This is a genomic window from Rodentibacter heidelbergensis, from assembly GCF_002000125.1.
GTDB lineage: Bacteria > Pseudomonadota > Gammaproteobacteria > Enterobacterales > Pasteurellaceae > Rodentibacter > Rodentibacter heidelbergensis.
Genome location: NZ_MLHH01000014.1, coordinates 57,672 through 115,342, shown reverse-complemented (window position 1 = coordinate 115,342; position 57,671 = coordinate 57,672). Strand labels below are relative to the sequence as shown.

General features: G+C 41.5%; 53 protein-coding genes (2 of these 53 cut by a window edge). 18 read left to right on the top strand and 35 right to left on the bottom strand.

All coding sequences use genetic code 11. The features are described 5' to 3' along the window. From BKK48_RS07230 to BKK48_RS07220, 3 genes are all read right to left on the bottom strand, one after another. On the bottom strand, positions 1-163 hold the beginning of the coding sequence (locus BKK48_RS07230; RefSeq protein ID WP_077427462.1) for a substrate-binding domain-containing protein. Its footprint begins 776 nt before the window's first position; only the first 163 of its 939 coding nucleotides appear in the window; its start codon is at positions 161-163; the stop codon falls past the left edge of the window. 295 nt (positions 164-458) lie between these two features. After that, positions 459-1,598 (bottom strand): Gfo/Idh/MocA family protein, encoded by a 1,140-nt coding sequence (locus BKK48_RS07225; protein ID WP_077427461.1) that lies wholly within the window; start codon positions 1,596-1,598, stop codon positions 459-461. Between the two features lie 67 nt (positions 1,599-1,665). Beyond that, the gene (locus BKK48_RS07220; RefSeq protein WP_077427460.1) at positions 1,666-3,174 is read right to left on the bottom strand and encodes a CoA-acylating methylmalonate-semialdehyde dehydrogenase; all 1,509 of its coding nucleotides are present in this window, start codon (positions 3,172-3,174) and stop codon (positions 1,666-1,668) included. A gap of 227 nt (positions 3,175-3,401) precedes the next feature. On the opposite strand from BKK48_RS07220, the gene iolB reads away from it, so the two are divergent. Continuing rightward, entirely contained in the window at positions 3,402-4,229 is an 828-nt protein-coding gene (gene iolB / locus BKK48_RS07215; RefSeq protein ID WP_077427459.1) for a 5-deoxy-glucuronate isomerase, read from the top strand. A 129-nt stretch (positions 4,230-4,358) separates the two neighbouring features. Next, the gene (locus BKK48_RS07210) at positions 4,359-5,192 is read left to right on the top strand and encodes a MurR/RpiR family transcriptional regulator (protein WP_077427458.1); all 834 of its coding nucleotides are present in this window, start codon (positions 4,359-4,361) and stop codon (positions 5,190-5,192) included. Between the two features lie 48 nt (positions 5,193-5,240). On the opposite strand, the gene BKK48_RS07205 is transcribed toward BKK48_RS07210, so the two are convergent. After that, positions 5,241-7,151 carry a bifunctional 5-dehydro-2-deoxygluconokinase/5-dehydro-2-deoxyphosphogluconate aldolase gene (locus tag BKK48_RS07205; RefSeq protein WP_077427506.1) on the bottom strand — a complete coding sequence of 637 codons (1,911 nt, stop codon included), beginning with the start codon at positions 7,149-7,151 and terminating at the stop codon, positions 5,241-5,243. 310 nt (positions 7,152-7,461) lie between these two features. On the opposite strand from BKK48_RS07205, the gene iolD reads away from it, so the two are divergent. From iolD to iolG, 3 genes are read left to right on the top strand one after another with little or no spacing between them, the layout of a single operon-like run. Further along, positions 7,462-9,399, top strand: a complete 1,938-nt coding sequence (gene iolD, locus BKK48_RS07200) for a 3D-(3,5/4)-trihydroxycyclohexane-1,2-dione acylhydrolase (decyclizing) (protein WP_077427457.1) — start codon at positions 7,462-7,464, stop codon at positions 9,397-9,399. A gap of 42 nt (positions 9,400-9,441) precedes the next feature. After that, entirely contained in the window at positions 9,442-10,338 is an 897-nt protein-coding gene (gene iolE, locus BKK48_RS07195) for a myo-inosose-2 dehydratase (RefSeq protein WP_077427456.1), read from the top strand. Between the two features lie 2 nt (positions 10,339-10,340). Beyond that, positions 10,341-11,351 (top strand): inositol 2-dehydrogenase, encoded by a 1,011-nt coding sequence (iolG, locus tag BKK48_RS07190; RefSeq protein WP_077427455.1) that lies wholly within the window; start codon positions 10,341-10,343, stop codon positions 11,349-11,351. A 118-nt stretch (positions 11,352-11,469) separates the two neighbouring features. On the opposite strand, the gene BKK48_RS07185 is transcribed toward iolG, so the two are convergent. Both BKK48_RS07185 and BKK48_RS07180 read right to left on the bottom strand, forming a co-directional pair. Further along, positions 11,470-11,757 carry a type II toxin-antitoxin system RelE family toxin gene (locus BKK48_RS07185; RefSeq protein ID WP_077427454.1) on the bottom strand — a complete coding sequence of 96 codons (288 nt, stop codon included), beginning with the start codon at positions 11,755-11,757 and terminating at the stop codon, positions 11,470-11,472. An 8-nt stretch (positions 11,758-11,765) separates the two neighbouring features. Then, positions 11,766-12,014 carry a type II toxin-antitoxin system RelB/DinJ family antitoxin gene (locus tag BKK48_RS07180; RefSeq protein WP_077427453.1) on the bottom strand — a complete coding sequence of 83 codons (249 nt, stop codon included), beginning with the start codon at positions 12,012-12,014 and terminating at the stop codon, positions 11,766-11,768. Between the two features lie 276 nt (positions 12,015-12,290). Here BKK48_RS07180 and BKK48_RS07175 point away from each other — a divergent pair, with 276 nt between their 5' ends. After that, on the top strand, positions 12,291-12,953 hold the full coding sequence (locus BKK48_RS07175) for a cation diffusion facilitator family transporter (protein WP_077427452.1): 663 nt from the start codon (positions 12,291-12,293) through the stop codon (positions 12,951-12,953). A 51-nt stretch (positions 12,954-13,004) separates the two neighbouring features. After that, positions 13,005-13,397 (top strand): MerR family transcriptional regulator, encoded by a 393-nt coding sequence (locus BKK48_RS07170; protein WP_077427451.1) that lies wholly within the window; start codon positions 13,005-13,007, stop codon positions 13,395-13,397. 68 nt (positions 13,398-13,465) lie between these two features. On the opposite strand, the gene BKK48_RS07165 is transcribed toward BKK48_RS07170, so the two are convergent. Then, positions 13,466-14,311: a DUF72 domain-containing protein gene (locus BKK48_RS07165; RefSeq protein ID WP_077427450.1), complete on the bottom strand. Its 846-nt coding sequence runs from the start codon at positions 14,309-14,311 to the stop codon at positions 13,466-13,468. Positions 14,312-14,522: 211 nt separating this feature from the next. On the opposite strand from BKK48_RS07165, the gene BKK48_RS07160 reads away from it, so the two are divergent. Further along, the gene (locus BKK48_RS07160) at positions 14,523-14,840 is read left to right on the top strand and encodes a DMT family transporter (protein WP_077427449.1); all 318 of its coding nucleotides are present in this window, start codon (positions 14,523-14,525) and stop codon (positions 14,838-14,840) included. Positions 14,841-15,073: 233 nt separating this feature from the next. Then, complete coding sequence (locus tag BKK48_RS07155) at positions 15,074-15,637, top strand: acetate uptake transporter (protein ID WP_077427448.1); 564 nt, start codon at positions 15,074-15,076, stop codon at positions 15,635-15,637. A gap of 77 nt (positions 15,638-15,714) precedes the next feature. On the opposite strand, the gene BKK48_RS07150 is transcribed toward BKK48_RS07155, so the two are convergent. The 8 genes from BKK48_RS07150 to mtr form a co-directional block, all read right to left on the bottom strand. Then, positions 15,715-17,016, bottom strand: coding sequence for a sodium ion-translocating decarboxylase subunit beta (locus BKK48_RS07150; protein ID WP_077427447.1), 1,302 nt, complete (start codon positions 17,014-17,016; stop codon positions 15,715-15,717). 16 nt (positions 17,017-17,032) lie between these two features. Beyond that, entirely contained in the window at positions 17,033-18,859 is a 1,827-nt protein-coding gene (gene oadA / locus BKK48_RS07145) for a sodium-extruding oxaloacetate decarboxylase subunit alpha (protein ID WP_077427446.1), read from the bottom strand. 36 nt (positions 18,860-18,895) lie between these two features. Next, positions 18,896-19,159: an oxaloacetate decarboxylase subunit gamma gene (locus BKK48_RS07140; protein WP_077427445.1), complete on the bottom strand. Its 264-nt coding sequence runs from the start codon at positions 19,157-19,159 to the stop codon at positions 18,896-18,898. Between the two features lie 227 nt (positions 19,160-19,386). After that, positions 19,387-20,010 (bottom strand): YagU family protein, encoded by a 624-nt coding sequence (locus BKK48_RS07135; RefSeq protein ID WP_077427444.1) that lies wholly within the window; start codon positions 20,008-20,010, stop codon positions 19,387-19,389. Between the two features lie 342 nt (positions 20,011-20,352). Next, on the bottom strand, positions 20,353-21,204 hold the full coding sequence (gene tsf / locus BKK48_RS07130) for a translation elongation factor Ts (RefSeq protein ID WP_077427443.1): 852 nt from the start codon (positions 21,202-21,204) through the stop codon (positions 20,353-20,355). Between the two features lie 135 nt (positions 21,205-21,339). Further along, positions 21,340-22,065 (bottom strand): 30S ribosomal protein S2, encoded by a 726-nt coding sequence (gene rpsB, locus BKK48_RS07125; RefSeq protein ID WP_077417577.1) that lies wholly within the window; start codon positions 22,063-22,065, stop codon positions 21,340-21,342. A 170-nt stretch (positions 22,066-22,235) separates the two neighbouring features. Next, positions 22,236-23,009, bottom strand: a complete 774-nt coding sequence (locus BKK48_RS07120; RefSeq protein ID WP_077427442.1) for a class I SAM-dependent methyltransferase — start codon at positions 23,007-23,009, stop codon at positions 22,236-22,238. Between the two features lie 75 nt (positions 23,010-23,084). Then, positions 23,085-24,341, bottom strand: coding sequence for a tryptophan permease (mtr, locus tag BKK48_RS07115; protein ID WP_077427441.1), 1,257 nt, complete (start codon positions 24,339-24,341; stop codon positions 23,085-23,087). 141 nt (positions 24,342-24,482) lie between these two features. Between mtr and BKK48_RS07110 the strand changes: the two genes are divergently transcribed. After that, the gene (locus tag BKK48_RS07110) at positions 24,483-25,256 is read left to right on the top strand and encodes a M48 family metallopeptidase (RefSeq protein ID WP_077427440.1); all 774 of its coding nucleotides are present in this window, start codon (positions 24,483-24,485) and stop codon (positions 25,254-25,256) included. 131 nt (positions 25,257-25,387) lie between these two features. Here BKK48_RS07110 and acrB read toward each other — a convergent pair whose 3' ends face one another. From acrB to priA, 5 genes are all read right to left on the bottom strand, one after another. Next, complete coding sequence (gene acrB, locus BKK48_RS07105; RefSeq protein ID WP_077427439.1) at positions 25,388-28,474, bottom strand: multidrug efflux RND transporter permease subunit AcrB; 3,087 nt, start codon at positions 28,472-28,474, stop codon at positions 25,388-25,390. Positions 28,475-28,491: 17 nt separating this feature from the next. Then, complete coding sequence (gene acrA, locus BKK48_RS07100) at positions 28,492-29,688, bottom strand: multidrug efflux RND transporter periplasmic adaptor subunit AcrA (protein WP_077427438.1); 1,197 nt, start codon at positions 29,686-29,688, stop codon at positions 28,492-28,494. 31 nt (positions 29,689-29,719) lie between these two features. After that, entirely contained in the window at positions 29,720-30,283 is a 564-nt protein-coding gene (gene acrR / locus BKK48_RS07095; RefSeq protein ID WP_077427437.1) for an efflux transporter AcrAB transcriptional repressor AcrR, read from the bottom strand. A 177-nt stretch (positions 30,284-30,460) separates the two neighbouring features. Further along, positions 30,461-31,279 (bottom strand): cell division protein FtsN, encoded by an 819-nt coding sequence (ftsN, locus tag BKK48_RS07090; protein WP_077427436.1) that lies wholly within the window; start codon positions 31,277-31,279, stop codon positions 30,461-30,463. Positions 31,280-31,353: 74 nt separating this feature from the next. Next, positions 31,354-33,546, bottom strand: a complete 2,193-nt coding sequence (gene priA, locus BKK48_RS07085; protein ID WP_077427435.1) for a primosomal protein N' — start codon at positions 33,544-33,546, stop codon at positions 31,354-31,356. 102 nt (positions 33,547-33,648) lie between these two features. On the opposite strand from priA, the gene trmB reads away from it, so the two are divergent. Next, positions 33,649-34,389 carry a tRNA (guanosine(46)-N7)-methyltransferase TrmB gene (gene trmB / locus BKK48_RS07080; RefSeq protein WP_077427434.1) on the top strand — a complete coding sequence of 247 codons (741 nt, stop codon included), beginning with the start codon at positions 33,649-33,651 and terminating at the stop codon, positions 34,387-34,389. 81 nt (positions 34,390-34,470) lie between these two features. Then, on the top strand, positions 34,471-34,815 hold the full coding sequence (locus BKK48_RS07075) for a YggL family protein (protein ID WP_077427433.1): 345 nt from the start codon (positions 34,471-34,473) through the stop codon (positions 34,813-34,815). 122 nt (positions 34,816-34,937) lie between these two features. On the opposite strand, the gene BKK48_RS07070 is transcribed toward BKK48_RS07075, so the two are convergent. The 9 genes from BKK48_RS07070 to BKK48_RS07030 form a co-directional block, all read right to left on the bottom strand. Then, positions 34,938-35,972 (bottom strand): ABC transporter ATP-binding protein, encoded by a 1,035-nt coding sequence (locus BKK48_RS07070; RefSeq protein ID WP_077427432.1) that lies wholly within the window; start codon positions 35,970-35,972, stop codon positions 34,938-34,940. Then, a complete protein-coding gene (locus BKK48_RS07065; protein ID WP_077427431.1) occupies positions 35,973-37,622 on the bottom strand; it encodes an ABC transporter permease in 1,650 nt (549 codons plus the stop codon). It abuts the gene before it with no gap. Positions 37,623-37,803: 181 nt separating this feature from the next. Then, a complete protein-coding gene (locus BKK48_RS07060) occupies positions 37,804-38,817 on the bottom strand; it encodes a Fe(3+) ABC transporter substrate-binding protein (RefSeq protein ID WP_077427430.1) in 1,014 nt (337 codons plus the stop codon). 198 nt (positions 38,818-39,015) lie between these two features. Further along, entirely contained in the window at positions 39,016-40,281 is a 1,266-nt protein-coding gene (gene glyA, locus BKK48_RS07055; RefSeq protein WP_077427429.1) for a serine hydroxymethyltransferase, read from the bottom strand. A gap of 120 nt (positions 40,282-40,401) precedes the next feature. Then, positions 40,402-41,976: a phosphoethanolamine transferase gene (locus tag BKK48_RS07050; RefSeq protein WP_077427428.1), complete on the bottom strand. Its 1,575-nt coding sequence runs from the start codon at positions 41,974-41,976 to the stop codon at positions 40,402-40,404. Between the two features lie 92 nt (positions 41,977-42,068). After that, complete coding sequence (purD, locus tag BKK48_RS07045; protein WP_077427427.1) at positions 42,069-43,361, bottom strand: phosphoribosylamine--glycine ligase; 1,293 nt, start codon at positions 43,359-43,361, stop codon at positions 42,069-42,071. A 149-nt stretch (positions 43,362-43,510) separates the two neighbouring features. Further along, positions 43,511-45,109, bottom strand: coding sequence for a bifunctional phosphoribosylaminoimidazolecarboxamide formyltransferase/IMP cyclohydrolase (gene purH / locus BKK48_RS07040; protein WP_077427426.1), 1,599 nt, complete (start codon positions 45,107-45,109; stop codon positions 43,511-43,513). A 182-nt stretch (positions 45,110-45,291) separates the two neighbouring features. Then, positions 45,292-45,693, bottom strand: coding sequence for a DoxX family protein (locus BKK48_RS07035; protein ID WP_077427425.1), 402 nt, complete (start codon positions 45,691-45,693; stop codon positions 45,292-45,294). 112 nt (positions 45,694-45,805) lie between these two features. Further along, positions 45,806-47,530: a protein-disulfide reductase DsbD gene (locus BKK48_RS07030; protein ID WP_077427505.1), complete on the bottom strand. Its 1,725-nt coding sequence runs from the start codon at positions 47,528-47,530 to the stop codon at positions 45,806-45,808. Positions 47,531-47,707: 177 nt separating this feature from the next. On the opposite strand from BKK48_RS07030, the gene arcA reads away from it, so the two are divergent. Then, the gene (gene arcA / locus BKK48_RS07025) at positions 47,708-48,418 is read left to right on the top strand and encodes a two-component system response regulator ArcA (RefSeq protein WP_077427424.1); all 711 of its coding nucleotides are present in this window, start codon (positions 47,708-47,710) and stop codon (positions 48,416-48,418) included. 119 nt (positions 48,419-48,537) lie between these two features. Next, on the top strand, positions 48,538-49,020 hold the full coding sequence (smpB, locus tag BKK48_RS07020) for an SsrA-binding protein SmpB (RefSeq protein ID WP_077427423.1): 483 nt from the start codon (positions 48,538-48,540) through the stop codon (positions 49,018-49,020). 67 nt (positions 49,021-49,087) lie between these two features. Here the strand turns inward: smpB and cgtA are convergent, their stop codons facing one another. The 4 genes from cgtA to rplU form a co-directional block, all read right to left on the bottom strand. After that, positions 49,088-50,260 carry an Obg family GTPase CgtA gene (cgtA, locus tag BKK48_RS07015; RefSeq protein WP_077427422.1) on the bottom strand — a complete coding sequence of 391 codons (1,173 nt, stop codon included), beginning with the start codon at positions 50,258-50,260 and terminating at the stop codon, positions 49,088-49,090. A gap of 33 nt (positions 50,261-50,293) precedes the next feature. After that, a complete protein-coding gene (locus tag BKK48_RS07010; RefSeq protein WP_077427421.1) occupies positions 50,294-51,217 on the bottom strand; it encodes a DMT family transporter in 924 nt (307 codons plus the stop codon). A 76-nt stretch (positions 51,218-51,293) separates the two neighbouring features. Continuing rightward, complete coding sequence (rpmA, locus tag BKK48_RS07005) at positions 51,294-51,551, bottom strand: 50S ribosomal protein L27 (RefSeq protein WP_077414656.1); 258 nt, start codon at positions 51,549-51,551, stop codon at positions 51,294-51,296. Positions 51,552-51,570: 19 nt separating this feature from the next. Next, on the bottom strand, positions 51,571-51,882 hold the full coding sequence (gene rplU, locus BKK48_RS07000) for a 50S ribosomal protein L21 (RefSeq protein ID WP_006251992.1): 312 nt from the start codon (positions 51,880-51,882) through the stop codon (positions 51,571-51,573). A 216-nt stretch (positions 51,883-52,098) separates the two neighbouring features. Between rplU and ispB the strand changes: the two genes are divergently transcribed. The 3 genes from ispB (at position 52,099) to psiE (ending at position 54,353) form a co-directional block, all read left to right on the top strand. Continuing rightward, positions 52,099-53,088, top strand: a complete 990-nt coding sequence (gene ispB / locus BKK48_RS06995; RefSeq protein ID WP_077427420.1) for an octaprenyl diphosphate synthase — start codon at positions 52,099-52,101, stop codon at positions 53,086-53,088. A gap of 24 nt (positions 53,089-53,112) precedes the next feature. Then, entirely contained in the window at positions 53,113-53,838 is a 726-nt protein-coding gene (locus BKK48_RS06990) for an epoxyqueuosine reductase QueH (protein ID WP_077427419.1), read from the top strand. A 98-nt stretch (positions 53,839-53,936) separates the two neighbouring features. After that, positions 53,937-54,353 (top strand): phosphate-starvation-inducible protein PsiE, encoded by a 417-nt coding sequence (gene psiE, locus BKK48_RS06985; RefSeq protein WP_077427418.1) that lies wholly within the window; start codon positions 53,937-53,939, stop codon positions 54,351-54,353. Positions 54,354-54,495: 142 nt separating this feature from the next. On the opposite strand, the gene BKK48_RS06980 is transcribed toward psiE, so the two are convergent. Continuing rightward, positions 54,496-55,188, bottom strand: coding sequence for a 7-cyano-7-deazaguanine/7-aminomethyl-7-deazaguanine transporter (locus BKK48_RS06980; protein WP_077427417.1), 693 nt, complete (start codon positions 55,186-55,188; stop codon positions 54,496-54,498). Positions 55,189-55,428: 240 nt separating this feature from the next. Between BKK48_RS06980 and gorA the strand changes: the two genes are divergently transcribed. After that, positions 55,429-56,802: a glutathione-disulfide reductase gene (gene gorA / locus BKK48_RS06975; protein ID WP_077427416.1), complete on the top strand. Its 1,374-nt coding sequence runs from the start codon at positions 55,429-55,431 to the stop codon at positions 56,800-56,802. A gap of 79 nt (positions 56,803-56,881) precedes the next feature. On the opposite strand, the gene murQ is transcribed toward gorA, so the two are convergent. Beyond that, positions 56,882-57,671: the 3' portion of an N-acetylmuramic acid 6-phosphate etherase gene (murQ, locus tag BKK48_RS06970; RefSeq protein ID WP_077427415.1), read on the bottom strand. It continues 140 nt past the right edge of the window; 790 of the gene's 930 nt are visible here — the last part of the coding sequence; its start codon lies beyond the right edge, outside the window; it ends in the stop codon at positions 56,882-56,884.

Sequence of the window (57,671 nt, the reverse complement as noted above, 5' to 3'; positions counted from 1 at the left end):
CCTCATGGGTTTTATCAAATTCACGAATTGCATCTTGAAGGTAGGTTTGCCATTTATCAGAAAAAGCAACCATTGGTGCGCCAATGACAATATTTTTTGCCACTGTCGCTTGGGAGGTTAATAAAGCGCCACCAAATAATAATGCCAATAGTGTTTTTTTCATGGGATTACTCCTTTTTTTAGTTAATGAATAACAAAAAGAATAGAAATATCGCTACTCCACGGGAAATATTTTAAGAAATATAAATTTCATAAAATATTAAAAATAAAACAAATGATTTATTAAAGTTATATATATCATCTAGGCTATCCACTCTGCAATGAGTAAATTGCAAAAGTGTGAAGTAGATCTTGTTTTGGTGTAAAAATTTTTAATTAAAAATAGTGAAATATTTAATTCGTTTTATAAAATGATAGGCGCTTTATTACGCCTATTTTCTGAAAGGAAGAAATTTTGATTATTTAATTTCTTCTACGTTAACCCAGCGTTTTTGTTCACAGGATAATGCGATAGCATCTAAGATTCTTGATACTTTATATCCCTCTTCAAAATCGGGATAAAGTGCGGTCGAATTTTTAGCAATTCCGTTGATCAGATCTCTTATTTCCACTGTTTTTTGATCATTAAAACCAATTCCATGGCCGGCACTGACACAAAAATGTTTATAATCAGGATGAAGCGGCCCGGTTAAAATGGTTTTAAAGCCTTGTCTGGCCGGGTCTTCATCGTGCAAATACAGTTTCAATTCAGCCATTCTTTCCTGTGTATAGACAATCGCCCCTTTCGTGCCGGTAATCACATAACTGAGGCCCATTTTACGTCCGCAAGCAATACGCGATGTTTCAATTGTTCCCATACATCCATTGCTAAATCGAACTAATGCAGAAGCTTGATCTTCATTTTCAACTACCAAACGCTCTTGTCGGTTGTTGGGGTTTGGTCGGGTTTGAATGACCGTTTGCATATCACCTATAACAGAACAAATCTCTTGTCCTAACAAATACTGAGCCATTTGCACAATGTGAGCAGCAAGATCACCTAATGCCCCCAAACCGGCTTTTTCTTTTATACAATGCCAATCTAATGGTGTATTTTCATTGGCAAGGTAATCTTCATTGTGTGTACCATAGAAATGGATCACCTCACCAATTTCCCCTTTTGCAATAATTTCTCTCGCTAATTGGGTGGTTGGATTTTTGATATAGTTAAACCCGACTAAGGTTTTTACACCGGCTTTTTTCGCCGCTTGATACATTAACTTTGCTTCGGTAGCCGTCAATGCAAGGGGCTTTTCAGAGTAAACATGTTTCCCCTTTGCAATGGCAGCCAATGCAATTTCTTTATGCAGAAAATTGGGCGTACAAATATCAACCACATCAATATCTGGATCGTCTACAATATCACGCCAGTTTCCAGTAGAACGCTGAAAACCAAATTCTTTTGCTCGTTGTTCCGCAAGCTCCGGGGTAACTTCCGCTAAATAATCCAACACCAATTCTGCTTCCAGTGGGAAAACTGTGGCAACTTGTGAATAGGCAATCGCATGACAACGTCCAATATAGCCCGTACCAATTAACCCAACTCTTATCTGTTTCATAATCCGCTCCTTTGTTATAGGGCATAAAAATAAGAGAGATAGCTTTATTGCGCTATCTCTCTGAACGTTATAACGTTGGCATACTAAATGCGGCGTTTTCAATCACATATTTATTCGGCCAACGAGTGGTGACTGTTTTCATTTTCGTGTAGAAACGCACACCGTCAGGTCCATAAATATTTAATGTTGTGTAGGCAGAATGTTTCCAACCACCGAAGCAATGAAAAGACATCGGAACAGGAATCGGTACATTCACCCCCACCATCCCCGCTTGAACGTGATAAGAAAATTCACGAGCCGCCCCGCCATCGGAAGTGAAAATTGCCGTACCATTACCATAAGGATGTTCGTTGATTAATTTCATCGCTTCTTCAAAGCTTTTCGCCCGAACAATGCCAAGCACAGGACCAAAAATCTCTTCTTTGTAAATCACCATATCGGAGGTCACATTGTCAAATAACGTTCCGCCAATAAAGAAGCCGTTTTCATGTCCTGCCGGTTTTTTACCACGCCCGTCCACAAGCAAATCCGCCCCCTCTTCGACACCTTTTGTGATGTAATTGGTTACATTATTAAGATGTTGTTGGCTAATAAGTGGCCCAAAATCCATTTCTTTTTCCCCATCTTTAGGTAGACCCGGACCATAACGAAGTGCCTCAACTTTCGGTTTTAATGTGGCAATTAATTTATCTGCGGTTGCATTATCAATTGTTACAGCCAAAGAAATCGCCATACAACGCTCACCTGCCGCACCAAATGCCGCACCTAATAATGCATTAGCCGTTGATTCGATATCCGCATCCGGCATAATCAACGCATGGTTTTTTGCTGCACCAAAAGCCTGAACCCGTTTACCAAATTCAGCACCCATTTTATAAACATGGGCAGCGGCAGGCGTCGATCCAACAAAGCTGACCGCATGTACTCTTGGATCCCGTAATAAAATTTCATTATCTTGGCGATCACCATGAACAACATTGAAAACCCCATCCGGTAAACCCGCTTCTTTTAATAATTCGGCTAATTTAATGGAAAGTGAAGGATCGGCTTTTGCCGGTTTTAAAATGAAGGTATTGCCACAGGTAATCGCAACCGGGAACATCCACATAGGAACCATGGCAGGAAAATTAAATGGCGTAATACCGACTGCCACCCCCAATGGTTGAAGAGAGGAATGAATATCAATTCCCCGTCCGGCTTGCTCGGAAAATTCGCCTTTCAGTAAATGTGGTATACCACATGCAAATTCCACCACTTCTAAACCACGGGTAAGCTCTCCACAAGCATCGGAATAAACCTTACCATGCTCTTCAACAATAATTTTCGCTAAAGTATCCCAATCTCGCTGTAATAACTCTTTAAATTTAAACATAATACGGGCACGACGTAAGGGTGAGGTGGCAGACCATTCCACAAAAGCACGCTGTGCGACATCAATGGCTTCATACACATCTTCTGCTGTACTCATGATAACTTGACGGATTTGTTCACCTGTTGCCGGATTATAAATAGGGTGTGCTTCAGTTCCTCTGCTTGGAACTTGTTTACCATTAATAAAATTATAGACCGTTTCCATTTTGAGCTCCTTATGTAGTATCAAGATAAGATTGACATGGTGATTAGCATTAACGAACATAGCTTATGAAATTAATATATCTTTTTCAATCATTCTTACCTAAAAATGAAATATTTGTTTCATTTTTGTGATCTATGTCTAATTTTAGAAAAGTGCTCATAGATTAGAGAAATAAATGGAGTATGATGAAAGCTCAGGTTCTGTCTCTCATCCATAAAGGAGGAAATATGTCGTACTTACTTTCTAAATCAAGAAAAAACCACCCTGAAAAAAATGGTGAAGTACAAAAAATTACGCCGCTCACTGCGGGGTGGGAATATGTGGGATTTGAAGTGTATCATTTAAAGCCACAACAACAACTTGAATTTGATACTCAAAATACGGAGGTTTGTTTTGTCGTTGTTGCAGGTAAAGCCACCTTTAACACCGCAACAGAAACCTTTAGTCAAATCGGTAATCGAACCACCCCTTTTGAACGTATTCCTCCCTATGCCCTTTATGTTCCTCACGCACAATCTCTCGTTATTCAAGCAGAAACTGACTTAGAATTAGCCGTTTGTCGAGCACCAAGTCAGGGAAATCTTCCAATAAGATTGATCAAACCAGAAGAAATCGGCGTAGAAAAACGGGGATATGGCCATAATCAGCGCCTTGTTCATAACATCTTGCCTGAAACAGAAAGTGCCGATGCTTTGCTTGTTGTCGAGGTGTTTACTGATGAAGGGAACACAAGTTCTTTCCCAAGCCATAAACATGATGACAAAAATTCATTGACGGAAACCTATTTGGAAGAAACCTATTATCACCGCTTCTCTCCTTCCCAAGGCTTTGCACTACAACGTGTTTACACAGCAGATCACACCTTAGATGAATGTATGGCAGTCTATGATGGAGATGTGGTTCAAGTGCCTCGTGGTTATCACCCTGTTGCCACGATTGCAGGCTATGATAACTATTATCTAAATGTCATGGCAGGGCCAGTAAGAAAATGGAAATTCACTTGGGAAGAAGATCACCGATGGATCAACACAGAAGAATACGAAAAGAAACCTTAATCCTTACTCAACTCAAAACAATATGATATGAAAGTGCGGCCATTTTTTAGAAAATGGTCGTTTTTCTTGAAATATTTATTTAACCGGATAGGATAATAAAAATATTTGAACAATTAAGGGACAACACAAATGAAAGAGCAATCTCAATTGACGATGCTGAAAATTGAAATTCAAACCCGTTATGACAGCTTAAGTAAAAGATTAAAACAAGTAGCACAATATATTCTTGATAACAGTGATAGTGTCGTCTTTGATACCGTCGCCAGCATAGCGGAAAAAGCCAATGTCCCCCCTTCTACACTAATTCGCTTTGCTGCGGAATTCGGCTTTTCCGGTTTCAATGAAATGAAACAGATTTTTCGTGAAAACTTAATGGAGAAAACCACAAATTACACGGAACGCTTACAATTATCCCATAAGATCAATCAAGTTGAAGGCAACGAATCACCAGAAAATATTTTAGCGATCTTTGCACATGCCAATAGCCAGGCATTGCAACAATTAGCAAACAGTACCGAAAATGAGCAAATTTATGCTGCCGTAAAAATCCTAAAAGAAGCCAATAACATTTTTATTGTCGGATTAAAGCGCTCTTTTAGTGTTGCCAGCTATCTAAATTATGCCCTCCATCATTTGGATTGCCGTTCCTTTTTAATTAATGGCTTAGGGGGAATGTTTGAAGAGCAGCTTAACCAAGTCAAAGCCGGTGATGTGGTGATTTCCATTAGTTTCTCCCCTTATGCGAGTGAAACCCTAAATATTACTCAGACCACCGCTAAAAAAGGCATTAAACAAATTGCCATTACCGATAGCCAAATTAGCCCACTGCTGACGTTTAGCGATATTTCTTTTGTGGTAAAAGAAGCGCAAGTTTTAGGATTTCGCTCTCAATGTGCCACCATGAGCCTTGTTCAAACCCTTGCCATTACACTTGGTTTGGAAAAAGAAAAAGATAAAGCATAACAAAAATGCCCTGTTTAAATTCAGGGCATTTTTTACTTTCCGGTGAAATTAATGGCGTGATTTCCAAAGTTTAATCAGACGTTGATAACGTTCGGAAACTTGTTGAATTAATTCATCATCGGTTAATCTCCCCGACAACCATTCTGTTGAAGGTTGACCGAAAATGGTTCTTCCTACGGCAAACCCTTTTACCCAAGGTTTATTGGTGGCTGCATTAAAAATCGATTCAAATTGTGCTTCTGGTGCATCTAAACCTAAAATTAAAATCCCTCTGCAATAGCGATCGTTTTTCTGAATTAGCTCACTGATGTTATCCCACTCTGAGGCAGATAAACCGGGTAATTTCCACCAATCCGGTTTAATGCCTAATTGGTAGAAGTGTTCAACCATTTCCGCATAATATTTCTCATTTTGTTCCATATCATGAGGCAAAATGACCTCCAATAACAACTCATGCCCAGTTCGGCAGCAGGTTTGATAAATTTGTTTCAAACTTTCATCTTGTTCAGCCTTCATTTCAGGCTTATCTTTCGGATGATAGAAGACTAAACATTTCACCACATGTTCTTGTGGCCAATGGATTAATTGACTACCAAGATCACCATGTTCTAAACGCAAAGGACGAGAAGAAGGAAGTTCGATAGGGCGACCAATCCACCATTTTTTACCGGTAATCTCATTCAATGCGGCTTGTCCAAAGGTGGTATCAGCTAAAATCCCCGCATTCCCTTGAGCAATATTTTCTTCATTTGCCGCTTTCTCTGCCCCTTTTAGCAGAAGTTGTTTTAATTTTGGTATGAGTGCCACATCTGCGCCTACTTTTTGGGCAATATCAACAAGTTGCTTGCGATGGTCAAAAGCAAAAATACAGAGATCATCCCATTGATTTTTTCTCGTTGTCACCCGATGTAAATGATTAAGTCTTTCATCAAGATCAGGTCGTGGAACAAACTCAGCTCGAGCAAGATAATCATCTAATTCGGCTTTAGTTGGCATCGCAGGTGCACAACCATGACGAGAAACAACCAAAGCGCCACAAGCATTGGCGTAACGGCAAGCTTGTTCCCAACCTTCATTATTAATATAGCCTCGGATTAATCCCGACATAAACGCATCGCCTGCACCTAACACATTCAGTACTTCAACCCGAACACCATAAACATTAAGCGCACCATCAAGATCATCTGGAATTTCACCTTCAAAAACAGAACAACCCAATGCACCACGTTTACACACTAATACCGCATCACTATATTGACGTACGTTTTTTAATGCTGTTAATGTATCGGTCGAACCGCCGGCAATATGAAATTCTTCTTCTGTTCCCACTAAAACATCAAAATGATGTAACACTTCTTGTAAGGATTTTGTCACGGCTTCTGAATCAATAAAACGGGTTTCCCCATCTCCTAATGAGGTTAACCCCCATAGCACAGGGCGATAATCAATATCAAGCAAACGCTTGGTATTATTTCGTCCCGCATACTCCAAAGCAGTGAGTACAGCCTCACGGGTTTTAGGATGAGATAAATGGGTTCCAGTAATCGCTAATGCTTTTGCTGAGGCAATATAGGCTTCGTCAAAATCATTTTTGCTAATTGCCATGTCTGCACAATTTTCACGATAAAAAATAAGTGGAAAGGTATCTTGATCTTTAATGCCTAAAATAACGAGTGCGGTAAGCCGTTCTTTATCTGTGATAAGATGGCTGGTATCAACGCCGACTCGTTGGAGTTCCTCACGCAAAAAACGCCCCATATGTTCGTCCCCAACACGAGCAAGCATGGACGATTTTATTCCTTGAACCGCCGTTCCATAAGCCACATTACCAGAGGATCCACCAAGATATTTCGAAAATGACGAGGCATCTTCTAATCTCGCACCAATTTGTTGGGCATATAAATCAACAGCGACCCGTCCTAAACAAATCAGATCTAATTTTTTTTCAACGTCTTTCATGATATTCCCCCCTTCGTCTTTTAAAAAAATATCATCTGCCGATATTGAAATATTTTTTTCAAAAAAAATCAACTTTAAAAAAATGATTTTGAGATATCGATCACAGTTCTTTCTCAAGCTTATAGGCTTATCTTCGCTATTGATTAATGTACTCTATGAAAAATCGATATCCGTTATAAAAGTGATTACCTAATCCTTAAAAGTTTGATCTACCTCTCAAAAATGAAATTTTCATTTCAAAAATATTCCATTTTAAAAAAAGCATAAATATACTACTAACACATATCGAATTATCCTGAAGGAGGTCGTAATGAAAACAGTGAAATTAACGGTTGCACAAGCATTAGTAAGATTTCTTGACAATCAATATGTTGAATTTGATGGTAAAGTCACGAAATTTGTCGAAGGTGTATTTGGTATTTTCGGACATGGCAATGTATTAGGTATCGGACAAGCCCTTGAACAAGACAGCGGCTCACTTGTGGTACGACAAGGCCGTAACGAACAAGGAATGGCCCATGTCGCCATCGGTTTTGCAAAACAAAATTTACGAAAAAAAATCTATGCTTGCACATCCTCAGTCGGCCCCGGTGCCGCCAATATGATTACAGCCGCCGCCGTTGCCACAGCCAATCGAATTCCACTTCTTTTACTTCCCGGTGATGTTTTTGCCACGCGTCAACCTGATCCGGTATTACAACAAATTGAGCAACCCTATGATTTAAGTATCAGCACTAATGATGCCTTTAAAGCAGTCAGTAAATACTGGGATAGGGTCAATCGCCCAGAACAATTAATGACAGCTTGTATCAATGCGATGCGTGTTTTAACCGATCCGGCAGAAACCGGTGCGGTCACCCTCGCACTTCCACAAGATGTTCAATCTGAAGCCTATGATTTTCCTGACTATTTCTTAGAAAAACGGATCCACCGAATTGAAAGAACCCTCCCAACCGACCCTATGCTTTCTTCTGCATTGGAACTTATTATGAAAAGCCAAAAACCGCTTATCATTTGTGGTGGTGGGGTTCGTTATTCTGAAGCAGCAGAACAATTAAAAACCTTTGCAGAAACTTTTCACATTCCTTTTGCTGAAACACAGGCAGGAAAAAGTGCGGTCATTTCTTCGCACGAATTTAATGTCGGCGGTATTGGTGAAACTGGGTGTTTAGCGGCAAATTTACTTGCCAAAGAAGCCGATCTCATCATCGGAATTGGCACAAGATACACTGACTTCACTACCTCTTCAAAATGGCTTTTCCAAAATCCAGAGGCAAAATATTTAAATATTAATATTGCCCGCTTTGATGCTTATAAACTTGATGGCGTACAAGTGGTGGCTGATGCGAAAGAAACATTGGAAAAACTGACCGCACTTTTGCAATCAACACCTTATCGTGCTAACTGGGGAAATCAAATATCAGAGGCCAAACAACGCTTTAATGAAGAATTACAACGCCTTTATCACATCACTTATTCTGACGATTTTATTCCGGAAGTAAATGACGCCTTAGACAAAGAAAAAGTCTATGAGGAATTTATTCGTCTGACAACCTCCCGTTTACCTCAAAGTCGGGTACTGGGCATTTTAAATGACACTTTAGATGAAAATAGTGTGATCGTCGGTGCTGCCGGTAGCCTCCCCGGTGACTTGCAACGGGCTTGGCAATCAAAAGGCGAAAATACTTACCATTTGGAATACGGTTATTCCTGTATGGGCTATGAAATTAATGCGGCATTGGGCGTGAAATTGGCTCAACCTGAAAAAGAAGTGTATGCCTTATTGGGTGACGGCTCCTATATGATGCTGCATTCGGAGCTTGTTACCTCTATTCAAGAAGGCAAAAAAATCAATGTGGTTGTATTTGATAATATGACAAACGGATGCATCAACAATTTACAAATCGGTCATGGTATGGACAGTTTTGCAACGGAATTCCGTTTCAGAAATCCCGCAACAAACCAACTCGACGGCAACTTTATTCCCGTTGATTTTGCCATGAATGGCGCCTCTTATGGTTGTAAAAGCTATCGTGTCACCAATGAAGAAGAACTTCGTTTCGCACTTGAAGATGCCAAACAGCAATCCATTTCAACCCTCATTGATATTAAAGTTCTACCCAAAACCATGATCCATGGTTACGGAAGCTGGTGGCATGTCGGTGTGGCGGAAGTTTCTGAAAAAGAACGAGTTCAAAAAGCCTATCAGGCTAGCCTAGAAAACATTCACAAAGCAAGACGCTACTAACCCTGTATTCACATTTAACTCTCTGATGAGTAAGGAAAAACAATGAAAGCTGAAAATGTAAAATTGGGGATTGCCCCTATTGGTTGGACCAATGACGATATGCCGGATTTAGGCAAAGAAAATACCTTTGAACAATGTATTAGTGAAATGGCTCTTGCCGGTTTCACTGGTTGTGAAGTGGGTAACAAATATCCACGCGATGTGGAAATCTTAAAACATAAATTAAATGTTCGTGGTATTCAAATTTGTAATGCTTGGTTTAGCACTTTTTTTGTTAACGGCAAAAAAGAAGAAACCATTCAAGCATTTATTCAACATCGTGATTTTTTACATGCGATGGGGGCTAAAGTCATTGGTTGTTCAGAACAAAGCCACAGTATTCAAGGCACAACAAAATCGGTCTTTAAAGAAAAACCTGTCTTTACAGAGGAAGAATGGCAAAAACTTGCGGAAGGTTATAACGAACTTGCCAAACTCGCTGAAGAAAAAGGAATGAAAGTTTGCTTACATCACCATATGGGAACAGGTATTCAAACACCAGCAGAAATAGATAAATATATGTCCCTTGTCAATGACGATGTTTATCTACTCTTTGATTCCGGTCATCTCTATTATTCGGAAGGCTCCCAACAAGCCATGCTTGAAGTATTGGAAAAATACATCGACCGTATTTGCCACGTTCATCTCAAAGATGTGCGTGATGAAGTGGTAGCAGAAGTGAAAGAGAAAAACTTAAGTTTCTTAGAAGGCGTTCGCAAAGGCACCTTTACTGTTCCCGGAGATGGGGTGATTGATTTCAAACCTATTTTTGAAATTCTTGAAAAACATAATTACCAAGGTTGGATGGTTGTCGAAGCAGAACAAGATCCTGCCATCGCCAATCCATTTGAATATGCCGTAAAAGGGCGTCAATACATTAAAGAAACAGCGGGGATTTAATCATGATTAAAGTCGGTATTATTGGTGCAGGGCGTATCGGTCGTGTACATTCAGAAAGTATTACAAAATATGTCAAAGGGGCGGAAGTTAAAGCCATTTCAGATGTAAAAATAACCGATGAATTACGCCAATGGGCAAAAGAAATGGGCATTCCAAATCTCTATGAAGATTACAGAAAAATTCTTCAAGATCCTGAAATTGATACCGTTTTAGTTTGTTCTTCGACAAACACTCATGCCCCAATTTCAATTGAGGCGGCTCAAGCGGGAAAACACGTTTTTTGTGAAAAACCAATCGATGCCGATATCAACCGAATTAAAAACGTTCTCAACGAAGTAGAGAAAGCCGGGGTAAAATTCCAAGTGGGCTTTAACCGTCGCTTCGACCATAATTTTAAAGCCATTAAAACCCGTGTAGAAAACGGTGATATTGGAGAACCCCATTTAATTCGTATTACCTCTCGAGATCCTGATGCGCCACCCATTGAATATGTCAAAGTTTCCGGTGGAATGTTTTTCGATATGACCATTCATGATTTTGATATGGTGAGATATTTATCCGGTAGTGAAGTAGTTGAAGTTTATGCCACTGGAGGGGTGTTGGTTAATCCGGAAATTGGAAAAGCCGGTGATATTGATACCGCAGTGATTACGTTAAAATTAGCCAATGGGGCAATTGCGGTTATCGATAATAGCCGTAAAGCCGTTTATGGTTATGATCAACGTGCTGAAGTATTTGGTTCAAAAGGAGCGGTTCAAACTAAAAATGATACCGATTCCACGGCGGTTTATTCTTGTGAAGCCGGTGTCATTGCTGAAAAACCAAAATACTTCTTCTTAGAACGCTATATGCAATCTTTTGCCGATGAAATGTCTTGTTTTATTGAAGCGATTGTCAAGGATAAACCAACATTAGTGAACGGAAATGACGGATTACAGCCTGTCATCATTGCCTTAGCGGCTAAACGTTCTCTTGATGAAGGACGACCTGTCAAATTAAGCGAAATCGCTTAATTCCTTTAGAAAAGAGCCTCTCATATAGATTGTAGGAGGGGCTTTTTATTCATTAATGTGTATCCATTGTGTAAATGGTTTTTACCATTATTAAATGTTATCTACATTGACTCATTAATTAAATTCGCTTTAATGCCGTATTATAGACTTCTTTATCTGCTCGCTTACCGACTGTCAACAATAAAATGTAGATCTCATTATCGTTTACTTGATACACCAATCTCACCCCGGCTCGTTTTAACTTAATCTTATAACAATTATGTAGTTCACCAGCCAAACGATTTTTAGGAATGTGTGGATTTTCAACAACTTTATCCAGTTTTCTACGCAACTGCATTTTGATTGTCGAATCAAGTTTATTCAGTTCTTCCACAAAATCATCGTGAGCTTTAATAGAATAGGTCATATCACAGACTATGAAAATAATTCATCCAGTGTTGTACTTTTGATTTTATCAGGTTCACTTAAACGTTTTTTAACTAACGCATATAAATCTGCATCTTCATCTGATACGACAATTTGTTTGATCGGCATTTTGCCTGTTTCAGCCACATACACTAAAAATGCTCTAATTGCATCAGACGGGCTCACACCTAAATTTTCAAAAATCGCAAAGGCTTGTTTTTTAATCACATCATCAACACGAATATTTAAGTTTGACATTATTCCCTCCTTAATATTTGGACACAGAGTAAAACAAATGTAAAACATAAACAAGAGATTTATTCTATATCTATTACATAATCTCAACACGATGATTCAGATATAACTTTTCAATAATTACAAATTCTCTTTTGATATAAAATGTTAACACTCATTGATAAAGTGCGGTTATTTTTTCACTGTTTTTTTATTTTGCTAAAATACCCTTGACTCCGTATCGACTACAGGCTTTACACTTATCCTCACTAATTTATTGCATTACAAAAGGAAAAATAAATGAGCCATACTCACTATGAGCATCCACATAATCATGCTCACTCCCATAATCATTCCCATACGCCAACAAACAAAAGGATTTTAGGGTTGAGCTTTGCCATTATCAGCCTTTATATGATCGTGGAATTTTTAGGCGGTTATCTTTTTAATAGCCTCGCTTTAATGGCTGATGCAGGACATATGGCAAATGATAGCCTATCGCTTTTCTTGGCTTTAATTGCCTTATTTTTAAACCTAAAATGGCAAAAATTATTTGCTTTAATCAATGGTGCATCATTGGTTGGTGTGGCTGTATGGATTTTGTATGAAGCCATAGAACGCTGGCAAACACCAACAGAGATGATGGCTTTACCAATGTTAGGTGTTGCGGTTATCGGGTTGTTGGTGAATATTTTAGTAGCATGGATTATGTTGAAAAGTGATCAAGATAATCTCAATATTCGAGCGGCTTATTTACATGTATTAGCGGATCTCTTCGGTTCTGTCGTGGCTATTGTAGCCGGTTTAAGCGCTTGGTTGCTTAACTGGCAATGGGTTGATGTAATGGCAAGCGGCATATTAAGTTTGCTGGTCCTCCGTAGTGGTTTATCGGTAACAATACAAGCGTTAAAAGCATTGCGTGATCCTTTAGCTTCCATTTCTGTGGATCACCATTCTCATTAGATGTGATGTTTTGATAAAATTTTATACCACACTGGCTATTTGGAGAGTTTTATGAAAATCAATGAGTTAAGTAAACGAACAGGTATTCATTTAGAAACCATTCGTTACTACGAAAAACAAAGGATTTTACCCGAACCCAAAAGGGCTGCAAATGGCTATCGTCAATATGATGAAGAAAGTGTGGCACAACTTAACTTCATCAAAAACTGTCGAACTTTAGGTTTTTCCCTTGAAGATATACGGGCGCTAAATCAGCTGAAATTTGGGCAAGCCGATCACTACCATGCCGATCAGATGATTTTAGCCCAGCTTTCTCGAGTGGAAGAAAAAATCGCCCAACTTTTAGACATTAAAGATTTTCTCCAGTCTATTGCGACCGTAGGACAACATAGTGAGGCCGAATGTAAAGCAATGCAGGGGTTAAAAACAGGAAAGTGCGGTTAAATTGATAAAAGTTTTAGTGGCGATAGGATATTAAATGTTTTATTCAGTATTTTTCCCGCACTCAAAAACTAGTCAAACAAACTTTGTTGTCCAAGTAAAAATTCAGGTTTTGCTTTTACTGTAAACCCCTGAGCCGCCAAGCTCTTTCTCAAGGTTTCGATATTGTAATAAGCATGACTTTTCGTGGTATTTTGGAAATAGATATAAAGCACATCAAATTCCTTTCGCCGTTGATGAAGGAGCGAAGAAAAAGCCTGTAATTCAGCTTCGCTATAACGATAATCGTGGCGTTCTTGGGCTGATTGAGCCTTCCACCAATTCGGATTACGGCCATGTAAACGAAGGTAGCCCTGCCGTTGGTTAAGATGCAAGTGGAAGTCCGGTAACCCGATATGTTGTGGGTAATCTACATTGCACCAAATGAGCTGAGGTTTATTTTGAAAAGCCTCAAGGACGGAAGGAATATGCCAGCTGGGGTGGCGAAACTCAACGGCGAGCGGGTATTCTTCAAACCAAGAAACACAAGCTGCTAAATAATGCCGGTTATGGACTGTACGTTCGAAATTGCTTGGGAATTGAATAAAAAGATTAGCCAGCACATCCGCCTCAATCAAAGGGCTTAATGCTTTCAAAAAACCGTTAGCCTGCGCCGGTGTTACACTGCGCCGATGGCTAAAATCCTGATGTATTTTGATAGAAAAACGCAATCTCCCCGCTGCCTTTTCCACCATACCTTGCAGTGCTTTATGCCCAATTGGCGCATGGAACGTGCTGTTCAGTTCAAGTGCATCATAATGTTGGCTATAAATACTCAGAAAATCCTCATGATGGCTACCATGAGGGTAAAGCGTACCGATCAAATCGGTATCGCTATACCCTCCGGTGCCGAGATAAATTTTAGGACTGTTTTGCATGGTTATCACTCATAATTAAAGTGCGAATTGTATCACATGGTTATAAAAACAGGCGGATTTCCCCCCCTCTCGCCGCCTGAGAGATTTAGCGCTTGAACCTGCAAAATTTCATCCCCCTTTTCTTATGTTATACCTTTACTATAAAATGCCGAGATTTTTCAGTGATAACAATGGGTTATTCCATTTACTAAACTTAAGGTGAGGGTATATTATGGCGTGGATTTATTTAATCCTTGCAGGATTAATGGAAATAGGTTGGCCACTCGGTTTGAAATTAGCTCAACAAGAAGGCTGGCGCTGGCAAGGCATTTTGCTTGCCATTTTATTTATGGCAGGCAGTGGTGCATTGCTTTTTTTAGCCCAACGACATATTCCAATGGGAACCGCTTATGCGATATGGACAGGCATAGGGGCATTAGGCGCATTTGTTGTTGGGGTTATGTTTTTAGGTGATGCTTCTACAATGGGGCGATGGCTGGGTGCCTTACTGATTGTTTCCGGTGTGATTGTAATGAAATTATCCAGTTAAAATTTCTCATCAACAGCCAAGCTAAGGTATATTAGCTCCCCACTCTGCCCTTAGTATCGCTGTAACACCACAAAAAATGAGTTCTAAGTTTCAAACAATGCGGGAGATAAAAACACAGTATCAGGCGTAATTTGCTGTAAATGGATAGATTTTTTTCGTTTCACTCTTTATTTCCGAGCAAGATTTCGCCATAATGCGCAACTTTCGTACTCAACATTATTAAGGAAAAATTTATGTCAGCAAAAGATGGGTTAGCCAATCCGGGTCCCCTTGGATTATGTGGTTTTGCATTAACGACTTGGCTATTATGTTTAATCAATGCGGGGATTTTTGACAGTTCAAACCTTGGCTTAGTATTCGGTATGGCGTTCGCTTTTGGCGGTACGGCTCAGATGATCGCCGGGATGTTTGAATTTAAAAAAGGCAACACGTTTGGATTTACCGCATTTATCAGCTATGGCGCATTCTGGTGGTCTTGGGCGTTATTTGTGGCGTTCTTTAAAGGAGAAACCTCGGCGCAATTTGTCGGTTGGTATCTAGGCTGTTGGGGAACATTCACGCTAATGATGTTCTTAGCAACGTTCCCAAAACCGCGTGCATTACAAGCGATTTTCTTCTTTTTAACCTTAACCTTTTACGCATTAGCCATTGGCGATGCCACAGGCAATCACGCCATTGTGAATATCGGGGGATATTTAGGGTTAATCACTGCGCTTTGTGCCTTCTATTTAGCAGCAGCTGAAGTATTAAATGAATCTTACGGTAGAACAGTACTACCAATAGGCGAGAAAAAATAGTTTCTCACGATAGATTAAACAAAAAGTGCGGTCATATTTTCAAAAGAATTTATGACCGCACTTTTTTTGCATTAACATTACATGCCGGCAATATATTTGAGCATCACACCGGCGGCGATAGCTGAACCAATCACCCCTGCCACATTCGGCCCCATGGCGTGCATCAGTAAGAAGTTTTGATGATCCGCTTCCAACCCCACTTTATTGGAAACCCTTGCTGCCATAGGCACGGCAGAAACCCCGGCAGAGCCAATAAGCGGATTGATTTTATTTTTGCTAAACTTATTCATCAATTTTGCCATTAATACGCCACTTGCCGTACCAATACTAAAGGCGACAACACCGAGTAACAAAATCCCCAACGTTTGAGGTTGAAGGAATTTATCCGCCACCAATTTCGCCCCAACAGATAGGCCAAGAACAATCGTAGTAATATTGATTAAGGCATTTTGTGTAGTATCACTTAAGCGATCTACCACTCCGCTGACCCGCATCAAGTTACCGAAACAGAACATGCCTAACAACGGTGCGGCATCCGGTAAGATTAACGCAACCAATAACAAGAGGATAATTGGAAACAACACTTTCTCACGTTGGCTGACAGGACGAAGTTGTACCATACGGATTTTCCGCTCTTCCTCTGTGGTGAGGGCTTTCATAATTGGCGGTTGAATTAAGGGAACAAGCGCCATATAAGAATAAGCCGCCACCGCAATGGCTCCCAGTAATTCAGGGGCAAGTTTGCTGGTAAGATAAATCGCCGTTGGGCCGTCTGCACCGCCAATAATCCCAATAGCTGCAGCTTGTGGAAGCGTAAAGGAAATAATCCCAAGCCAATTTAACGCCAATGCCCCTAATACAGTGGTGAAAATACCAAATTGAGCCGCCGCACCTAACAACAAGGTTCTCGGGTTGGCAAGAAGCGGGCCGAAGTCCGTCATTGCTCCCACGCCCATAAATATGACAAGCGGTGCCACACCATAGCCAATGGCCACTTTATAGAATAAAGCGAGAATACCTGCACTATATCCCATATCACCGGCTAAGGTTTCCAACTCTGCCACTTGCGACGGTAACGCACTATTGAGCGCTTCCTTAATCGCAGCCGGGTCGGCTACGGTATTAAGTTTTGTCGCAACAATAGCAAGCTGCTGCGCTGTGCCGGAATGGATAAGATTATCCAATGCACTCATCGCCATTCCAGCTTCGGGAATGTTGGACAACAGCCCGCCAAACCCTATAGGCAATAATAACAACGGTTCAAATTTTTTGGAGATCGCCAACCAGAGTAGAAGCAAGCTAACACCAATCATCACGGCCTGCCCCCATTCCAGATGCATGATCCCCATGCCTTTAAATAATGCAATAATACTGTCCATTTTTCCCACCTACCACTTATGCGATGGTCATTAAGGTATCACCTACGGTGACGGTATCGCCCGCTTTTATCGCAATATTTCGAACAATTCCGCCTTTCACCGCACGAATTTCCGTTTCCATTTTCATGGCTTCAAGTACGAGCAATACCTCACCTTCTGCGACAGTTTGTCCTTCTGTTGCCACCACTTTCCAGATATTCCCCGACATTGGTGCGGTAACCGGCTCACCTGTGGCAGATTGCGACGATGAAGAAGGTGAGGTAGAAGGCGCTTGGGTTGTTTGAGCAGAAGCTGTAGTTGGAGCGATATTTGTTACATCCCCACCCTCGCTGACTTTCACCACAAAGGCTTTACCTTCTAATTCCACCGTATAAACCGCTGCACCAGTGGATTTGGTATTGGAAAGTGCGGTTGGTTTTTCCGCTGTTTTTTCAGTGGTTTGATCTGCAGTTGGCGCAGGCTCAAAGGCATCAGGATTGCCACGGTTTTCTAAGAATTTCAAGCCGACTTGAGGGAATAATGCCACAATAAGCACATCATCAATTTCATTTTCAGCCAAGCGAATACCTTTTTCCTTCGCAAGCTGTTTCACTTCAGCGGTGAGTTTGTCCATTTCCGGGGCAAGGTGATCAGCTGGACGATCGGTTATCGGTTGTGCTCCTTCTAAAACCCGAGCTTGCAATGCCGTATTCACCGCCGCCGGCGTACGACCATATTCGCCTTTTAAAATGCCTGCAGTTTCTTTTGCAATGGTTTTGTAACGCTCGCCCATTAACACGTTAATCACCGCCTGCGTGCCGACAATTTGTGAAGTTGGGGTAACCAGCGGAATGAAACCGAGATCTTCACGAACCCGTGGAATTTCTTGTAACACTTGGTCGAGTTTGTCTGACGCATTTTGCTGTTTGAGCTGGCTTTCAAGGTTAGTGAGCATGCCGCCCGGCACTTGCGCTACTAAAATACGGCTATCCACACCTTTTAGTTGTCCTTCAAATTTCGCATATTTTTTACGAACGGAGCGGAAATAATCTGCAATTTTTTCCAGTTTCAGAATATCCAATCCGGTGTCATACCCTGTACCTTGTAGGGTCGCCACCAAGGCTTCCGTCGCAGGATGCCCATAAGTCCCACTCATAGAGGAAATCGAGGTATCAATACCGTCAGCGCCTGCTTCAACACCTTTCAGCAATGCCATTTCCGCCATACCGGTGGTGGAGTGGCAATGTAAATGAAGACGAACATCGTAACGTTTTTTAATTTCACTGACTAATTCATAGGCAGACATCGGCGTTAAAATCCCGGACATATCTTTGATCACCAGGGAATCAATACCGATTTCTAAAAGTTGTTCTGTGGTGTCCAACCAAGTATCTAAAGTATGGACGGGGCTTGTGGTATAACTTAAGGTTCCTTGGGCATGGCCGCCTTGCTTACGAACGGCTTTTAAAGCTTGTTGCATATTGCGTGGATCATTCATCGCATCAAACACACGGAATACACTCATGCCATTGGTGACGGCACGTTCAACAAAGCGATCCACCACATCATCGGCATAATGACGATAACCCAACAGGTTTTGTCCTCGTAAAAGCATTTGTAATGGGGTTTTTGGTAAGGCTTTTTTCAATTCACGCAAACGCACCCACGGGTCTTCACCTAAAAAGCGAATACAACTATCAAAAGTTGCACCGCCCCACGCCTCTAACGACCAATAACCAATATCATCCAATGCTGCTGCAATAGGAAGCATATCCTCAAGGCGCATACGGGTAGCAAACAGTGATTGATGGGCATCACGCAATACCACATCGGTAATTGCAATTTTTTTCTGTTGGGCAGTCATAAAATACCTCTTCCTTAGCCTATAAAATGAAAACGATTATTTTAAGCCTTGTTGGCGACGATGGTGTGCAATTGCCGCCACAATAACGGGACGTAATCGGGCAATATCCTCCCCTGCAGACAGCTGAACCGATTGCTTGGATTGAGATGATACGGCGGGATCGCTTTTGGGAAAAAATCGATTGATTATTTTCGAGGCAAATTCAATAGCATAGATAAGTAGGAATAGAAAAAAGATCACAAATCCCATTCCAGCCAACATTAAATTAACCCCTTCAAGCATGAGTTCTGAACTTGTCATAATCGCTCCCCAAAATGTTGAAAATACACTGAGTATATTAGTTTTTTTCTCTACAAAAAACTTTGATATACTTCACAGAAATGAGGAAAAGTGGCGTTAGACCAAGGGAATTTTTATGATGATTTTGAGAAAATATGAGAGCGTAATCGAATAAAAAGGCGGAGATGAAAAGGGGTCTAAAAAGAAAGCCAATATGCGGTGAAAACTCACCGCATATTTTTTCGTTTTTATTCTGTCGCATTTTTCAATGGGACTTCAGGATCCGGTTGCCCTGTGATACGGTTGCGTAAATCACGGCGGATAATCTCAATGGTCCAGAACCAGAAAATATGGCCAACTAATTCGGAAATATGTTCATAGAGAGGCCATTCTGCAACAGGAGGCGTTAAACCTAACATTGGGAAAGTAATGTAGTGAACGCAGATGTTAGCAATGATACCTGCACCAATACCTTGCCAGAATTTAATTTTAGGGAAACGCTCTGCCACTAAACAGTAACCGATCGCAAAAACTAATGAGAAGGTAATATGGGTCACACCAATCCAGTTAAACCCATGATCGGCAAAAGTAAATACCGCTTCAGTCGGATCAATGCCTAAATAATCACGCAAGAAAACATGTGGTGGGTTTAAAAACGCACGGGAACAAACTTGTAATACTTGTTCTTGTGTTAATCCGCTGATATCCACATTACAAGCGGCAGCGAAGAAATCAATTGGACTGCGTGGTGGGAATGGATGCTCTGCCCCCCATTTTACGAAAGAGGAAATGAGACCTGCAATAATACCCACAAAAATCGCGACACCATAACGGCGACGATTTGGCGGGGTTTGAACGAAAATACCTGACATATTTTACTCCGAAAATGTTGAAATATTCACCGCACTTTTACACAAGGATTTTTATTCGATAAAAGCACAGTACGACATTTTGCCCCGTATAACAAAAAAGAGTTAAGAAAAGGCAAAACAAGCGTGTGATTTTTCATCAATTTATGCATTTCGTCAAGATTTAATTAAAACTTTGTGCCACAAATAGGGAGAATGATTGTCCGAAGATCCCTTGTATTACTTGGGTTGATTGAAATATCTGAAACAATTGGATAAGTTTTGCAATAAAAAAGGACTAAGCCTCAAATAAAGCTTAGTCCTGACTCTTTCTGAGTTTAAATCCCTATCGGATTACCTCTCAAATTAAGCGTTGCCACCCGTGATTTTTGCCACTTCTGCAGCGAAATCTTCTTCAACTTTCTCAATACCTTCGCCCACTTCTAAACGAATGAAGTTAGTCACTTTGGTATTCACTGATTTTAAGTAGTCGCCAACAGTTTGAGATGGATCCATCACGAATGCTTGACCGGTTAAAGACACTTCACCGGTGAATTTCTTCATGCGGCCTTCAACCATTTTTTCTGCGATTTCTTTTGGTTTACCAGAATTGATAGCAATGTCGATTTGAATTTGACGCTCGTGTTCAACCACTTCAGCAGAAACATCTTCTGGATTAACGAATTCAGGTTTAGATGCCGCAACGTGCATCGCCACTTTTTTCAATTCTTCAGCAGAACCTTCACCTGCTACTAATACACCAATTTTCGCACCGTGTAAGTATTGCGCGATCACATTGCCTTCAAGGTAAGCAACACGGCGAATTGTCATATTTTCACCGATTTTCGCCACTAATGCGGCACGTTTTTCTTCAAATTGTGCTTGTAGTTGCTCGATAGTCGTACCTTTGTTTGCTGCAGCGTAATCTGCCACTTCATTGGCTAAACCTAAGAAACCCGCATCTTTTGCCACGAAGTCTGTTTCACAGTTCATTTCAATTAACACACCGAAACCGGCTTCAACGCGTGCGATGATAACACCTTCTGCTGCCACACGACCTGCTTTTTTCGCTGCTTTTGCTTGACCGGATTTACGCATGTTGTCAATGGCTAACTCAATATCACCGTTAGCTTCAACCAATGCTTTTTTACATTCCATCATACCTGCGCCGGTACGTTCACGAAGTTCTTTAACTAATGCTGCTGTAATTTCAGCCATTTTTCCAATCCTCTGTCTGAAAGTGCGGTCATTTTCGCCACACTTTTTAGATAAAAATACAGGGGCAATTTCTCGCCCCTGTGCCAATTAATCGTTTTGATTAATAAGGGCTATGACTTATTTTGATAACTTGAATTATTCTGCATCCGCAGCGGCTAACTCTTCTGCAACAGCCGCTTCGTTACCACGACCTTCTTTTACTGCTGCCGCAGCGGCAGTTAAGTAAAGTTGGATTGCACGGGTCGCATCATCGTTACCCGGGATAACAAAATCAACACCGGCCGGTGTAGAGTTGGTATCAACGATAGCAAAAACAGGGATACCAAGATTGTTGGCTTCTTTCACTGCGATATGTTCGTGGTCTGCACCGATAACAAATAATGCATCCGGTAAACCGCCCATATCTTTGATACCGCCAAGGCTTAATTCAAGTTTTTCCATCTCACGGCTACGCATTAACGCTTCTTTTTTGGTTAATTTGTCGAAAGTACCGTCTTGAGATTGTGCTTCTAAATCTTTTAAACGTTTAATTGATTGACGAACTGTTTTCCAGTTAGTCAACATACCACCTAACCAACGGTGGTTAACATAATATTGTTGACAGTCTAATGCTGCAGCTTGCACTGCCTCTGATGCCGCACGTTTTGTACCCACGAATAAAATTTTACCGTTATTGCTCGCAATACGCGTTAATTCAGCTAATGCCTCGTTAAATAAAGGTAAGGTTTTTTCAAGGTTGATGATGTGAACACCGTTACGCGCACCAAAAATGAAAGGTTTCATTTGTGGGTTCCAGTAACGAGTTTGGTGTCCGAAGTGTACGCCTGCGTTGATCATTTCACGCATTGAAACTTGTGCCATAATATTTTCCTTTTATTTGGGGTTGAGCCTCCACATATCAGCTCATCGACCGTTTGGCACCCCGATGAAGCCTTAATGATATGTGTGTGTTATTTAAGTTAAAAATTCACTCTTTTTTACGGAAAAAAGAGCGGTGCGATTTATACCATAAAGTGCGGTTAAATTCTAGTTTATTTTTGGGTTTGCCGCATTTTCTTTGCTCGTATGAAAAGCAATACCGGACGATGCTGTAAATCTTTAAATTCAGCGTGCCATTGAGGTTGATCTGCCAACATGGGTTCGGCCATCTGTTCAATTTGAAAACCTGCCGAAATAATATGATTAATAATAGTAGCAGTGGTGCGGTGATAGGTTTTAAAAGGCTGTTTAAACCAATTTCTTTCCCGCTCACCTTCATCACGATAATGATTCAATCGGTATGCCACCTGTTGTTTGTTTTCATCTTTTTCCCAACGCTCCCCCATTTTATGGCAAGTAGTGATGGGGTGTTCTTGAGAAAACACTAATGTTCCTTCCGGTTTTAATTTTTTGAAAATCGCCATTAACAACGCCGGAAAATCCTGCACATAATGAAAAGCAAAAGAGCTGGTGAGGACATCAAAATTTTCCTCAGGCAAATCCGCAAGGTTTTCCATTGCAAGTTGATATAAAGAAAAACGCCTGTGAAATTGACCGCACTTTTCTAAATCTATTTGTGCTTGTTTTAACATATTGGCGGATAAATCCATTCCGACTACTGCTCTTGCACCCCGCTCCAAGTAAAGTGCTAAATGCCCACCGCTACCACAACCAAGATCCAATAACGTTTTGCCTTGAAGATCGGGCAAAAGAGAAAGCATTGTCGGTTTTTCTACGATTTCATTCAAACTCATCGGGTTTTCGCGAAGCTGTTGATAACGCTCAAAGAAGTTTTCCCTATCATAAACGCTGGTGTTGTTCTTCATGGATAATGCCTGTTGGTGAAAGCCAAAATGTAAAAGGGCGTATATCCTACGCCCTTAGAATGCAATGGGAGAGGATTATCCCATAAAACTTGCAAACCAGCCTAAATTAGCGCCCACTTGTGCCACAATATTAAGCACACCAAAGAGGATAATAAAACCAATCATCGCATTGCCACCATAAACCCGATAAGTGGCATTCGGGAATTTTTGACGGCTTGCTTTCGCAAGCAAGGCCGGCACGATAGCCGCCCAAATGGTTGCCGCCAGGCCCGCATAACCAATGGCGATCACAAAACCATAAGGGAATTGGAGGCTTAACAACAAAGGGGGTAAAAAGGTGACCAAGGTGGTTTTTGTTCGCCCCATGAGGCTGTCGTCAAATTTCAATAAATCCGCGATATAGTCGAACAATCCCAATGTCACCCCAAGGAAAGAACTGGCAATTGCCATATAAGCAAAGAAATTCAACATGACTGCAATATAATCCGTTTCAATATAGCGGCGTAATGCTTCAAGTAATGCGGAAACATCACCGCCTTTTTCAATCACCGGGGCAAATTCTGCACGAGGTAAATTGCCTTGAATCGCAAGCTGCCAGAGAATATAGATAATGAGCGCCAAACCGGTACCGGTAAAAATGGCTTTCATCACCCGATTGCCATCACGTTGATAATATTTCACAAGGCTTGGTACATTGCCGTGGAAACCGAAGGAAACCAAACACACCGGCAGTGCGGTCAATAAATAAGGTAGATATTGCTGCTCGCCTTGTGCCACCGTATTAAATAAAACCTCTGTTTTTACTGAACGGAGCAAGCCTGCGGTAGAAAGAAAAAAGGCGATAACCATCCCACCAATTAATATTGTGGTAAAACGATCGACCGCTTTGGTTGAAAGCCAGACAAATGCCGCTAAAACCAAGCAAAAAATCAGTGAGCCGGAAGTCCGCCCAATATCAACCGCACTTTCGCTACTACTCAACAGCTGATTGAATAAATTTTGTGTAATACCACCCCCTGAGGTGATATAGGCATAGGTTAAAATATAAAGCACAAAGGCAACCGATAACCCATTAACCACATTCCACCCTTTGCCAAGCAGATCTTTGACAATGGTGTCGAAACTTGCCCCTGTGGGATAATGCAAATTGGCTTCTAAAATCATTAAACCGGAAGTGGTCATACAAAACCAAGTATAAATCAGCGCAAGAAGCGAGCCGATAAACCAGACGCCTGCGGTTGAGGTGGGGTTAGCCAACATACCTGCACCAATGGCCGTACCGGCAATAATCATAGCACCGCCTAATAAAGAAGGGGATTTTTGTTGTGTCATAATCTATTCTCTAATAGCAAAAATTTGCACTATTATAATAGTGCAAATTAAAAACTCAATGGTTTTTTATTAGACAAGGTGATCGGACTTTTCTTATAATTTTGTTATCTCTAAAGTTGATACCCATAAGAGGAATTAAAAATGAAAAAATACATCAAATCGTTTGCCTTTGCTTCTGTCGCCGCATTAATGCTTAATGCCTGTGCAGATTCCGCTTCCATTAATCAACAAGCGGCCTCAAGCTATGCCCAAGAAATGGGTAAAATTCGCACCCAAGGAGCGGTAGATACCAGCTCTCAAACGGCAAAACGTATTCATCGCATTTTCAACAAAATGGTGCCTTATGCCAATAAAGAAAATCAAACCGGCCAACCTTTTAACTGGCAGATTACCGTCATTAAATCGAAAGAATTAAATGCTTGGGCTATGCCGGGCGGGAAAATGGCCTTTTATACGGGGTTAGTGGATACCTTAAAGCTCAACGATGATGAAATTGCCACTGTCATGGGGCACGAAATGGCACACGCCTTAAAAGAGCATGGTAAAGCAAAAGCGAATTTCGGTATGGCTACCGGCATTGCGGCACAATTGGGTCATATTGCCCTTTCTACGGTCATCGGTTCGGATCTTAGTGGCATTGCCGTAGGATTAACCAAAGATTTTGCATTAGATAAGCCTTACTCCCGTAGTGCGGAAACCGAAGCCGATGAAGTCGGCTTATTGCTGATGGCAAAATCGGGCTTTAATCCACAATTTGCCCCGGGGTTATGGGATAAAATGAGAAAAGCCTCCGGTGGTTCCAAAGGGGCATTAGATGCCTTGGCCTCCACCCACCCGACCGATGAAGATCGTCAAGAAAACCTACGCCGTTTGCTGCCAGAAGCGATGAAACTTTACGAAGCATCAAAAAAATAAAAACTTTTGCAAAATTGACCGCACTTTTAAGGTGCGGTTTTTTATCGGCCTAGCGTAGCAATAGCATCTTCTGCAAAAAAACAAAACCGCACTTCGTTTCCCAAAGTGCGGTTGAATTTTAAGGCGTTTTATTAATGTGCCGAGTTGGTTTCATTTTCTTCAAATACCGGTAATGGTTTGTGTTCCGTTGCCACATAACTATAAATGACCGGAAGAACAAACAAGGTGAAGATAGTTCCGATAGATAAACCGGCTACAATCACAATACCAATACTAAAGCGAGATACCGCACCTGCCCCTGTTGCATAAAGCAATGGAATAAGACCGGCCACCATCGCTGCGGTTGTCATCAAAATTGGACGCAAACGCACTTTAGCCGCCGCAGTAATCGCCTCAATACGGTTTTTACCATGCAATAATTGCTCTTCTTTCGCCACTTCACACATCAAAATACCGTGTTTGGTAATCAAGCCCACCAAAGTGATTAATCCCACTTGTGAGTAAATATTCAAAGTTGTGCCTGAAATACCAAAGAAGGACAAGAAGTTTAAGGTCAATAATGCACCACTTACCGCCAAAGGAACCGAAATCATAATCACCATTGGATCGCGTATTGATTCAAACTGAATAGCCAATACTAAGAAGATGATAACCACAGCGAGGGCAAAGGTAATTGCCAACGCATTTCCTTCTTGCACCAACTGACGGGATTCCGAACGGAAATCGTAAGTATAGCCCTGTGGTAAAGTGGTATCGGCGTGTTGTTGTAACCATGCCACCGCATCCCCAGTGGAGGTACCCGGCATAGGTACGGCTTGAATAGTTGCCGCATTTAACTGGCTAAAACGTGGTAAAGAAGTCGGTTGGGTTTCCAGTTTCATGCTAATTAAACTACTTAACGGCACCGATTCCCCGTTACTTGCCGTGAGGTAGTAATTTTTGAAACTTTCCGGCGAGAGGCGATCATCACGTTTTACTTGCGAGATGACTTTATAAGCCCGTCCGTCAATATCTACACGGGTAATGGTTGCCCCTGAAAGGAAACTGCCTAAAGTATTACTAATTTGTTGCATCGTAATGCCATAGGTTCCGGCTTTTTCTTTATCCACCGAAATGGTCATTTGTGCGGTGTCGTATTTCAAATCAAGATTGGTATAAACAAACTTGCCTGATGTCCGCATCGCTTCTAAAAACTTCTCAGCCGTATTGGCTAAAGCATTATAATCCTGTGCGGTTTTTAACACGATAGCAACCGGCGGGCCTTGCTCCCCCGTATCAATTTCAGGGAAGTTGAAAGCAGAAACTGACACTTCAGGAATGGCTTTTGCTTTGGCATTCAACTCGTTCATAATTTCCGGTTGCTTGCGTGAACGTTCTTTCCAATCCTTTAATGTCACAATGTTAAGAGATTGATTAGAACTTGGCGCACCGGCAATACTCATACCAAACCACACTTCCGGTGTATCCATGACAGTTTTCATATAAGGGGTCATGGCATCTTGGATATAATCCACATTCACATTAGAAGGGGCTGAACCAATGGCAATAAACGCACCTTTATCCTCATTCGGTGTTAATTCACTGGAAAGCGAGTTAAAGAGAAACGGTAATGTGGCAAAAATCGCCACGGCAAACACTACCATGGATTTGCGATTGTGCATCACAATATCCAACATGTAGTTATATACATTATTCATTTTCGATAGGGTGTGTTCTACTTTGCGTTCCATCCATGTCGGCTCAGCATTGGATTTCAGTAATTTACTGGTCATCATCGGTGAAAGGGTTAACGCCACCACACCTGAAATAAATACCGAACCGGCAAGGGTGAGGGCAAACTCTTTAAAGAGTGTACCTGTAATACCGCCCATCAATGCCATTGGCGAGTAAACCGCAATCAATGAAATGGTCATGGAAATGACCGGTAGCGCAATTTCACGAGTACCGATAATCGCCGCTCGGAATGGCGTTTCCCCTTCTTTAATATGACGGTCAACGTTTTCCAAGACCACAATCGCATCGTCCACCACCAAACCGATGGCAAGAATCAACGCCAATAATGTCATCAAGTTAATCGAGAAATCTAAACTTTGTAACATCATCAGCACCCCGATCAATGAAATCGGAATGGTGAGAACAGGAATGATAATGGCACGCAGTGAACCGATAAACATCAAAATCACCACCAATACGATCACCGTTGCTTCCACAATCGTTTTGATTACCTCATTAATCGAGCTATTAATGGCAATGGTACGATCGTAAAGAATATCCGATTCCATACTGTCCGGAAGCTGTTTTAGAATACTGGCGTAAAGCGGACGGATTTTCTCAGCCACCGTCAATGGGTTCGCAGAAGAGGTCGGATTGATCCCCAATACCACCGATTCCCCACCGTTTGCGGTCGCTCGTGAATTATCACTTTCTTTATTGAGTTCAACGGTGGCAATATCACGCAAACGCACTAAATCATCGCCATTAGAGGCGACAATCAAATTGCCCAACTGCTCTACCGATTTTGTGGTGGTTTCCACTTTATTACGATAGCTCACATAATAACCGTTATCACTCCCTGCTGCTGTTTGAATATTATTGGCAGAGAGCGCTGACATCACCTGTGAAGCGGAAAGATTTTGCGCCGCCATTTTTTGCGGATCTAACCAAATACGCATCGCATATTCCGTCGCACCAAAGATTTGGACTTCCGCCACCCCTTCAATGGTAAAGAACTGCGGTTTCACCACACGATTGATGTAGTCCGTCACTTGGCTAGAATCTAACTTGTTAGAACGGAAACTAATATACATAATCCCCGTTCCTCCTGATGAGGACGCCACCGTAGGATCTTCAATACCGCTTGGCAACTCCGAACGCACCGCATTCACTTTTGCCAATACATCGGCCAACGCCCCCGCCGGATCCGTATTTAATTTCATTTTTACGGTAATCGTTGAAGAACTTGGCGCACTTGATGAGGACATATAGTCAATATTATCCGCCTGAGCGATGGACTCTTCCAATTTAGAAGTAACGAATGCTTGAATGAGGTTCGCATCCGCCCCGGGATAAGCGGTGGTGACGGTAATCACCGTTGTTGTCATTTTAGGATATTCACGCACTGCCAATTTCGACACCGCCTGCAAACCTAAAATAATGATAAGCAAACTGATCGAAATCGCTAAAACAGGGCGACGAATAAATATATCTGTAAATTTCATTCGTATTTCCTAGCCTATTAGAGATTGGTTTTCTTCGCAGGTTCGGTTCCACCAACGATGTCTTTTTTGATCCATTCAACAAGGCTGCCATTACCAATACCTTGTTGACCACCGGTAATAATTTTATCGCCTACTTTCACTTCATCGCCTTGTAACTGGGAATAAATTCCTTGACGGTCTTTAGTAAATACCGTGATTTGTTTTGCACGATAGAGGTTGTCTAATTTCGGGTTGTCGGCAAATTTGGCTTTATCTTCTTCAGATAAAGGCGCTAACAAATAAGAAATTTCACCGTACATGTTATAGCTCACCGCCACTTGTGGTACGACGATTTGATTGGTTTCTGTCGGTAAAGCAATACGCAAACGAGAGAACATACCGGAAAGCAATTTACGTCCATCTTCAGGATCAAAAGTCGCTTGAATATCCACTAAACCGGTGGATGAATTAATTGCCGGTTCGATAGCTGTAATGCGGGCAGAAAAGGTTTCGCCTTGGCGGGCATCGGTGGTTGCCGTAACACGCTGACCAAGATGTAATCTGTCTAACTCATTTTGTGAAATGGCAAAATCAATTTTCATCGAACTGGTGTCTTCTACACGCACAATTTCTGTACCAATATTCACATATTGACCGACATTGACTTTGACAATACCTGCTTTGCCATCAAATGGCGCTACAATTTGGCGACGCTCAATCGTGGCTTTTAGGGATTCAATATTCGCCACTTGCGCATCATAAGCGGATTTCGCATTATCCACTTCTTGACGGGAAACGGCACTGCTTGATAATAAATTGGCATAACGTTGATAGGTTTGACGCAATGCCGGAAGTTGGGCTTGTGCTGCTTGAAGGCTTGCACGTTCAACCGAACTATCAAGCTCAACCAACAAATCGCCTTTTTTCACCATTTGTCCATTCTGAACAAAAACCTTAGACACGGTTCCTGCATTTTGCGCACTGAGCATTGCCCCCTGATTTGGACGAACAAGCCCTGTGGTATTAATCACCGGTGTCCACTCACTTGCTTTCACTTCCACTGCCGTCACCGGACTTGAGGCTTCCGGCATATTGGCAATGGCTTTACCGATCATAATGCCGCGTAACACATTAAAACCGATCACACCGGCAAAAATTAAAACAAACACCACTAAAACAATTTTCATAACGAAAACATGTGAGCGTTTTGGTCGAGCTGTTTGAGTTTGACTCATTTGTTTAAAACTCCATAATACAAAATAATGCTTATTTCTGAATTGCTCGCCAAGAGCGTTCAATCACAGATTCTAAAATTTCATGAGTGAGTTCCACATTTAAAAACTTCATATCCGATGCCATCGTCATTGCGGTTTTTAAACTCAATTGGAAAAGCACATCATTGGGTAAATCAGCTAATTCATCCGCCGCTTTCCCTTGCAAACAAAAACGATCCCAACAACTATTATCAATTTCTCGACAAAGATCAGTAAAATGAGGTAAAGACTGATATTGATTCAAGTTTGATAAAATGGTGGGATTTTCTTGTAAAAATAGCCAAATGTTCCACCACATTCGTCCATATTGTTTAAAAAAGGATTCTGCTTCATCAAAATCCTTTTCAAGTGCCGCTACAAAGAGCGAAAACACACGCCGAGCGAATTGTTCTAACAATTCATCTTTATCTTTAAAATAAAGATAAATCGTTCCCACAGCAATCTTGGCTTCTTTGGCCAATTTTTGCATTGAGAGGTGATTTAACCCCTCTCTTGCCATGAGGCAATCCACTGCCATAAAAATTTGCTCAGCAAGATCTGTTTTAGCATGCCGCATAAATAAAAAACCTTAGGTTTAAAAATAAAAAAGTGCCTTTCAGCCCATAATGAACGAGCGTTCATTTTAGAGATTTTTCATTTTTTGGCAAGTTAAAAACACAAAAAAGTGCGGTCATTTTTCACCACACTTTTCCTTATCACAATGAGGTCGAGTCTCCCTCGATTACACTAAAATCTACATCCCGATAATCACACAACCTGCCACAGATTTTGCTTTATCCTGTGCTTGAGAAGCCGCATCTCGGCTTGCAAAGGGGCCGACACGAACCCGGTTCCACTCGCCATTGACCATTACTTGCGCATTAATACCGGACATCACTAAACGTCCTTGTAAATTTTCTGCTTGAGCCCGGTTTTTAAACGCACCGCACTGTAAACCAAAGCGTTTACCTTCGCCGGCTGTCGCTGTTGTTGCCGGTTTGCTTTCTTCTGTTTTAGTTTCTGCTTTTTTCGCTGTTTCTACTTTCACCGTTTCAGGCTTTTTCACCGTCTCCGGTTTCTTCGTGGTTTCCGGTTGTTTTTTTACTTCTTGTTTCGGTGTTTCTGTCTTCGCCGTTACCGTTTGTTGTGCTGTTACGGCTTGTTGTGCCTTTTCAGCCTCTTCTGCTTTGCGTTTTTCTGCCAATTTGCGGGCTTCTTCTGCCGCTTTTTGTTCTTTTTCCATTTGAATTAAGACTTGGCGTTGTTCCTCCGTTAAACGCATATTTTTCTCGACACTCGAAGGCTTATCATCCACCGGCACAGTGCGGGTTTCTAATGCTTTAATATAACTCCACACTTCTTCCGGGCGATTGGGTAACACACTTTTTGGTGGTGTTTTTTCAGGCTGTTTTGCCACTGAAACAACCGGTTCGGGGGTTTTGCTTTTTAAAAAATAAAGCCCAATGCCAAAGGCAAGTAATACGCCTAAGGCAACGCCTATTAATAAATTTTTATTGGTTGTCTTTTTTTTCTTATTTGAACCACGACGGGCTGCAAAATCTCGATGTGCCACGATAAATCCTAAAAGTTAATGATTTCTGACTATGCTAAAAATTTGCCAAGTTTACTGAAAAATATCGTAATTTTCTAGCTAAAATCCTGAGGATCCACATCTAAAATCAACCGCACTTGGCTATTTTTTTCTAAATTCGCCTGTTGATATTCCCGTAATACCCTTTGTAACGCCTGGCGAGAGGGGTGCTGTAAAAGCAATTGCCAACGAAATTGCCCTGCTTTTTTGCTCAAAGGTGCAGGCATTGGCCCTAAAATTTGTAATCCCTCAATGTTTTTTGTGTGAAAAAAATCAGCGATCCGAAATAAACATTCTTCAGCCTGTTCACTCAAACGGGCCTGTGCTTTAAACAAGGCTTGGAAACTAAAAGGCGGCAATCCCATTCGATGACGTAAGCTTAAGGTTTCTTCAGCAAATGCCGGATAGCCTTCCGCTAACAAAGTGGTAAGTAAGGGATGATCCGGATAATGGGTTTGCAGCACCACTTCCCCTTGTTTCTCTGCACGGCCGGAACGGCCTGCCACTTGTACATAAAGCTGCGCCAACCGTTCTTCTGCACGAAAATCCAAGGAAAACAGCGCACTGTCCACATTGACCAAAGCCACTAAAGTAACATTCGGAAAATGGTGGCCTTTTGCCAACATTTGCGTACCTATTAAAATTTGGCTTTTGCCTTGCTGAATGTTCTCTAAATAGCTTTCCAAAGAACCTTTTCGAGATGTGCTGTCTCGGTCTATGCGGGCGACTGAATAAGCGGGAAACTGCGCTTTCAAGGTATCTTCTAACTGCTCTGTGCCTAACCCTGTTGTGACTAAATGGGTCGAACCACAATCGCCACATTGACGTGGTATGGTTTTCTGCGAACCACAATGATGACAACGCAACACCCGTTGATGTTGATGATAGGTATAAGGTTTTTCACAATGAGGGCATTGTGCAATCCAACCACATTCGTGGCAAAGCAAAACAGGGGCAAACCCACGACGGTTGAGAAATAATAAAACCTGATTGCCTTTTTTAAGGTGATTTTTCATTCGGGCCAACAAGGGCTGCGATAACCCTTGTTGCACCGGTTGATTTTTCAGATCAATAACAAACTGACGAAGTGCCGCCGCATTTCCCGCTCTTTTCGATAAAATCAAATGTTGGTATTTACCGTTTTTGACATTGTTAAGGCTTTCTAAACTTGGCGTTGCTGATCCCATTAGCATAGGAATATTCAGTTTTTGAGCCAGCACAATCGCCAAATCTCGAGCATGATAACGCCAGCCATCTTGTTGTTTGAAAGAACTGTCCTGTTCTTCATCCAAAATAATCGCCCCTAAATTGGCAAATTGGGTAAATAATGCAGATCTTGTACCAATCACTACCGCACTTTGCCCGTTTTTTGCCCGAAGCCACACATTGAGCCGTTGGGTATCATTCAAATGCGAATGGAGAACATCAATTTCCACATTAAAACGAGCCTTAAAACGTTGAACGGTTTGTGGGGTCAACCCGATTTCCGGCACCAATACCAACACTTGTTTGCCGGATTTCAAGATCTCTTCAATATATTGCAAATAAATTTCTGTTTTACCTGAGCCTGTTACCCCCTCCAGTAACCACACATTAAATTCACGTTGAAACATCAATCGGCTAAAAGCTAAGGCTTGTTGTTTGTTTAACGTCAGACGATTATCAACATTCACTAAGGGGGTATTGCCCAAAACCGCTTGCCAGCTTTTTGCCTCCTCTTGCACAGCGATCTCTTGTACAAAATGTTTGCGTTTTAATGCCGACCAAACAGAAGGGCTAAAATCCCCCTCGCCTTTTTCCAAATCCTTTTCTGACAAATATCGCAAGGCTTCCGCTTGTTTTTTCGAACGCTTGAGTTCATCGTTGCACAGGGCATTTTTTCCTTCTTCCGTGATACGCCAAAAAGTGCGGTCATTTTTCACCGCACTTTCACCGTTACGCAATTTCACCGGCAAAGCTTGAAATAGCACCTCTCCCAATGCACCCTGATAATAATTTGCCGCCCATATCAACCAATCCCAAGTCACAGAGGAAAAGAGGGAGGTGGTATCTAAAGGGGCAATAATTTCCTTTAATTTCTCTTTGGGGATCGCTGTGGTTTCCGGTAATTGCACCACTATCGCCACTTTTTTTTGCCGTCCAAAAGGCACAAGCACCCGTGCGCCAATCTCCAAGGACATATCGTCAGGAATCAAATAGTCAAATAAACGAGGAAGTGGCACAGGCAGTGCGACACGGACAATTTTCATAATCACCTTCAGGAAAAAATTTGGCGTATTATACGGGAAAACACCCTGATTTCGTGTATAATCGCCGGCAATTTTACACATTCATTTAACAATCTAAAAGTGATGAAACCGACCTTTGCCGATCAAAAACGAAAAACTGTCGAAACTGCTGAATTTACCGAAGAGGGACGTTATAAACGTAAAATACGCAGTTTTGTATTGCGTACAGGGCGTTTAAGTGAATTCCAAAAAACCATGATGAACGACCATTGGGGAGAGCTGGGATTAGACTATCAATCCTCCCCTTTTGACTTTGTGAACATTTATGGCAATACCCATCCGGTCATTTTAGAAATCGGCTTTGGCATGGGGAAATCTCTGGTAGATATGGCCTATGCCAATCCGGATAAAAATTATCTCGGTATTGAAGTACATACGCCGGGGGTCGGTGCCTGCATTGCCTATGCCGTAGAAAAAGGGGTAAAAAATCTTCGTGTGATCTGCCATGATGCCACTGAAATTTTACGCGATAGCATTGCAGATAATACATTAGGGGGATTACAGCTCTTTTTCCCCGATCCTTGGCATAAAGCAAAACATCACAAACGCCGCATTGTTCAACCGCACTTTGTCGATCAAGTGGTGAAAAAACTGGCTGAAAATGGCTTCATTCATATGGCAACCGACTGGGAAAACTATGCGGAACAAATGCTTGAGGTACTCCGAGCAAATGCTCATTTAGTTAATACCTCTGCACAGGGGGATTATATTCCCCGTCCGAGTTTTCGTCCATTAACCAAATTTGAAGCCCGTGGACAACGGCTAGGGCATGGTATTTGGGATTTATTTTTTACAAAGAAATAATTTTTGATTTTATAAAGGCATCAGTAAAATGCTGATGCTCTCATTCATTCCACATAACAATCCAAATAGGAGAAGCGCAATATGTCTAAATCTTACAATCAACGCCAGCGTAAAAAACTTCATCTTGCCGAATTCCAAGAATTAGGCTTTTTGGTCAATTTCCAATTTGCCGAAGGCACTTCAATTGATACGGTGGATGAAGTGATTGATCGTTTTATCGCAGAGGTAATCCAACCAAATGGACTGGCTTATGAAGGCAGTGGCTATCTACACTGGGAAGGGTTAGTATGCTTAGAAAAAATCGGTAAATGTGATGAAAGCCACCGTGAAACCGTAAAAAAATGGCTTGAAAGCAATGGCTTACAACAAATCGAAATCAGTGAATTATTTGATATTTGGTGGGATTATCCATCCTCAAAAGCTTAAATCTTTAAGCGAAAAACAGCATAAAAGGGTAACACTTTTTATGCTGTTTTTTTAATTAACGGTATGATGTCGCAAAATTAACAAAAAACCGACCGCACTTTGTACTTTGCATCAGGTTTCGTTTATGGATTACTACTCTTATGAGAGGGGAAAAATACAAATTCTTGACACTGAAAGGTGACACTCACGGTCGCGTTTAAAGGTAAATCCGTACTTTCATAAGCAATAAGATGAATGCCGTTAATAGCAATCTGATAACGATAGTACTGACCTAAAAAAAGTTTATCCCTCACTTTCCCTTGTCCGTTTTCATCTAATTTGAGCAAGATTTGTTCGGGACGAAGTAACCATTCATAATGCCCTATGGCATAGTCCATTTCAGGAAAAAGATGATAAGTTCCAATCGGGCTTTTCAATGTTTGGTTGGCTTGAATTTCACTCTCAAGATAATTTGTGTTGCCGAGAAAATCCGCTACAAAGTGATTAATGGGATTGTGATAAAGCTGAGTGGGTGAGCCAATTTGTACAATTTTTCCTTGATCCATCACGGCAATTTTATCGGCAAAAGCAAAGGCTTCTTCCTTACTGTGTGTCACAAAAATAGCGGCAACTTTTTGATTTTTTAAGATCTGTTTAATTTCTTGGATCATCGCATAACGGGTTTGGCTATCAATATTGGAAAAAGGCTCATCCAATAAAAGTAACTCAGGTTTGCAAGCCAACGATCGCGCAATAGCTACCCGTTGCTGTTGTCCACCGGATAATTCGTGTGGAAAACGCTGTTCAAACCCGGCCAATTTCACCACATTCAGCATTTGTTGAGTGAGATTTTTTTGTTCACTTTTTGTCAATTTAGTCAAACCAAATTGGATATTTTCCGCTACGGTTAAATGGGGAAAAAGTGCGTAATCTTGAAAAATCAACCCGATTTTACGTTGCTCCACAGGGATGGGGTTCATCACCCTCCCCGCAAGTTTTACTGTGCCTTGCGAAGTTGGAATAAGGCCGGCAATCGCTTTAAGCAACGTTGTCTTGCCACAACCGCTTGCACCGAGTAAACAAACGATCTCGTTTTCTTCAACATCAAGATCAAGGGATTCTAAAATCTGATTTTGTTCAAACCTACAGCTGAGTTGCTGCACTTCAAGTAATTTCATTTAACGCTCTTTTTGTGATTGAGAAATCAGCGAGCGGGTGAGCCAAATCACAGGAATCAACCCAACTAACACCAAGATAACCGCCGGCATGGCGGCCCGCTCTAGCTGTTCGTCCGAAGTAAAAGTGAAAACGTAAGTGGCCAGCGTATCAAAATTGAAAGGACGCAGTAATAACGAGGCATTAAGCTCTTTCATACTTTCAATAAAGACCATTAAAGCGGCTGTGATCATTCCTTTAGAAATGAGCGGGATATGAATATGCCTAAACATATTTGCGCCGCTTTTCCCCATGGTTTGGCTTGCCATATCTAATGTGGGGGATACTCTTTCTAAACAGGCACCAAGGCTTCCAATTGCCATTGCCAAAAAACGAATGGTATAAGCTAACACTAAAGCAAAGATCGAACCGGAAAAAATCAGTCCAACTGGTTTTAATTCTAAGCTTTTGAGCAAACTATGCAGTTGATGATCGGCAAAGGTGAGCGGAGAAAGTAAGCCTATTGCCAACACCGTCCCGGGAATGGCATAACCAAAACTTGATAAAGAAAGGGAAAGTCGGGTTATTTTTCCAAAAAATGGGGTATTTTGAGATAACCGATGGGCAAAGTGTAACAACAGGGCAATACATACCGTTGTCACCGCCGCAATTGAGGACACTTTTAAACTGTTTGAGGCAAATTGAACAAAATCTAAATTCCACGACTGTTCAAAATAATCAATCGACCAAAAAATCAATCGCCCAAATGGAATAAAAAAGGCGATAGCCAATAGCCCCCAACACCATGCTAACGCTAAACCACCTCGCCAGCCTGTTAACCTTTTAACATGGGTTTTCTTTTCATAGCCTCGTTGGTAGCTTTTCTGTTTGCGGCGGCTGTATTGTTCGAGGCTGATAAACAGAAAAACCATCATCAGCATAAAAATTGAGATACGACTTGCTGTGCCAAGATCGTGAAAACTCAACCACGAATCATAAATGGCGGTCGTCAAGGTAGGCAACGCAAAATAAGCAACAGTACCAAAATCCCCTAAGGTTTCCATGGCAACCAATGCCATCCCAACGGCAATAGCGGGGCGAATAAGCGGAAAAGTCACCCGGCGAAAAATTTGCATCGGGGTAGCCCCCAGCATTTTCGCACTGTGCTGTAAATTTTCTGATTGCTCTAAAAATGCCACTCGAACAAGAAGAAAAATATAAGGATATAGCACCAAAGCAAGTACAAAACACGCCCCGTAAAGGGTTCTAATTTGAGGAAACCAGTAGTCCTGTGGGGTTTGCCAGCCAAATATATTGCGTAAGAACGCCTGAAAAGCGCCTGAATAATCCAGTAAATCCGTATAAAGATAAGCAATTAAATAAGCCGGCATGGCAAGAGGCAAGCAAAGCAACCACTGTAATGAACGCTGTCCCCAAAACTGAAAATTGGCTACTAACCAAGCAGAAGGGAGGGCAAAAAATAATGCGAGCACGACAGTCCCTATCACCAATAAGACGGAATTCATCACATAGCGACCAAGCATCGTATTCCAAAGATGGATAAGATTATCCGTCTCACCGTCTAAGGCATGGTACGCAATGGCGAGCAACGGTAATAGAATAAAAAGTGCGGTCAAAATCGCAAACAATTTCCAAGGTAAATGCCGGGTCATTTAAAGGGTTTTCTCATACAAATTCTGTGATTTAGCAATCCAAGCGAATATGATTAGCTCGAAAAATATCTGTTATTAAGGATAAATCATTTTAGACAGTAAAACGAGCCTTAACAAATTTTGAAAAATCTCATTTTGTTAAAAGCTCGTTTTTCTTTTAATTAAGAAAGCTTAATCGTGATTAAAATTCATCGAATTTTACTTCATCCACTAACTTTAAAGCTTTCTCATAATTTTTAGCGATGGTTTCCAATTTTAGCGTATCCGGTGTAAAGGTTCCCCAACCTTTTACTAATTCGGAAGGTTCCACACCTGCTTTAACCGGGTATTCGTGGTTAAGTTGTGCATAAAGTTTTTGTGCTTTTTCACCACTTAAATATTCCACAAGTTTTATCGCATTTTCTTTATTTGGTGCATATTTCGCCAATGCTACACCACTGATATTAACGTGTGTACCATATTTTCCGGCAGGGAAATTGATCACAGCTGCTTCAGCCCAAGCTTTTTGTTTTTCATCGTCTAACATTTTTCCGTAGTAATAGCTGTTACCGAGTGAGTAATCACAAACCCCTTCTTTGATTGCTTTCACTTGATCACGGTCGCCACCTTGAGGTTTTTGCGCTAAGTTTGCTTTTAGCCCTTCTAAAAAGGCTTTGGTTTTTTCTTCACCATAATGCTCAATCATTGAAGCAAACAGTGAAACATTATAGGCATTCTTGCCTGAACGCACACAAACTTTACCTTTAAATTCCGGTTTAGCTAAATCTAAATAATCGAAACCTGCCGGTAATTTTCCAACTCGATCTTTAGAGGAATAAATCACTCTAGCTCGTGTCGTTAAACCATACCATTTGCCGTCAGAATCACGATATTGGGCAGGAATATTTTCGTCTAAGATTTTAGAGGTGAAAGGCTGTGCTAAACCTTCATTAACAATTTGCATGACACGGGAAATATCCACCGTCAATAACACATCAGCCGGACTTAATTCGCCTTCTTGTTTGACACGTTCCACCAAACCTTTATCAGCAAAAATCACATTCACTTTAATGCCGGTGTCTTTCTCAAAATCTTTGAGCATAGGTTCGATAAGATAAGGTTGACGATAAGAATAAACATTCACTTCATTGGCGGCCAATGCCGAAGTAGAAAGCAATGCAGAAAGGGATAATGCAAGGGTGGTCAATTTTTTCATGGGATTTCCTCCGTAAGAAAGGGGGTTATTATGTGTTAATGGTGTGGGAATTCTAAAAGGTTATCTTACTTCCGTCAATAAGAATTATTCTCATTTTTTGTTTGCGCCAGTATTAATCGGCTGGCTGCCATTCTTCCCTTTACGAATAAAAAAATAAGCGACGATATTTCGCCGCTTATCAGTTCTCATACCAAGAGATTACGCTGGGTAAACAGGAAGACGTTTACAAATAGCTAAGACTTTCTCTTTGGTCGCCTCAATCACTTGTTCTTCGTTTTCTTTACCAAGTGCATCTAAAATATCACACATCCAACCCGCTAAATCACGACAATCTTGTTCATTAAAACCACGGCGGGTTACTGCCGGTGTCCCCACTCGAATACCGGAAGTGACGAAAGGTTTTTGCGGATCGTTAGGCACAGAGTTTTTATTCACCGTAATATTGGCTTTACCTAATGCCGCATCAGCCGCTTTCCCTGTTAAACCTTGTTTAATAAAGCTTACTAGGAACAAGTGGTTTTCCGTACCATTTGATACCACATCATAACCACGTTGTTTGAATACCTCGACCATCGCTTTCGCATTTTTCAATACGTTCGCTTGATAGACTTTGTATTCCGGTTCGAGTGCTTCTTTAAAACACACTGCTTTTGCCGCAATAATGTGGACTAATGGGCCACCTTGATTCGCCGGGAATACGGAAGATTGTAATTTTTTATAGATTTCTTCATCACCACAAGAAGAAAGAATTAAACCACCACGCGGTCCCCCTAAAGTTTTATGGGTGGTTGTGGTGACAACATGGGCGTGTGGTAATGGGTTTGGATATAATCCCGCTGCAATTAACCCTGCTACATGTGCCATATCAACAAATAAATATGCGCCTACCTCATCGGCAATTTCACGCATTTTCGCCCAATCCACCACTTGAGAATAGGCAGAGAAACCGGCAACAATCATTTTTGGTTTCGCTTCTAACGCTTTTTGACGTACATCTTCGTAATCAATTAAACCGTCTGCTGTAATGCCATAAAGCACCGAATTATAAATTTTACCGGAGAAGCTCACTTTTGCACCATGAGTTAAATGCCCACCATGTGCCAAGTCCATTCCAAGGATCGTATCACCTGCATTAATTAATGCCCCATATACGGCGGCATTAGCCTGGGAACCGGAGTGAGGCTGTACATTCACATAATCCGCACCAAATAATTCTTTTGCACGGTCAATGGCAAGTTGTTCCACAATATCGGCATACTCACAACCACCATAGTAACGTTTACCCGGATAGCCTTCCGCATATTTATTGGTGAATTGACAACCCTGTGCTTCCATCACCCGTGGGCTTGCATAGTTTTCGGAAGCGATTAATTCAATATGCTCTTCTTGACGGCGATTTTCGTCCAAAATCGCTTGCCATAATACCGGATCGTAATCAGCGATATTCATATTTTTAGTAAACATGGTGTTCTCCTGTTATGTGATTTGTGATCTATAGTGTAACTGCTTATTCATTGAAATTTAATTAAAATTTCATGCATATTTTTCATTATGATGATTAATTTTCATCATCATGTTATTGGGTCAATGATGATAGGTTTCTTTGCCCTCAGCATCGATCTTAAGATAGCCGGCATCGCCACTGAGGATATTTCCGTTCACCACGCCTTCTAAACAACCACCGATTTGATAATCATATCCCATAAGATTGATTAATAAACTGGATAATTGGTAATGGAAAGTGTGCTTACAAGAAGAAAAAGCCTCTGATGTTATTTTTTGTATTGCTTTATTTGGGCTGTACACCATGAAAGGTACAATATAACTCGCTTGCTCCAGTGTACCTTGTTTATAAACCTCATTTGTCACATATTGACCGTGATCTGAAGTATAGGCAATAAGCCAATCATCGGTATTTTGTGTAGAGAGATATTGATACACATCAGAAATAAAACGATCTGTATTTAAAATCGTATTATCATAATTATCTATTGCCTGAATTTGCCCAAAGACTTTCTCTTTTTCATCGAGCAAAGCACCATAAGGAATATGGCTTCCACGATGATGCAACACAATAAAATGATTCCCTTCCTCTAAATTAATCTTTTTAAATTCAGGTAGTAATTTATTATCCGGCATAGACTCTCGGAGAGAATAGCCTTCATTATCCGGAAATCTCATTTTATCAACCCAAGCACCGCCTAAGAAATTCATCATATGCATATCATCACGGGCTTGTGCCGAATAAAAATAGGTATTAAAACCCTGCGTTTTGGCTAAATTAAATAAATTCGTATCCCCTTTTGCAATTTGTTGCATTCCATTTGGATAGGGAATTGCATTGAAAAACATCGGTAATGAAATAGCAGTCAACATCCCGCCGGAATAAGCTTCTTTCATCACGACCCCGGGTTCATTCTTAAAACGGGCTAAAAACGGTGAGGTCTCTCTTTCATACCCAAAAGCACTAAAATGACTGGCAGTGGCACTTTCTCCCATAATCAAAATAATATTTCTTACTTTAGGTAAGGCTTGAGTTTTATTGGGTCTGTTTTGATGATAGAGCGGAACATCGGATAAAGAGAAAAGTTCATAGGGCAAAATGCGCCCAACAAAATAACCAACGGAGAAATAATTCGATTTTAATCGGGAATAAACCGTATTAGGGGAAATAAATCTTTCGTGAGATTTTGTGGTATAGGCACGAACAAAAACATACATCATTAAAATATAAAAGACAGCATCAAATACCCAAGAGAATTTATATCGCTTTCTTTTAATAAAATTTAAACTCAAAAATACGGCTACTTCGAACAAGCCGAATAATAATGGATAAATAAATCGATCAACCATCGTTATGCCGGCTTGCGTAATTTCTTTTACCTCTTTAAAGGCAAGTGAATAACTGACAGGGCCAATCCAAGACTGATATAAGGCATAATGCACATTATTGACTAAAACACTTATTGCAAACAGTGTCACCACCAATATTCGGGTTATTCGATACTTGGAATAAACAAACAAGACCACGAATAAACAAACGAAAAGATAGCTTTCAGCATAGCGTTCTATGCTTGGAATATGAAAGATCTTACGATAAAGGATTTCTAGAATAAGCAGTAGCGCCGAATAACATAATGCTATGATCAATTGTTTCATAAAATAGTCTAAATCGTAAAAATTGGAGCAATATTCTCGTTTATTTTTAGCGATAGATAAATCACAAGACAGTGATTATCTACCGGATAAGCTTAGTGATTTTTCTGTTCACGTTGCACCGCGCGGTAACCAATATCACGGCGATAAAAACGCCCGTTCCATTGAATTTGTTCGGCAAGTTTAAGGGCTTTTTGTTGCGCCTCAAATACGCTATCACCTAAAGCCGTCACACATAACACACGGCCGCCATTGGTTAGCAATTTCCCTTCTTTCGCTTCCACCCCGGCTAAGAAAACTTTTTCATTTTCAACCGCACTTTGTGGCAAACCGATGATTTCATCACCTTTGCGGTAATCCCCCGGATAACCTTCAGCCGCAAGCACAATACCCAGTGATGCCTTAGGGTTCCATTGGGATTGAATTTCATATAACTTGCCTTCACAGGCTTTAAGGCAAAGTTCCACTAAATCGGATTCTAAACGCAACATAATCGGTTGGGTTTCCGGATCACCAAAACGGCAGTTAAACTCAATCACTTTCGGCTGACCGTTTGGCATAATCATTAACCCGGCATATAAAAACCCGGTGTACACATTACCTTCATCCGCCATACCGTTAACTGTTGGATAGATTACCTCTTTCATAATACGATCGTGAATTTCTGGGGTGACAACAGGTGCCGGTGAATAAGCCCCCATTCCTCCGGTGTTCAGCCCTGTATCATTTTCTCCCACCCGTTTATGATCTTGACTGGTTGCCATTGGCTCGACATTTTTGCCATCCACCATCACGATAAAACTGGCCTCTTCACCGTCTAAAAACTCTTCAATCACCACACGGCTACCCGCTTGCCCAAAAGCATTGCCTGATAACATATCACGCACCGCCTCTTCTGCTTCCTGCAAAGTCATCGCTACGATCACCCCTTTTCCTGCTGCCAAACCATCGGCTTTCACCACAATGGGGGCGCCTTTTTCACGCAAATACGCCAATGCCGGTTCGACTTCAGTAAAATTTTGATATTCCGCTGTAGGAATATTGTGACGGGCTAAAAAATCTTTGGTAAAAGCTTTCGAGCCCTCTAATTGTGCAGCCGCTTGGGTTGGCCCAAAAATTTTTAATCCTGCTGCACGGAACGCATCCACCACTCCGATAACAAGCGGTGCTTCCGGCCCAACAATAGTCAAGTCGATTTGATTATCTTGGGCAAATTGAACCAGTGCTGAAATATCGGTAACCGCAATATTCACATTTTCAATATTCTGTTCCAACACTGTTCCTGCATTACCCGGTGCGACAAACACTTTCTTAGCCAATGGAGATTGTGCAACTTTCCAAGCTAGCGCATGTTCACGACCGCCGTTTCCGATAATTAAAATATTCATAATGTGTCCTTGTGTATCCAACTTTCCGTGGGTAAGCCTACCCACGGTTAAAAATAAGCATACCCCTTTGGGGTATTTGTAAAATCAACCCCATAGGGGTTGGACTATGCGTAACCGAGGGTAGACTTACCCTCGGCACAGTCTAACTCTTAATGTCTAAAATGCCGCATTCCGGTTAATACCATCACCATGCCATGTTCATCAGCCGCATCAATCACTTCCTGATCGCGCATGGAACCGCCCGGGTGAATGACACACTGAATACCCACTTTTGCGGCGGCATCAATGCCGTCACGGAATGGGAAGAAGGCATCAGATGCCATCACACAACCGGCGACTTCCAGCCCTTCATCTTGTGCTTTGATACCGGCAATTTTAGCGGAATAAACTCGGCTCATTTGCCCTGCGCCAATGCCAATGGTTTGGTTATTTTTGGCATAAACAATGGCGTTGGATTTCACAAATTTCGCCACTTTCCAGCAGAATAATAAGTCTTTGAGTTCTTGTTCGGTAGGTTGGCGCTTGCTCACCACTTTTAAATCTGCCAAGTCTACCATACCTAAATCCGCATCTTGTACCAATAAACCGCCGTTTACCCGTTTAAAATCTAAACGTTGAGTGCGATCTTGCCATTCCCCACATTCAAGCAAACGAACATTTTTCTTACGCTTCACCACTTCAACGGCTTCTGCCGAAACTTTCGGCGCAATAATCACTTCCACAAACTGGCGTTCCACAATTTCTATGGCAGTTTTTTCGTCTAATTCACGGTTAAAAGCGATAATTCCGCCAAAAGCGGAGGTAGGATCGGTTTGATAGGCTCGGTTATAGGCTTCTAAAATATCTTTACCTAATGCCACGCCGCAAGGGTTGGCATGCTTGACGATCACACATGCCGGTTCGTCAAATTCTTTCACACATTCAAGGGCTGCATCGGTATCTGCAATATTATTGTAAGAAAGGGCTTTGCCTTGTAATTGTGTTGCGGTTGCCACACTGGCTTCTTTGACATTGAGATCCACATAGAAAGCGGCGTTTTGGTGGGCATTTTCACCATATCGCATGGTTTGTTTACGCACAAAATTTAGGTTTAAAGTCCGTGGAAATTGACCGCACTTCGCATCAATATCCTCTTCAGCCGCCACATGGTAAGGCTTCACAAGCTGACCGAAATAATTGGCGATCATTGAATCGTACTGTGCGGTATGTTCAAAGGCTTTGATAGCAAGATCAAAACGGGTTTTCAAGCTCAAGCTATTCTGATGTTGATCCATTTCGGCGAGAATGGCATTGAAATCTTGATTATTGACGACAATAGCAACATCTTTGTGATTTTTCGCCGCAGAACGCACCATTGTTGGGCCGCCAATGTCAATATTTTCTACCGCCTCTTCCAAGGTGCAACCTGATTTTGCAACAGTTTGAGCAAAAGGATATAAATTAACCACCACCATATCAATGGCTTCTATGCCATGTTGCTGCATAATCGCATCGTCTGTTCCACGGCGACCCAAGATCCCTCCATGAACCTTAGGGTGTAAGGTTTTCACACGTCCGTCCATCATTTCAGGAAAGCCTGTATAATCAGAAACTTCTATAACAGGCAACCCCTGTTGTGCTAAAAGTTTTGCGGTGCCACCGGTTGAGAGTAATTTTACACCACGTTGTACAAGCCCTTGGGCAAATTCTACAATACCGGTTTTATCTGAAACACTTAATAAAGCCTGACGAATAGGACGAGCGGTCATTACATTTTCCTTTTATAAAGAGGTTAAAAAAATAAGCGCGCAGATTATAACGCAAACGGTTGCGTAAATATAGAAAAGATTAAAGAAAATCCGTGGAAAGAAGTGCGGTCAAAACAGAGGGCGTTTTAAAGAAAGCCCACATATTGTGGGCAAATTGGAGGTATAAAGAATAAAATCTAGGCTTAGTTTTTCTTAAACTTATTGTCTAATGCCAATGCACCACTGCCGGCAAAAACAAAGTAGAAGAAAACAACAGAATAAAGTAATGCGAGTTCACCACCGTTTGCGAGTGGGAAAAATAGCCCGCCTTTTGCCGCATGCATAAAGAAATAAGCGTATGCCATTTGACCGGATAAGATAAAAGCAGCAGGGCGGGTAAATAGACCTAACAATACTAAAACGCCCCCCACAATTTCAATGATGCCACCAACAATCATTAATGGATCGCCAACCGCACCATTGCCACCGGTCATCGAGATGGGAAATTCCCAAAATTTAGCCGTGCCATGTAAGATAAACATATAAGCGGCCACAATGCGTAATAACGCTAAAGCATAGGGACGAAATTTTTCGAGATTATTCATAAAGTTTCCTTATTTAAAGATGAATGAAAAGGTGCGCAGATCATAACGATTAGCGTTTTATCAAACAAGTAGCCAGTTTGAAAAAGACTTTTTCCTTTCAGTTAAAAATACGTTAATTTTCAATTTTATTTAGCCAATCTAAAAAGCGATCGGCTTCCATAAAACCGGTAATGCGGCTCCCTGAAATTTCGTTGCCTGAACGATCTAAAAATAAGATAGTCGGCAAGCCTAACACCTGATAACGTTCCATGATGGCTTTATTTTCTGCGCTGTTTTTTGTCATATCCACTTGCAACACCAGCATATTTTCAAAGGCATTCTGTACATTTTTATCACTGAAAGTATAACGTTCAAATTCTTTACAAGCCACGCACCAATCCGCATATAAATCTAACAACGCGATACGGTGAGGATTTTTCGCTAACAGCTCATCTAATTCTTGTAAATTTTGAATACGTTGAAATGGGGTATGAGAAATCACCGTATTTTCGACCGCACTTTGCTGATCTTGCCATACAAGCTGTTGCAAAGGCTGCACCGCCACCATGGCACAAACCAATGAAAGCACTTTGACGCCATAACCCAAACCACGTTTAGGCATTTGCAACGCAAACCAAAGGAAGAATGTCGTTGCCAGTAATGCCCACAAACCACTCTCCCATCTTTCAGGCAAAATACGGGAAAGCAAAAATATCGGTAGAGCAAGCATCACAAAACCAAAGGATTGTTTGACCGTATTCATCCACTCCCCCGATTTCGGCAAAATTTTATTACCAAATAATGTGATGAGCATAAGTGGAATGCCCATCCCCAGCGCCAATAAATAAAGCGTGATCGCACCGGTAACAAGATCGCCGCTTTGTGCCACATAAAGCAAAGCCCCTGAAAGCGGCGCAGAAGTGCAAGGTGAAGCCACTAGCCCTGCGATCATTCCCATTAAAAACACCCCACCAAATGCACCGGAAGTTTGTTTTTGGCTCAGTGCATTGAGCTTGGTTTGCAAAGCGCTTGGAAGTTGCAAGGTGAAAACCCCAAACATGGAGAGGGCAAGCAAAATAAAGAGCACAGAAAGGCCTATCATGACATAAGGATGTTGCAAAGCAATTTGGAACGGTAAGCCGATTGCCGCCACAGCAAGCCCAAGCAAAGTATAGGTGAGCGCCATCCCCTGCACATAAAGAAAACTAAGAGAAAATGCACGCAACATATTAGGGCGTTGTTGCTGACCGATAACAATAGAGGAAAGCAAAGGCAACATCGGTAACACGCAAGGTGTAAAGGCCAATCCCAGTCCAAGTAAGAAAAAGCCGAACACCGCATATTTGCTTTGGAATAAGCCCGCCGCTAAGCGATCTTGTTCTGCCAAAAGTGCGGTAGAATTTTCCGGCGTTTTTTCTTTCACCGCCGCAATGGATAAATCGCTTACTTTTAAAGTTCTCACTTCCGGCGGATAACAAAATCCTTCGGTACATCCTTGATAAGAAAGCTCAATATTTTGGTGATCCTCAAAAGTTTCACCGGAAAAAGAAGCCACGAAAGGTTGGGTGAAAACCGCCACACGGCCAAAATAAGGATCCTCATGTATTTCCGCCTTTTGGTTAAAATTGACGGAAAGGCTATGCGCTGAGCCATCAATTTTTGCCGTGATTTTATCTTGATAGAGATAATAGCCTTCTGCCATTTCCCACCGGATTTGGAGTTGTTTTTTATCAGACGAAATTTGAGCAGAAAAAGGAAAAGCCTCCTCAACTTTGAGAAAACCGGAGGTTTTAAATAATCCCCCCAGACTGCTGAATGCGGTGAAAACCAGCATAAAAAAAAGAAGAAATTTTTTCATAAAAAAAAGTGATAAATGGGTGTGGCAAAATTTTATCATAAACGGATTTAAAAGCCTAAAAAGGATGATTTAGATCATAAAAGAAAGTAATAGCTTAAATAACCTCACTTTTTCATTGTTACAGCAATGTTATAAAGATACAATAAATTAACTCACAATACTCAAAAGGATTGAAATATGGCAACGCCACAAATTCTTCTTGTTGAAGATGAAACCGTTACCCGCAATACCTTAAAAGGCATTTTTGAGGCCGAAGGTTACGCTGTCCTTGAGGCACAAGACGGCGCTAAAATGCACGATATTTTAAAAAATAATACCGTGAATTTAGTGGTGATGGACATTAATTTACCGGGTAAAAACGGACTTTTATTAGCTCGGGAACTACGCGAATATGCCAATTTACCCTTGATTTTTTTAACCGGTCGTGACAACGAAATTGATAAAATTTTGGGGTTGGAAATTGGGGCCGATGATTATCTGACAAAACCCTTTAACCCTCGAGAACTCACTATTCGTGCTCGCAATTTATTGCATCGGGTCATGCAGCAATATGAAAAAGAAACCCCGGGTGAACGTGAGTTTTACCGCTTTAACGGCTGGACACTCGATCTTAACAGCCATCATTTGATCACCCCTGAAGGGGCTGAGTTTAAACTCCCTCGTAGTGAGTTTCGTGCTATGCGATATTTCTGCGAGAATCCGGGAAAATTACTCACCCGTGAAACCTTACTCAAACAGATGACCGGGAGAGAATTAAGACCTCAAGATCGGACGGTCGATGTCACCATCCGCCGAATTCGTAAACATTTTGAAGATCATCCAAACACACCTGAAATTATCTCCACCGTTCACGGTGAAGGATACCGTTTCCGAGGTGAGATTGAATAAATCAGAAAATCAATCTTTTGGAAGGCTGAGTATTCAGCCTTCTTTTATTTTTAGGCCTCACTTTGCGATTAAGAAATATATTCGGTAAAATCAGCAAAAATTTAAAAACACCAAATATTATGACAAAGAAAAAAGTAAAACCCGGTTCAAATACGATTGCGCTCAACAAACGGGCTCGTCACGACTATTTCATTGAAGATGAAATTGAGGCGGGCCTTGAATTACAAGGCTGGGAAGTGAAATCGATGCGGGCAGGAAAAGCTAACATTGGCGATAGCTATATTATTTTCAAAAATGGCGAAGCCTATTTATTTGGGGCAACAATCCAACCGCTTAGTTTGGCTTCAACCCATATTGTCTGTGATCCCACCCGCACCCGAAAATTATTGCTCAATAAACGGGAATTAGACTCTCTCTTTGGCAAATCCAGCCGAGATGGTTTCACCATCGTTGCCCTTTCTCTCTATTGGAAAGGTGCTTGGGCCAAAATTAAAATTGGGCTAGCGAAGGGTAAAAAACAACACGATAAGCGTGATGATATTAAAGATCGTGAATGGAAGCTGGCAAAAGAACGAATCATGAAAAATGCCAACCGTAGATAATTTTCTCTCCAAAAACAAAGTGCGGTCGATTTCATTGTTAAAATCGACCGCACTTTTTTAGGAAAGATTAAGGTTTATAGATAAATTCAATTCCCTCATCATCTTCTTCTGTCCAATCATCATCCCAATCGTCCTCATCATCAAATTGATGTTCCGCCAATTGTTCTTGGTGATAATCTTCCCATTTGAATTTAACTTCTTCCGGTGCAACCTCTGCTTCTTCCATATCACGAGGATGAGCCTCAATAAAATCCATAATATCGCGGCAAAGTGCAGGGACATTTTGACCTGTTGCGGCAGAAATTAAATAATAATCCTCATCCCAACCTAAACGTTCTGTGATCTCTTTTGCTCGGGTTTGTAATTCCTCATCGGTCATCGTGTCAATTTTATTAAAAACCAACCAACGGGGTTTTTCCGCTAATTTTTCGCTATATTGGAACAACTCCGATTCAATAATCGCCACATTATCCGCCGGATCTGAACCGTCAATCGGATTGATATCCACAAGATGAATTAACACACGACAACGTTCTAAATGTTTTAAAAAACGGATCCCTAAACCAGCCCCTTCCGCTGCCCCTTCAATCAACCCCGGGATATCGGCAACCACAAAGCTTTTTGCCTCATCCATTTTCACCACACCAAGGCTTGGTACTAAAGTAGTGAAAGGATAATCCGCAACTTTGGGTTTCGCCGCAGATACAGCCCGAATAAAGGTCGATTTACCGGCATTTGGCAAACCCAACATACCGACATCGGCAAGCAGCATCAACTCCAACAATAAATCCCGCTTTTCACCCGGCGTTCCCATGGTTTTTTGGCGTGGTGCACGGTTCACGGAAGATTTAAAACGGGTGTTGCCAAGCCCATGATAGCCACCTTTTGCCACCAGCATTTTTTGCCCATGTTTGGTTAGATCACCCAAGGTTTCTTTTGTGTCATTATCAATGGCTCTCGTTCCGACAGGAACCGGTAAAATAATATCTTTACCACGGCGACCGGTACAATCGGAACTTCGTCCATTTTCACCACGTTCTGCGGCAAAACGCTTGTTAAAACGATAGTCAATGAGGGTATTGAGGTTCTCATCTGCCACAAGATAAACATCCCCGCCATCTCCCCCATCGCCACCATCAGGGCCACCTTTGGGGATAAACTTCTCTCGGCGGAAACTCACACAGCCGTTTCCCCCATCTCCAGCTTCGACTCGAATCAAAGATTCATCAATAAATTTCATTAAAACTCTCCAAAATTTAACCGCACTTTTCCGCTATTTTATCTTGTGCGAGGGTAATAATTTATGTCCAATTGCCGATAAAATTGCACCGCATACTACAATAAACGCCCCGATATAGCTAATGCTATTTAATTCCGGTGCATTGAAATGTGCGGGGCTGATAGCATGTGCAATATGTGAGAAGAAAATCGTAAAAAGAGGGACTAATGTCACCACAACACTGACTTTTGATACATCCCAACGGTTTAATGCCTCAGCATAAGCCCCATAACCAATTAACGTATTCAAACAACAGTAAATAAAACAAGCCAATGCAAAAGGAGTGAGCGCACTCACTTGAGAAAAATCCGCCATTGGCGTGAATACCATTGCACAGCCAAAATACATCATGAGAAGAATTTGTTGCGAACTAAATTTTCTTAGCATTAATTTTTGAACCATTCCATAGGCCACCCAAACCAAAGCCGCACTGACGCTTAATATCACCCCGGTTGAATATTGATTTAGCCCGCCAAAGGTACCAATGCGATCATTGAAAAATAATCCAAGGCCTATCAACAAAAGCAAAATACCTATTTTTTGATGCAATCCCAGCGTTTCTTTGAAGATAAACACACCGCAAATCAGCATGCCAAAAGACGAAAGATGGATAAAAATCTGGGCGATTGAAGGTTCAATATAATTAAGGGAGGAGCTAAATAGCAAAAAATTACCGGCAAGCCCAAATACACCGATGATTGCCAACCAACCATACTGTCCGATTTTTCTTGCTTCGGGGAGTTTCTTTTTGTAAGCCAGCAAAAACAACAAAGCAAGAGCGGCCACTACAAAACGATACCATACGATAGTTTGAGCATTCATTATTGCTAGCACTTGCTTTAAAGCAATAGGTAATGATCCCCATGCCATTGCAGTAATCAGTGCAAAAATGAAACCTAATAAAGGTTGTTGTTTCATCTCTTGCTCTCTAAGGTTAAAAAAGACAAAACGCCCCACAAAATTGTGGGGCGCTCAATTCAATTAGTTTTTTAAATTACTCAGTAACAATACTAACGTATTTACGGCTTTTTTCGCCTTTTACTTCAAATTTAACTTTACCATCAGCGGTTGCGAATAAAGTGTGATCTCTACCCATACCTACGTTCGTACCTGCGTGGAATTTCGTACCACGTTGACGAACAATAATACTACCCGCTAAAACAGACTCACCACCGAAACGTTTAACCCCAAGGCGTTTAGCTTCAGAATCGCGACCATTACGAGTTGAACCACCAGCTTTTTTAGTTGCCATCTACTTGCTCTCCTCTGAATTATGCTTGAATCCCAGTGATTTTCACTTCAGTGAACCACTGGCGATGACCTTGTTGTTTACGACTGTGTTTACGACGACGGAATTTAACGATTTTAACTTTCTCGCCACGACCTTGCGCTACCACTTCGGCAACAACTTTCGCACCAGCAACAACCGGTGCACCGATTTTAACATCTTCACCGTTAACGACCATCAACACCGAATCGAACTCAACTTTTTCGCCGGTTGCAAGCTCAAGTTTCTCTAAACGAACCACTTGACCTTCGCTTACACGGTGTTGTTTACCGCCACTTTGAAAAACTGCGTACATAAATACTCCGCTTAACTGTGTTCTCTGCCTTTAGGCAGTATGCACTTCAAAATTCATATAAAATAGGTCGCAAATTCTACGGAAAAAACGATCCCATGGCAAGAATTTATTTAAAATAAAACAAAAAAATTCCCTTTTCTGATTGATTAATTTTAGAAAGTACAAAAATTCAGGTAAAATGCACCGCATTCTCTCTTTGATAATCAACGATAAACAATGGAAAAACAAGATCTCATGACGATGCATACCATTCAGCAATTAGCTGATCCGGATATGCAAAAAGTCAATCAGCACATTCTTGCCCAACTCAATTCTGACGTGGCGTTAATTAATCAGCTTGGTTTTTATATTGTTCAAGGTGGCGGAAAAAGGATCCGTCCGTTGATCGCCGTGCTTGCTGCCCGTGCTTTAGGATTTGAAGGATCGCAAGCGATCACTTGTGCGACCTTTGTTGAATTTATCCATACCGCTTCTTTATTACATGATGATGTGGTTGACGAATCCGATATGCGCCGAGGGCGTGCCACAGCGAATGCCGAATTTGGCAATGCGGCAAGTGTATTAGTGGGGGATTTCATTTATACCCGTGCCTTCCAGCTTGTTGCACAGCTTGAATCGTTGAAAATTCTCCGCATTATGGCGGATGCTACAAATGTGCTGGCGGAAGGGGAAGTGCAACAGTTAATGAATGTCAACGATCCGGAAACCAGCGAAGCGAATTATATGCGGGTAATTTACAGCAAAACTGCCCGTTTATTTGAAGTGGCAGGACAAGCTGCTGCAATTGTTGCCGGGGCAACAGAGGCGCAAGAAAAGGCCTTGCAGGACTATGGTCGTTATCTTGGCACCGCATTCCAACTGGTGGATGATGTATTAGATTACAGTGCCAATGCCCAAGCCCTTGGTAAAAATGTGGGGGATGATTTAGCCGAAGGCAAACCGACATTGCCTTTATTACATGCGATGCGTCACGGCAATGCGCAACAAGCCGCCCTCATTCGTGATGCCATTGAACAAGGCGGAAAACGTGAAATTATTGATGATGTATTAGCTATCATGGCGGAATATCAATCCCTAGACTATGCCATGGCACGGGCAAAACAAGAGGCGCAAAAAGCCGTTGATGCTCTTTCTGTCCTGCCGGAAAGTGAATACAAACAAGCATTAATTTCTTTAGCTTATTTATCTGTTGATAGAAATTACTAACCACTTACAATTTGAAATCACTTTATGAATAACGATCAATCTCTCGCGGATATCCAACCGATACCGCGTTCTCACAGTAAAAAAGGGTGTAAAGATCCCAATGCGCCTTTTATTCGTAAAAAACTGGAACTCCCCAATGGACATAACAGATTACTACTTCACTCTTGTTGTGCGCCTTGTTCAGGAGAAGTAATGGAAGCTATTTTGGCCTCAGGAATTGAATTTACGATTTATTTCTATAATCCCAATATTCATCCATTAAAAGAATATTTAATTCGAAAAGAAGAAAATATTCGTTTTGCTAAAAAATTTGGTATCCCCTTTATTGATGCCGACTACGACCGACAAAACTGGTTCGACCGAGCCAAAGGAATGGAATGGGAACCAGAGCGGGGCATTCGCTGTACCATGTGTTTTGATATGCGTTTTGAAAAAGCGGCGGAATATGCTCACGAACACGGTTTTCCGGTATTCACTAGCTGCTTGGGGATTTCCCGTTGGAAGGATATGAACCAAATTAACGGTTGTGGCCACCGAGCGGCAGAAAAATACGACGATGTCATTTACTGGGATTACAACTGGCGTAAAGAAGGCGGCTCTCAACGAATGATTGAAATCAGCAAACGTGAACGCTTTTACCAACAAGAATACTGTGGTTGTGTTTATTCATTGAGAGATAGCAATAAATGGCGTGAAGAAACCGGACGCCAGAAAATTGAAATCGGAAAACTTTATTATTCCCCAGACTAAAAAAGACAAGAAAAAAATGACCGCACTTTTTCACAACAAAGTGCAGTCATCAAAGATTTCGCAGAAGAAAAGGAAAGAATGAAGGAGCAAGAAGAAAAATGAAAGAAAATCAAGTGGATAAATTTCCGTTATTGATCACCGGCACACTCAAATATGTTCTTAGCACATCACTGATTGCCCTTGCCATTGTGCTGATTATTGCATTGGCAAAAATCACTTATTCTCTCGCTCTGATGGTGCTTACCCCCTCCACAACCGTCCCTTATGCGTTGGCTGAGCAAGCGGTGATGTTTTTCTTATATTTCGGTTTTATTGGCTTAATCGTCCAATATTTTAAAAGTGGCTATCACTTCCCACTACGCTATTTCATTTATGCCGGTATCACGGCGATGCTCCGATTAATTATCGTCAGCCATGAAAATGCCGTGGATACGATTTTATTTGCCGGTGCGATTTTAATTATGGTAATTGCACTCTGTTTACTACTTTATTCCAACAAACTCAGAAATATCTAAAACCAATAAATCATTGCCCCGCCACGGCTCAAACCTATGTTCGGGGCAATATTTTATCTTGGTAATATCTTTACTTTTGACCGCACTTTTGCCTTTTAACTGATGGAATGGCAAACCTATCGGGATAAGCCATCACAATAAATTAAAAAGTTAACTTTTGAAGTTTACGCAAAATGAGATTTAATACCACGCCATAAGCCGGTACAAACAATAAAATACCAATCAATAATTTAAATAAATAGTCCACCAACCCCAATTCTGCCCAATGTTCTGCCATAAAAGGATCGGCACTTTGATAGAAGGCAACACTAAAGAAAACGAAAGTATCCGCCATCGATCCCAATGTCATAGAACTCGTTGGCGCAATCCACCAAGTTTTTAGTTGTCTTAAGCGATTAAAAACCGTGACATCTAATAACTGCCCCACCACATAAGCCAAAAAGCTTGCCAATGCAATACGGAAGACAAACAGATCAAATTGTCCTAAGGCTTCAATGCCCTGATACTCCGCCTGAGAAAACAACACCGAAATAACATAACTGATAATCAGTGCAGGGATCATCACAATAAAAATAATCCAACGGGCTTCTTTTGCCCCAAAAACTCGCACCGTTAAATCGGTGGCAAGAAAAATAAACGGAAACGTGAGCGTTCCCCAAGTGCTGTGAAAGGAAAAATCTTGCGTCGCTCCCAGTGCAGTGAGTTTTAGCGATATTTCAAAGGGAATTTGGACGAAATAATTACTGGCTGCAATGATCAAAATGTGGAAAAAACTTAGCCAAATGAGGGCATAACGCTTTTGCTTTGGATTAAAAAGAGGGGAATGAATATTCATATTTAACCTTTTTGAATGAAAAATCGGGGTGAGGGAACCCGAGTTGAAAACAGGGCTGGGATCATACGCAGATTTCGTCAGATTGCAAGGCATAGCTTGCTGATACCCACTCATCCGACAATATTTAAGAGAATTTCCCAGACTAAATAGCCCTATCCGATTAAACTAATTTATAGCTTTATGGTTCAAATTTAGGCAAAATACGACAAAAATTTTTCTATTAAATCAAAAGGTAAAACAATGACTAAACATTATGATTATATCGCTATCGGTGGCGGCAGTGGCGGAATTGCATCCATTAATCGTGCCGCAAGCTATGGTAAAAAATGTGCCATTATCGAGGCCAAATATTTAGGCGGAACCTGTGTCAATGTGGGTTGTGTACCTAAAAAAGTGATGTTCTATGGCGCTCAAATTGCAGAAGCCATCAACCATTATGCACCGGATTATGGCTTTGATGTGGACGTGAAAAAATTTAATTTTGAAAAACTCATTGAAAGTCGCCAAGCTTACATTAGCCGAATTCACACCTCTTACAATAATGTGTTAGCCAAAAACAACGTTGATGTGATTAATGGCTTTGGTAAATTCATTGATGCCCATACCATTGAAGTGAGCTTTGCAGATGGTTCAACAGAGCGTGTCACAGCAGATCATATTTTAATTGCCACCGGTGGAAGACCTTTCCGTCCACATTCTGTTAAAGGACAAGAATATGGCATTGATTCTGATGGCTTCTTTGCCTTAACCGAATTGCCAAAACGGGTTGCCATTATTGGTGCAGGCTATATTGCGGTGGAACTTGCCGGCGTACTCAACAGCCTTGGAGCAGAAACCCATTTAGTGGTGCGCCGCCATGCGCCAATGCGTAATCAAGATCCGTTGATCGTTGAAACCTTATTGGAAGTGTTAGAACAAGACGGCATTGTGTTACATAAACACACCACCATTCAAGAAATCATTAAAAATGAAGATGGATCGCTTACCGCAAAATTTGACCACGAACGCCATGTCACGGTAGATTGCGTCATTTGGGCGGCAGGTCGTGAGCCGGCTACCGATAAAATTGGTTTGGAAAATGCCGGTGTGGAAACCAATGAGCGGGGGTATATCAAAGTTGATAAATTCCAAAACACCAATGTGAAAGGCATTTATGCCGTAGGTGATATTATTGAAGGCGGGATTGAATTAACCCCTGTTGCGGTTGCAGCAGGCCGCCGTTTATCCGAGCGTTTATTCAATAACAAACCGAACGAGCATTTAGACTATAACCTTGTGCCTACCGTTGTGTTTAGCCATCCACCGATCGGCACTATTGGTTTAACCGAGCCACAAGCTATCGAACAATATGGCGAAGACAATGTGAAAGTGTATAAATCCTCTTTTACCGCAATGTACACTGCGGTTACCCAACATCGCCAACCTTGCCGAATGAAATTAGTTTGCGTCGGCAAAGAGGAAAAAATTGTGGGGTTACACGGCATTGGCTTTGGGGTAGATGAAATGATCCAAGGTTTTGCGGTTGCCATTAAAATGGGCGCAACGAAAGCCGATTTCGACAATACCGTCGCCATTCACCCAACCGGTTCGGAAGAATTTGTCACCATGAGATAATCTCAGTTAGCACAAAGTGCGGTCAAAATTGGCCGCACTTTTATCATCTCAATGATACCGCCCTATTATTAGGGCAACATCACGACATCATATCGCGGCTTTCCAGCGCCTTTCGCAAAAAGCCTTTCTCTTTTTCCAATAATGCTTTTGCTACCTCTTTTGGCAAACCGCTTAAAATCATCATAATCGCCAATTTCGCGTTTTGTTCCGCAAGTATTAAGGTTTGTTCAGCGGTGGTTTTATCACAGTCTGTGGCTTGCATGACAATACGCACCGCTCGGGCTTTGAGTTTTTCGTTACTTGCTTGTACATCTACCATTAAATTTTCATAGCATTTCCCCATTAAAATCATGGAAGCGGTAGAAAGCATATTCAATACTAATTTTTGTGCCGTCCCGGATTTTAGTCGGCTTGAGCCGGTTAACACTTCTTCACCGACCACCGTATCAATGGAAATATCGGCAATTTGGCCCATCGGTGAATTGGGATTGCTGGCAATGGAAATAGTGGTCGCCCCTAACTGTTTGGCATAGTTCAATGCCCCTAGCACATAGGGCGTTCGACCGCTGGCCGCAACCCCCACCAACACATCTCGGGCGGAAAAATTGATAGCTTGTAAATCCTCAACAGCGGCCTGTTGATTGTCTTCCGCACCCTCTATGGGATAACGAATGGCCTGCTCTCCCCCTGCAATGATACCTTTTACCATCTCACCACTCACCCCAAAAGTAGGAGGGCATTCCGAGGCATCCAACACACCTAGCCGCCCACTGGTGCCTGCACCGAGATACACTAGCCTCCCCCCTTGTTGAAAGGCACAGACAATCCGTTCTACGGCTTGGGCAATTTGTGGTAAAACCCGTTCAATG

Coding starts and splice junctions, on each gene's coding strand:
- BKK48_RS07225 (WP_077427461.1), bottom strand. CDS start 1,598: ATGAAACAGATAAGAGTTGGGTTAATTGGTACGGGCTATATTGGACGT.
- BKK48_RS07220 (WP_077427460.1), bottom strand. CDS start 3,174: ATGGAAACGGTCTATAATTTTATTAATGGTAAACAAGTTCCAAGCAGA.
- iolB (WP_077427459.1), top strand. CDS start 3,402: ATGTCGTACTTACTTTCTAAATCAAGAAAAAACCACCCTGAAAAAAAT.
- BKK48_RS07210 (WP_077427458.1), top strand. CDS start 4,359: ATGAAAGAGCAATCTCAATTGACGATGCTGAAAATTGAAATTCAAACC.
- BKK48_RS07205 (WP_077427506.1), bottom strand. CDS start 7,151: ATGAAAGACGTTGAAAAAAAATTAGATCTGATTTGTTTAGGACGGGTC.
- iolD (WP_077427457.1), top strand. CDS start 7,462: ATGAAAACAGTGAAATTAACGGTTGCACAAGCATTAGTAAGATTTCTT.
- iolE (WP_077427456.1), top strand. CDS start 9,442: ATGAAAGCTGAAAATGTAAAATTGGGGATTGCCCCTATTGGTTGGACC.
- iolG (WP_077427455.1), top strand. CDS start 10,341: ATGATTAAAGTCGGTATTATTGGTGCAGGGCGTATCGGTCGTGTACAT.
- BKK48_RS07185 (WP_077427454.1), bottom strand. CDS start 11,757: ATGACCTATTCTATTAAAGCTCACGATGATTTTGTGGAAGAACTGAAT.
- BKK48_RS07180 (WP_077427453.1), bottom strand. CDS start 12,014: ATGTCAAACTTAAATATTCGTGTTGATGATGTGATTAAAAAACAAGCC.
- BKK48_RS07175 (WP_077427452.1), top strand. CDS start 12,291: ATGAGCCATACTCACTATGAGCATCCACATAATCATGCTCACTCCCAT.
- BKK48_RS07170 (WP_077427451.1), top strand. CDS start 13,005: ATGAAAATCAATGAGTTAAGTAAACGAACAGGTATTCATTTAGAAACC.
- BKK48_RS07165 (WP_077427450.1), bottom strand. CDS start 14,311: ATGCAAAACAGTCCTAAAATTTATCTCGGCACCGGAGGGTATAGCGAT.
- BKK48_RS07160 (WP_077427449.1), top strand. CDS start 14,523: ATGGCGTGGATTTATTTAATCCTTGCAGGATTAATGGAAATAGGTTGG.
- BKK48_RS07155 (WP_077427448.1), top strand. CDS start 15,074: ATGTCAGCAAAAGATGGGTTAGCCAATCCGGGTCCCCTTGGATTATGT.
- BKK48_RS07150 (WP_077427447.1), bottom strand. CDS start 17,016: ATGGACAGTATTATTGCATTATTTAAAGGCATGGGGATCATGCATCTG.
- oadA (WP_077427446.1), bottom strand. CDS start 18,859: ATGACTGCCCAACAGAAAAAAATTGCAATTACCGATGTGGTATTGCGT.
- BKK48_RS07140 (WP_077427445.1), bottom strand. CDS start 19,159: ATGACAAGTTCAGAACTCATGCTTGAAGGGGTTAATTTAATGTTGGCT.
- BKK48_RS07135 (WP_077427444.1), bottom strand. CDS start 20,010: ATGTCAGGTATTTTCGTTCAAACCCCGCCAAATCGTCGCCGTTATGGT.
- tsf (WP_077427443.1), bottom strand. CDS start 21,204: ATGGCTGAAATTACAGCAGCATTAGTTAAAGAACTTCGTGAACGTACC.
- rpsB (WP_077417577.1), bottom strand. CDS start 22,065: ATGGCACAAGTTTCAATGCGTGAAATGATCAACGCAGGCGTACACTTC.
- BKK48_RS07120 (WP_077427442.1), bottom strand. CDS start 23,009: ATGAAGAACAACACCAGCGTTTATGATAGGGAAAACTTCTTTGAGCGT.
- mtr (WP_077427441.1), bottom strand. CDS start 24,341: ATGACACAACAAAAATCCCCTTCTTTATTAGGCGGTGCTATGATTATT.
- BKK48_RS07110 (WP_077427440.1), top strand. CDS start 24,483: ATGAAAAAATACATCAAATCGTTTGCCTTTGCTTCTGTCGCCGCATTA.
- acrB (WP_077427439.1), bottom strand. CDS start 28,474: ATGAAATTTACAGATATATTTATTCGTCGCCCTGTTTTAGCGATTTCG.
- acrA (WP_077427438.1), bottom strand. CDS start 29,688: ATGAGTCAAACTCAAACAGCTCGACCAAAACGCTCACATGTTTTCGTT.
- acrR (WP_077427437.1), bottom strand. CDS start 30,283: ATGCGGCATGCTAAAACAGATCTTGCTGAGCAAATTTTTATGGCAGTG.
- priA (WP_077427435.1), bottom strand. CDS start 33,546: ATGAAAATTGTCCGTGTCGCACTGCCTGTGCCACTTCCTCGTTTATTT.
- trmB (WP_077427434.1), top strand. CDS start 33,649: ATGAAACCGACCTTTGCCGATCAAAAACGAAAAACTGTCGAAACTGCT.
- BKK48_RS07075 (WP_077427433.1), top strand. CDS start 34,471: ATGTCTAAATCTTACAATCAACGCCAGCGTAAAAAACTTCATCTTGCC.
- BKK48_RS07070 (WP_077427432.1), bottom strand. CDS start 35,972: ATGAAATTACTTGAAGTGCAGCAACTCAGCTGTAGGTTTGAACAAAAT.
- BKK48_RS07065 (WP_077427431.1), bottom strand. CDS start 37,622: ATGACCCGGCATTTACCTTGGAAATTGTTTGCGATTTTGACCGCACTT.
- BKK48_RS07060 (WP_077427430.1), bottom strand. CDS start 38,817: ATGAAAAAATTGACCACCCTTGCATTATCCCTTTCTGCATTGCTTTCT.
- glyA (WP_077427429.1), bottom strand. CDS start 40,281: ATGTTTACTAAAAATATGAATATCGCTGATTACGATCCGGTATTATGG.
- BKK48_RS07050 (WP_077427428.1), bottom strand. CDS start 41,976: ATGAAACAATTGATCATAGCATTATGTTATTCGGCGCTACTGCTTATT.
- purD (WP_077427427.1), bottom strand. CDS start 43,361: ATGAATATTTTAATTATCGGAAACGGCGGTCGTGAACATGCGCTAGCT.
- purH (WP_077427426.1), bottom strand. CDS start 45,109: ATGACCGCTCGTCCTATTCGTCAGGCTTTATTAAGTGTTTCAGATAAA.
- BKK48_RS07035 (WP_077427425.1), bottom strand. CDS start 45,693: ATGAATAATCTCGAAAAATTTCGTCCCTATGCTTTAGCGTTATTACGC.
- BKK48_RS07030 (WP_077427505.1), bottom strand. CDS start 47,530: ATGAAAAAATTTCTTCTTTTTTTTATGCTGGTTTTCACCGCATTCAGC.
- arcA (WP_077427424.1), top strand. CDS start 47,708: ATGGCAACGCCACAAATTCTTCTTGTTGAAGATGAAACCGTTACCCGC.
- smpB (WP_077427423.1), top strand. CDS start 48,538: ATGACAAAGAAAAAAGTAAAACCCGGTTCAAATACGATTGCGCTCAAC.
- cgtA (WP_077427422.1), bottom strand. CDS start 50,260: ATGAAATTTATTGATGAATCTTTGATTCGAGTCGAAGCTGGAGATGGG.
- BKK48_RS07010 (WP_077427421.1), bottom strand. CDS start 51,217: ATGAAACAACAACCTTTATTAGGTTTCATTTTTGCACTGATTACTGCA.
- rpmA (WP_077414656.1), bottom strand. CDS start 51,551: ATGGCAACTAAAAAAGCTGGTGGTTCAACTCGTAATGGTCGCGATTCT.
- rplU (WP_006251992.1), bottom strand. CDS start 51,882: ATGTACGCAGTTTTTCAAAGTGGCGGTAAACAACACCGTGTAAGCGAA.
- ispB (WP_077427420.1), top strand. CDS start 52,099: ATGGAAAAACAAGATCTCATGACGATGCATACCATTCAGCAATTAGCT.
- BKK48_RS06990 (WP_077427419.1), top strand. CDS start 53,113: ATGAATAACGATCAATCTCTCGCGGATATCCAACCGATACCGCGTTCT.
- psiE (WP_077427418.1), top strand. CDS start 53,937: ATGAAAGAAAATCAAGTGGATAAATTTCCGTTATTGATCACCGGCACA.
- BKK48_RS06980 (WP_077427417.1), bottom strand. CDS start 55,188: ATGAATATTCATTCCCCTCTTTTTAATCCAAAGCAAAAGCGTTATGCC.
- gorA (WP_077427416.1), top strand. CDS start 55,429: ATGACTAAACATTATGATTATATCGCTATCGGTGGCGGCAGTGGCGGA.